The 57,671-nt window shown below is 41.8% G+C and carries 49 protein-coding genes and 1 pseudogene (2 of these 50 running past the window's edge); 46 read left to right on the forward strand and 4 right to left on the reverse strand.

The window, feature by feature from the left end:
• The 3 genes and pseudogenes from DWX96_RS02245 to DWX96_RS02255 form a co-directional block, all read left to right on the forward strand.
• Nucleotides 1-906: pseudogene (locus tag DWX96_RS02245) on the forward strand (AAA family ATPase); it begins 55 nt to the left of the window's first position.
• Between the two features lie 3 nt (nt 907-909).
• Nucleotides 910-1,980: a DUF58 domain-containing protein gene (locus tag DWX96_RS02250; protein WP_118056434.1), complete on the forward strand. Its 1,071-nt coding sequence runs from the start codon at nt 910-912 to the stop codon at nt 1,978-1,980.
• The gene (locus DWX96_RS02255; protein ID WP_118056433.1) at nt 1,977-4,682 is read left to right on the forward strand and encodes a transglutaminase-like domain-containing protein; all 2,706 of its coding nucleotides are present in this window, start codon (nt 1,977-1,979) and stop codon (nt 4,680-4,682) included. The genes DWX96_RS02250 and DWX96_RS02255 overlap by 4 nt, the downstream gene beginning before the upstream one ends.
• Before the next feature lie 50 nt (nt 4,683-4,732).
• Here DWX96_RS02255 and DWX96_RS02260 read toward each other — a convergent pair whose 3' ends face one another.
• Nucleotides 4,733-5,254 (reverse strand): peptidylprolyl isomerase, encoded by a 522-nt coding sequence (locus tag DWX96_RS02260; RefSeq protein WP_117840572.1) that lies wholly within the window; start codon nt 5,252-5,254, stop codon nt 4,733-4,735.
• Nucleotides 5,255-5,357: 103 nt separating this feature from the next.
• On the opposite strand from DWX96_RS02260, the gene DWX96_RS02265 reads away from it, so the two are divergent.
• The 8 genes from DWX96_RS02265 (at nt 5,358) to DWX96_RS02300 (ending at nt 13,314) form a co-directional block, all read left to right on the forward strand.
• Nucleotides 5,358-6,293: a GNAT family N-acetyltransferase gene (locus tag DWX96_RS02265; protein WP_118056432.1), complete on the forward strand. Its 936-nt coding sequence runs from the start codon at nt 5,358-5,360 to the stop codon at nt 6,291-6,293.
• A gap of 146 nt (nt 6,294-6,439) precedes the next feature.
• A complete protein-coding gene (locus tag DWX96_RS02270) occupies nt 6,440-6,820 on the forward strand; it encodes a TIGR04086 family membrane protein (protein WP_118056431.1) in 381 nt (126 codons plus the stop codon).
• Nucleotides 6,821-6,893: 73 nt separating this feature from the next.
• Nucleotides 6,894-7,037 (forward strand): six-cysteine ranthipeptide SCIFF, encoded by a 144-nt coding sequence (scfA, locus tag DWX96_RS02275; RefSeq protein ID WP_022244181.1) that lies wholly within the window; start codon nt 6,894-6,896, stop codon nt 7,035-7,037.
• Nucleotides 7,038-7,129: 92 nt separating this feature from the next.
• Nucleotides 7,130-8,485, forward strand: a complete 1,356-nt coding sequence (gene scfB / locus DWX96_RS02280) for a thioether cross-link-forming SCIFF peptide maturase (RefSeq protein WP_022244182.1) — start codon at nt 7,130-7,132, stop codon at nt 8,483-8,485.
• A gap of 22 nt (nt 8,486-8,507) precedes the next feature.
• Nucleotides 8,508-10,658, forward strand: a complete 2,151-nt coding sequence (locus DWX96_RS02285; RefSeq protein ID WP_022244183.1) for a protein translocase subunit SecDF — start codon at nt 8,508-8,510, stop codon at nt 10,656-10,658.
• Between the two features lie 624 nt (nt 10,659-11,282).
• Nucleotides 11,283-11,552, forward strand: coding sequence for a DUF1294 domain-containing protein (locus DWX96_RS02290; protein ID WP_118056430.1), 270 nt, complete (start codon nt 11,283-11,285; stop codon nt 11,550-11,552).
• Nucleotides 11,553-11,649: 97 nt separating this feature from the next.
• A complete protein-coding gene (locus DWX96_RS02295) occupies nt 11,650-12,219 on the forward strand; it encodes a PilZ domain-containing protein (protein ID WP_158561791.1) in 570 nt (189 codons plus the stop codon).
• Nucleotides 12,220-12,234: 15 nt separating this feature from the next.
• Entirely contained in the window at nt 12,235-13,314 is a 1,080-nt protein-coding gene (locus DWX96_RS02300) for an HD-GYP domain-containing protein (RefSeq protein ID WP_118056428.1), read from the forward strand.
• Between the two features lie 53 nt (nt 13,315-13,367).
• Here DWX96_RS02300 and hcp read toward each other — a convergent pair whose 3' ends face one another.
• The gene (gene hcp / locus DWX96_RS02305) at nt 13,368-15,041 is read right to left on the reverse strand and encodes a hydroxylamine reductase (RefSeq protein WP_117946505.1); all 1,674 of its coding nucleotides are present in this window, start codon (nt 15,039-15,041) and stop codon (nt 13,368-13,370) included.
• Nucleotides 15,042-15,377: 336 nt separating this feature from the next.
• Between hcp and DWX96_RS02310 the strand changes: the two genes are divergently transcribed.
• From DWX96_RS02310 to DWX96_RS02405, 20 genes are all read left to right on the forward strand, one after another.
• Nucleotides 15,378-15,794: a MarR family winged helix-turn-helix transcriptional regulator gene (locus DWX96_RS02310; RefSeq protein WP_022243914.1), complete on the forward strand. Its 417-nt coding sequence runs from the start codon at nt 15,378-15,380 to the stop codon at nt 15,792-15,794.
• 73 nt (nt 15,795-15,867) lie between these two features.
• On the forward strand, nt 15,868-17,196 hold the full coding sequence (locus tag DWX96_RS02315; RefSeq protein ID WP_118082907.1) for an MATE family efflux transporter: 1,329 nt from the start codon (nt 15,868-15,870) through the stop codon (nt 17,194-17,196).
• 82 nt (nt 17,197-17,278) lie between these two features.
• Nucleotides 17,279-17,848, forward strand: coding sequence for a TetR/AcrR family transcriptional regulator C-terminal domain-containing protein (locus DWX96_RS02320; RefSeq protein ID WP_242988694.1), 570 nt, complete (start codon nt 17,279-17,281; stop codon nt 17,846-17,848).
• Between the two features lie 144 nt (nt 17,849-17,992).
• Nucleotides 17,993-19,138 carry a lactaldehyde reductase gene (gene fucO / locus DWX96_RS02325; protein ID WP_022243917.1) on the forward strand — a complete coding sequence of 382 codons (1,146 nt, stop codon included), beginning with the start codon at nt 17,993-17,995 and terminating at the stop codon, nt 19,136-19,138.
• 82 nt (nt 19,139-19,220) lie between these two features.
• The gene (locus tag DWX96_RS14785) at nt 19,221-19,592 is read left to right on the forward strand and encodes a hypothetical protein (RefSeq protein ID WP_330408235.1); all 372 of its coding nucleotides are present in this window, start codon (nt 19,221-19,223) and stop codon (nt 19,590-19,592) included.
• A gap of 61 nt (nt 19,593-19,653) precedes the next feature.
• A complete protein-coding gene (locus DWX96_RS14790; RefSeq protein WP_330416115.1) occupies nt 19,654-20,112 on the forward strand; it encodes a hypothetical protein in 459 nt (152 codons plus the stop codon).
• Nucleotides 20,113-20,133: 21 nt separating this feature from the next.
• Nucleotides 20,134-21,183, forward strand: a complete 1,050-nt coding sequence (locus DWX96_RS02335; protein ID WP_118056427.1) for a threonine aldolase family protein — start codon at nt 20,134-20,136, stop codon at nt 21,181-21,183.
• A gap of 59 nt (nt 21,184-21,242) precedes the next feature.
• Nucleotides 21,243-22,073: a metallophosphoesterase gene (locus DWX96_RS02340; protein ID WP_118056426.1), complete on the forward strand. Its 831-nt coding sequence runs from the start codon at nt 21,243-21,245 to the stop codon at nt 22,071-22,073.
• Entirely contained in the window at nt 22,048-22,359 is a 312-nt protein-coding gene (locus DWX96_RS02345; RefSeq protein ID WP_117697545.1) for a hypothetical protein, read from the forward strand. Before DWX96_RS02340 ends, DWX96_RS02345 begins: the two co-directional genes overlap by 26 nt.
• Before the next feature lie 11 nt (nt 22,360-22,370).
• Complete coding sequence (locus tag DWX96_RS02350) at nt 22,371-23,951, forward strand: spermidine synthase (RefSeq protein WP_242988696.1); 1,581 nt, start codon at nt 22,371-22,373, stop codon at nt 23,949-23,951.
• A gap of 147 nt (nt 23,952-24,098) precedes the next feature.
• Nucleotides 24,099-26,693 carry an ATP-dependent chaperone ClpB gene (gene clpB, locus DWX96_RS02355; protein WP_118056425.1) on the forward strand — a complete coding sequence of 865 codons (2,595 nt, stop codon included), beginning with the start codon at nt 24,099-24,101 and terminating at the stop codon, nt 26,691-26,693.
• A 77-nt stretch (nt 26,694-26,770) separates the two neighbouring features.
• Nucleotides 26,771-27,466 carry a polysaccharide deacetylase family protein gene (locus tag DWX96_RS02360; RefSeq protein ID WP_118056424.1) on the forward strand — a complete coding sequence of 232 codons (696 nt, stop codon included), beginning with the start codon at nt 26,771-26,773 and terminating at the stop codon, nt 27,464-27,466.
• A gap of 224 nt (nt 27,467-27,690) precedes the next feature.
• Entirely contained in the window at nt 27,691-29,016 is a 1,326-nt protein-coding gene (locus tag DWX96_RS02365; RefSeq protein WP_022243922.1) for a replication-associated recombination protein A, read from the forward strand.
• Nucleotides 29,017-29,035: 19 nt separating this feature from the next.
• Complete coding sequence (locus tag DWX96_RS02370; protein WP_118056422.1) at nt 29,036-30,319, forward strand: aminotransferase class I/II-fold pyridoxal phosphate-dependent enzyme; 1,284 nt, start codon at nt 29,036-29,038, stop codon at nt 30,317-30,319.
• Nucleotides 30,320-30,329: 10 nt separating this feature from the next.
• Nucleotides 30,330-31,190, forward strand: coding sequence for a DMT family transporter (locus DWX96_RS02375; RefSeq protein ID WP_118056421.1), 861 nt, complete (start codon nt 30,330-30,332; stop codon nt 31,188-31,190).
• Nucleotides 31,191-31,838: 648 nt separating this feature from the next.
• Nucleotides 31,839-33,077, forward strand: coding sequence for a serine hydroxymethyltransferase (gene glyA, locus DWX96_RS02385; RefSeq protein ID WP_118056419.1), 1,239 nt, complete (start codon nt 31,839-31,841; stop codon nt 33,075-33,077).
• A 210-nt stretch (nt 33,078-33,287) separates the two neighbouring features.
• Nucleotides 33,288-34,679, forward strand: coding sequence for an efflux RND transporter periplasmic adaptor subunit (locus DWX96_RS02390; RefSeq protein ID WP_118056418.1), 1,392 nt, complete (start codon nt 33,288-33,290; stop codon nt 34,677-34,679).
• Nucleotides 34,676-35,362 (forward strand): ABC transporter ATP-binding protein, encoded by a 687-nt coding sequence (locus tag DWX96_RS02395; protein WP_117697558.1) that lies wholly within the window; start codon nt 34,676-34,678, stop codon nt 35,360-35,362. The genes DWX96_RS02390 and DWX96_RS02395 overlap by 4 nt, the downstream gene beginning before the upstream one ends.
• On the forward strand, nt 35,359-36,975 hold the full coding sequence (locus tag DWX96_RS02400; protein ID WP_118056417.1) for a biotin/lipoyl-binding protein: 1,617 nt from the start codon (nt 35,359-35,361) through the stop codon (nt 36,973-36,975). The genes DWX96_RS02395 and DWX96_RS02400 overlap by 4 nt, the downstream gene beginning before the upstream one ends.
• 14 nt (nt 36,976-36,989) lie before the next feature.
• Nucleotides 36,990-38,243 carry an ABC transporter permease gene (locus DWX96_RS02405; protein WP_118056416.1) on the forward strand — a complete coding sequence of 418 codons (1,254 nt, stop codon included), beginning with the start codon at nt 36,990-36,992 and terminating at the stop codon, nt 38,241-38,243.
• 58 nt (nt 38,244-38,301) lie between these two features.
• Here the strand turns inward: DWX96_RS02405 and DWX96_RS02410 are convergent, their stop codons facing one another.
• Entirely contained in the window at nt 38,302-38,538 is a 237-nt protein-coding gene (locus tag DWX96_RS02410) for a helix-turn-helix domain-containing protein (RefSeq protein ID WP_118056701.1), read from the reverse strand.
• Nucleotides 38,539-38,757: 219 nt separating this feature from the next.
• Between DWX96_RS02410 and DWX96_RS02415 the strand changes: the two genes are divergently transcribed.
• The 13 genes from DWX96_RS02415 (at nt 38,758) to DWX96_RS02475 (ending at nt 54,307) form a co-directional block, all read left to right on the forward strand.
• Nucleotides 38,758-39,225: a hypothetical protein gene (locus DWX96_RS02415; protein WP_118056415.1), complete on the forward strand. Its 468-nt coding sequence runs from the start codon at nt 38,758-38,760 to the stop codon at nt 39,223-39,225.
• A 287-nt stretch (nt 39,226-39,512) separates the two neighbouring features.
• On the forward strand, nt 39,513-39,791 hold the full coding sequence (locus DWX96_RS02420; protein ID WP_022243932.1) for a type II toxin-antitoxin system Phd/YefM family antitoxin: 279 nt from the start codon (nt 39,513-39,515) through the stop codon (nt 39,789-39,791).
• A gap of 5 nt (nt 39,792-39,796) precedes the next feature.
• Entirely contained in the window at nt 39,797-40,114 is a 318-nt protein-coding gene (locus DWX96_RS02425) for a type II toxin-antitoxin system RelE/ParE family toxin (protein WP_117840596.1), read from the forward strand.
• A 404-nt stretch (nt 40,115-40,518) separates the two neighbouring features.
• Nucleotides 40,519-41,808 carry a serine--tRNA ligase gene (serS, locus tag DWX96_RS02430; protein ID WP_022243934.1) on the forward strand — a complete coding sequence of 430 codons (1,290 nt, stop codon included), beginning with the start codon at nt 40,519-40,521 and terminating at the stop codon, nt 41,806-41,808.
• A 259-nt stretch (nt 41,809-42,067) separates the two neighbouring features.
• Nucleotides 42,068-44,767 carry an FAD-dependent oxidoreductase gene (locus DWX96_RS02435; RefSeq protein WP_118056414.1) on the forward strand — a complete coding sequence of 900 codons (2,700 nt, stop codon included), beginning with the start codon at nt 42,068-42,070 and terminating at the stop codon, nt 44,765-44,767.
• Nucleotides 44,768-44,785: 18 nt separating this feature from the next.
• Nucleotides 44,786-45,130, forward strand: a complete 345-nt coding sequence (locus DWX96_RS02440) for a hydrogenase maturation nickel metallochaperone HypA (protein WP_118056413.1) — start codon at nt 44,786-44,788, stop codon at nt 45,128-45,130.
• Nucleotides 45,131-45,176: 46 nt separating this feature from the next.
• Complete coding sequence (locus tag DWX96_RS02445) at nt 45,177-46,226, forward strand: DUF5692 family protein (RefSeq protein WP_117840600.1); 1,050 nt, start codon at nt 45,177-45,179, stop codon at nt 46,224-46,226.
• Between the two features lie 21 nt (nt 46,227-46,247).
• Nucleotides 46,248-46,910 (forward strand): hydrogenase nickel incorporation protein HypB, encoded by a 663-nt coding sequence (hypB, locus tag DWX96_RS02450; RefSeq protein WP_022243938.1) that lies wholly within the window; start codon nt 46,248-46,250, stop codon nt 46,908-46,910.
• Nucleotides 46,911-47,265: 355 nt separating this feature from the next.
• Nucleotides 47,266-48,507 (forward strand): ammonium transporter, encoded by a 1,242-nt coding sequence (locus tag DWX96_RS02455; RefSeq protein WP_118056412.1) that lies wholly within the window; start codon nt 47,266-47,268, stop codon nt 48,505-48,507.
• Nucleotides 48,508-48,530: 23 nt separating this feature from the next.
• Complete coding sequence (locus tag DWX96_RS02460; RefSeq protein WP_022243940.1) at nt 48,531-48,887, forward strand: P-II family nitrogen regulator; 357 nt, start codon at nt 48,531-48,533, stop codon at nt 48,885-48,887.
• Between the two features lie 114 nt (nt 48,888-49,001).
• A complete protein-coding gene (locus DWX96_RS02465) occupies nt 49,002-50,699 on the forward strand; it encodes a carbon starvation CstA family protein (RefSeq protein WP_117697582.1) in 1,698 nt (565 codons plus the stop codon).
• A gap of 113 nt (nt 50,700-50,812) precedes the next feature.
• A complete protein-coding gene (locus DWX96_RS02470; RefSeq protein ID WP_117697584.1) occupies nt 50,813-52,132 on the forward strand; it encodes an aspartate kinase in 1,320 nt (439 codons plus the stop codon).
• A gap of 276 nt (nt 52,133-52,408) precedes the next feature.
• Complete coding sequence (locus tag DWX96_RS02475; protein WP_118056411.1) at nt 52,409-54,307, forward strand: diguanylate cyclase; 1,899 nt, start codon at nt 52,409-52,411, stop codon at nt 54,305-54,307.
• An 87-nt stretch (nt 54,308-54,394) separates the two neighbouring features.
• On the opposite strand, the gene DWX96_RS02480 is transcribed toward DWX96_RS02475, so the two are convergent.
• Nucleotides 54,395-54,847, reverse strand: a complete 453-nt coding sequence (locus DWX96_RS02480; protein ID WP_117840611.1) for a ferritin-like domain-containing protein — start codon at nt 54,845-54,847, stop codon at nt 54,395-54,397.
• A gap of 160 nt (nt 54,848-55,007) precedes the next feature.
• On the opposite strand from DWX96_RS02480, the gene DWX96_RS02485 reads away from it, so the two are divergent.
• Together DWX96_RS02485 and DWX96_RS02490 are read left to right on the forward strand one after the other, a co-directional pair.
• Nucleotides 55,008-56,429: an alanine/glycine:cation symporter family protein gene (locus DWX96_RS02485; RefSeq protein ID WP_117840613.1), complete on the forward strand. Its 1,422-nt coding sequence runs from the start codon at nt 55,008-55,010 to the stop codon at nt 56,427-56,429.
• Nucleotides 56,430-56,479: 50 nt separating this feature from the next.
• Nucleotides 56,480-57,671, forward strand: partial view of an ABC transporter ATP-binding protein gene (locus DWX96_RS02490; protein ID WP_118056410.1) — the 5' portion only. 536 nt of this gene lie beyond the right edge of the window; the window shows 1,192 of its 1,728 coding nt (coding positions 1-1,192); its start codon is at nt 56,480-56,482; its stop codon lies beyond the right edge, outside the window.

Genomic DNA, 57,671 nt, shown 5'->3' on the forward strand with positions numbered 1-57,671 from the left:
AAAGCGTAAAAGGAAAAGATGATTGTATCCGGAAGGCATTCTGTGCAATTTTAGCAGGAGGACATATTTTAATTGAAGATGTACCGGGAGTGGGAAAGACAACGCTGGCGCTGGCTTTTTCGAGGGCATTGTGCCTTGAAAATCACAGAGTACAGTTTACACCGGATGTACTGCCGGCAGATATTTTAGGCTTTTCTATGTATGATAAGGAGCAGGGCGGCTTTTATTATCATCCGGGTGCAGTCATGTGCAATCTGTTTTTGGCAGATGAAATCAACCGTACTTCTCCAAAGACCCAGTCAGCCCTGTTAGAGGTTATGGAAGAGGGAAAAGTGACGGTAGATGGCATCAGTCATCCGGTTCCGAAACCATTTCTTGTAATGGCAACCCAGAATCCGAAGGGAAGTGCCGGGACACAGATGCTGCCGGAATCCCAGTTAGACCGTTTCATGATTTGTATGAGCATGGGATACCCGGATTTGAAAAGTGAGATTGAGATTGCCAAAGGAAAGAGCATCGGACAGAGCTATGAGAGCATAGAAGGTGTGATGACAGGGGCGCAGCTGCAGGCAATGAAAGAAACCGTAGAAAATATTTTTATACATGACAGAATTTATGAATATATGATGGGCGCTGATTCATGCCACCAGAAAAAATCCTTATATTGAGCTGGGCGTCAGTCCGCGTGGAATGGTGGCACTGACGAAAATGGTGCGTGCCAATGCATTTTTTAATGAGAGAGATTATGTGATTCCGGCTGATGTAGAGGATGTTTTTTATGATGTCACAAAGCATAGAATCGTATTAAATACCAAAGCACGGGTCACCGGGGTGTCCGGGGAAGCAGTTCTTGAAAAAATTATGGAAGATACCACAAAACCAACTTCATTTAAGGGAAAAGAGTAGCCTATGGCAGCAGGACTGATACTTGTACTTATTGTTGGTGCATTAGGATATCTTGGAATCATTTATACCAGCCCGGCATTGATGCTTTTGGCGATTTGCTGCGGAGTAATGCTGTTTTTAGGCTATGGCTATATTTTATATATGATGCTTCGGGTAAAATGCCGGATTCAGATTCCGATTGTTATGGCAGAGCAGGAAGAAGGCGTTATGATCTGTGCGGTGACGGAAAACCGGAGCAGGCTGCCATTGCCGAAGGTAGTATACCGGATGGATTACCGGAATTCTTTTGGCAGGAAAAAAAGAATATTATCCATACAGGCGGCAGCGGATGCAAAGAGCAGCAGCCGGATGAGCGTGGAGGTAGCAGCAAAAAGCAGTGGAAATTATACATTCCGGCTGGTTCGGGTAAGATTTTATGGTCTGCTTGGAATCGGCTATCTGACCAGGTATGTGCGCTATGAGGAACGGCTTTCCATTATGCCAAAGATAATGCCGGTAATGATAGAGGTGGGATTAGCATCCCGGTATTTTCAGGGGGAATCGGAAGTATATGATGATAAAACCGGGGGAGATGACGTATCTGAGGTATTTCAGATCCGTTCCTTTCAGCCGGGAGATAAAATCCAGAATATCCACTGGAAGTTATCTGCAAAAGAAGAGGAATTAATGGTGCGGGAAAACAGCCAGCCGATGGGCTGTCCGGTGGTGATTCTGCTTGACATCAGCGGAGGGCAGAAAGAGACGGAGAAGCAGAGAAACCACTTTTTTGAAATGGTAATTTCGATTTCTTTTGGACTGGTGGAAAAACAGTGCCCTCATTATATCGCATGGTATGATGAAAAGGAACATGACCTCATCCGGGTAAGGGTAGATAAGGAAGAGAAGGTATATTATTTTATTCTGCTTTTGTATGGAGCGGTTCAGAGCCGGGAAAAGATGGATATTGCACTTTTATATCAGGAGAAATACCGGGGTGAGACAGCAGTTACAAAGATAGAAATGAACCTTGCAGGAAAACTTATTGTGGCAGGAACGGAAATAGAAGATTTCGCAAAAGCGGAGATTAGAGTATGAGAAAAAAGAAGAAAACATATGCATCGGTTATGAAAAAGACTGGAAACATACGGTATTCGCAGAAAGGACGGCGGGCAGGAAAAATTGCATTGCCGCCGCAGGTCATGCGTGTGGGAATGCAGAGCCTGCTGGCTGTACTTTGGGAGCTTTCCATGTTCTTTATATTTGGAGACATCTTTCTGACTAACCGGTTTGGAAAGCCTGTATTGATATGGGTTTCTGTTTCTGCGGCAGCATTGACGTTTTCTTTTTCCTATTTTAAGAAGGCGGACAAGTGGCTGCTGCCTGTGGGAGAACTGCTGGTGGGACTGGTGCTTAGCCGGAAAGAGCTTTACCCAGGGCTGGCAGGACTGATCCGGCTGGTAGTGCAGAAAATCAATATGTACTATAATGTGCAGATTGTATCCGGATTTGAACGGTATCTTGATTTAAATCCGGTGGTAGCAGTAACAGCATGGCTGTTAGTTATCTTGTCTATTCTGCAGATTTATTTTCTGGTGGTAAGAAAACGGCTGGCTGGAGTGTTGATTCCACCGCTACTTCTTATAATGCTGGATTTTGCGGTGGGCTATGCACCATCAAAGCGGGCATTGATTTGTTTCTCACTGGCTGCGGCAGGAAGCTTTGGCTACCGGGCTGCCGGCCGGGTGGAATTAAAGCAGTTGGAATATCTAAGGCAGAAAGCAGTATGCCTTTTTCTGGTGGTGGCGGTAGTTGTTTCTTCGCTGGTATTTAGAGTGGCAGAACCGAAAGCCAAAGAAATGGTGGCAAGAAGAAGTGAAATTGAAAAAACTGCGCAGGATATGGTAACAGAAATGGCAATGACAGCTGCCAATCTTTTGGCAGAAATTCCTTTTGGTAAAGATATTTTCTCCTTCCATCAGCCGGGACGGGTCAGCAATATGGCACCGGAATTTGAGGACAAGCCGGTTATGGAAGTGACTGCTTATCAGATACCGGATGATACGGTATATTTAAGAGGTTATGTAGGCGATTATTACAAAAATGGAAGCTGGAAGACTTATGATTCCAGTGATTTTGTGACTGCCATGCAGGAAGTGGACAGCAGTCTTAAGGAACAGACCGCGGGACAACAGGTACAGAATATTCTGGCATATACCCAGAGCTATTATACCTATTACTGGGATACCATTTACCGGGTGCAGTATTTTGATGAGAAAGACCCCTATGCATACCTGCCATACTATACGTTGGCAAGCTATTATCAGGATGAACGGCAGCCCGCCGGGGTTCTTATGGATGGAGACCGTACTGTGCTCCGGAATGGCAATGACGTTCTGGAAGTAGACGGAACCATAAGAAACAGCATGTCACATCTTTATATGAATGCTTTGTTTACAGCAGATTTGACAGATGGTGCTTATGTGGACCGGAATGAGACACTGAGCGAATCGGAAGTAAATGAAATTATAGAGAATATGAATAGCTGGCGGTATGATTTGGCTGGGTTTAACAGCAAATTACCGGAAGACGAATGGGCATTTATAAAGAAATATAATGAGTATACGGAAAAATATACGTATGTGCCGGAAAATCTCACAAGAATCCGGGAACTGGGAAATCAGTTGGAAGCGGAGTATGAAAGAGATTATTCGGATTTTGTAGATAACCGATTTACTGAGAATGGTACTTATTATGATAATATTTATAACTTTAAGGAAATCTATGCAGTCTATCTGGTGAAACGGGAACTGGCGAAGTGTAACTATAATCTGGATTTGGACAATGTGCCATGGGGACAGGATGTAACAGAACATTTTCTGTTTGATACGAAGGAAGGCTTTTGTCAGCATTTTGCCAGTGCTGGAACACTGCTTCTGCGGCAGATGGGAATTAAGGCACGGTATGTCAGCGGCTATGCTGTAAGTACATCAGAGTTTAAAAAGGACAGTGATGGGAATTATACGGCAGAGGTTCTTGATAATCAGGCACATGCATGGACGGAAATTTATATAGACAGTGTTGGCTGGGTGCCGGTGGAGATGACGCCGGGAAATAAAACCGGCATTGACCGTCTGGAGATTCAGCAGGAAAGTGACAGCATTACCATCCGGATGAATGATGGCAGAACAGCAGACCTAATTACGCTGGAGCGAAGTGATTATCAGGACAGTTCCAAAGATGACAGTCAGTCGGATTTATCTGGCAGCGGAATGCCAAATACGGAAAATCAGAATACAAAAAATCAAAACACAGAAAGTCAGGATACAGAAAACCCAGATACAGAAAACCCGGATACGGAAAATCAGGGCACGGAAAACCGGAATACAGAAAATTCCATGCAGGATGGCAATAAGGCAGGAAAACAGAATCAAAAGGGAAGCCGTTTAAAGGTCATTTTGATTGCTGTGGTAATCATCATTCTGCTTCTTGCAGCAGGTATCTGGTATTACTTAAGAGAGATAGAAGGAAAACGGAAGAAGGGAACACATAGTTACAAGCGTATCATCCGTTGGAATTCGAACCAGATTTATCGTATTTTACGGCGGAAGGGCATTGTAAATGCTAAAGTACAATCCGACCGGGCATTCAGGGAACAGCTTTTAAATTATGGGGGCTGGAGCATGGAAGAAAAGGAGCGTTATCTTCAGATTCTTGAAGTGGCAGCGTATAGCCATAAGAAACTTACCAGAGAGGATATGCAGTTTGTACAGAAGCTTTACCGGAAGTTAAAAGAATAAAAACAACAGCCGCACCAGTGTATACACGGATACGGCTGTTGAGCTTGGAATTATACGGTTTCCGGTTCGTCGTAATCAACACCAAAGGTTTCTACGGTAACGGTTTTCATTCGTTGGTCTTCCATTGGACGGTCGCTGTAGTCGGTTGCAACTTCTGCGATTTTATTTACCACATCCATGCCTTCGATGATTTTACCGAAAGCAGCGTAAGCACCATCTAAGTGTGGAGCATCCTTATGCATGATAAAGAACTGGGAGCCGGCAGAGTTTGGCATCATGGAACGAGCCATGGAAAGAACGCCTGCAGAATGCTTTAAGTCATTGGCAAAGCCGTTCTGTGCAAATTCACCCTTGATACCATATCCTGGACCGCCCATTCCGGTTCCTTCCGGGTCACCACCCTGAATCATAAAACCGTTGATGACACGATGGAAGATAAGTCCATCATAAAATCCCTTGTTGACAAGGCTGATAAAGTTATTTACTGTGTTAGGAGCAACCTGCGGATATAATTCCGCTTTCATAATATCTCCGTTTTCCATTTCAAATGTAATAATAGGATTCTGAGCCATTGTAAGATACCTCATTTCTGTTCATTGAATTCATCCTGCATAACAGAATGTAGTTCTACTATAGCGGAAAAAGGCTTTTTTGTAAAGAAAGAGAGAAGGAAATATGTGTCACTGGAATACTGTAAACTGGAACTGTATCATACGAAAAGAAACATTAGAAGAAAAACTTTCTGAAGAAGAGAAACATGCATTAAGCCGCCTGCAAAAAGAACTGTCAGAGCAGAAAAAAGTGGAACTTCTTTTTACAGATGCTGATATGGAAAAAGATATCACATTTTTCCTGAGCGGACATCATGTAAAGCCGGAGGAATGTATGCTGCTTGCAACAGAACCGGAAGAAGTGGCATGGGCGAAAAAGGATGCAGATGCAGACTCAGACTCAGACTCAGACCAGCTTACCATCATTGGCTATGAAGTACCGGATTTTTCAAAACAGATGCCTTTAAGCAATGTGGATATGCTGCTTCTTGGACTGGAAGAAGTGGACACAGAATTTTTACTTCGGACATTTCAGCGGAAGCATCACCTGCCGTGGCGGATACTAGAGACAAAGCGGTGCTATCTGAGAGAGATTACGTTAGATGACATGGACGATTTATTTGATTTATATAATAAGAAGGGAATCTCCGATTATATCGAGCCCCTTTACGAAAGGCAGGAAGAGGAGGAGTACCAGAGAGCATACATTGAAAATATGTATGGCTACTATGGATATGGCATGTGGCTGGTAAAGGGAAAAGACACCCATCAACTGATTGGAAGAGCCGGGATCGACTATCGCAAACTGCTTGACGAAGAAATTATCGAGATGGGCTATGTCATTGCACCGGAATACCAGAGGCAGGGTTATGCATATGAGGTCTGTCAGGCAATCATGGCATGGGTAAAAAATAATCTTGAATTTCGAAGAATTGACTGTCTGGTGGAGCCGGGGAATGAAGCATCGTTGGGACTGCTTCATAAACTTGGCTTTCAGGAAACAGAGAAGATAAAACAGGATGGAAAAATATTCCGGCATTTCTGGTATTTTTATCCGTGATTGGAAAGTTAAACGGTAGGAGACATTTTTATACATAATATAAATCTTTTTTTCATATATAGTACAAAGCGAAAATGTATCCGGAACATGATATAAAAAATAAGTTACGGATACAGACGCAAGGTACGAAGATGGATGGAGGATATATGGGAAAAGAGAAGGTGGCAGGAAAAGGAAATCTTTTTACGACAATGGGCAAAGTGTTGCTGGTCATGTATATTCTGACGGGAATACTGCTTTTTATTCTGGCGGCAGTCTTATATAAAATGGAATTAAGCGAAGCTGCGGTAAATATCAGCATTATCATAAGCTATATTGTAGTGGGATTTGTCGGCGGCTTCATCATTGGAAAGATTAAGAAGAGCCGGAAATATCTGTGGGGAGCCTTGATGGGGCTTTTGTATTTTACGGTGCTGCTCATTGTGTCCCTGATATTGAAAAAGGGACTGGATTCCGGGATGCAGCACATCCTTACAACACTGATTTTATGCACTGCTTCGGGAACTGTGGGCGGAATGCTCAGTTGAAAAAAAGTGCTTTTCTTATGAAAGACTATGTGTTATACTAACTAGAGGTATTTTTTCGAAAGGAGATAACGAGATGAAACATATTAAGACCCTGAATACAAGAAAGTTACAGAATACAGTAAAGAAGGGCGGATGCGGCGAGTGCCAGACATCTTGTCAGTCAGCATGCAAGACTTCCTGTACTGTAGGAAACCAGACTTGCGAGCATTGCAAATAATTACCAGAAGTTCAGATTGAGAACGAACGAAACGACCGTACGCCTGCGCGGACGGTCGTTATAATGTTGTAAGAAAGTGAGGAAATATTGTAGTGGTTCACCAGTATAAAAACAACGGCTATAATATTGTCCTGGATGTAAACAGCGGCGCCATCCATATTGTGGATGACTTAACCTATGATGTCATTGCATTGTGGGAAGAGACAAGCCGTGAAGAAATCATACAGAGACTGAATAAGACCTATGATGAGGCGGAGATAAAAGAAGCAATTGAAGAGATAGAGGAATTGCAGAAGAACGGAGATTTGTTCACACCGGATGATTATGAAGAATACATCGGTGATGTAACAAAGCGTCCTACTGTAGTAAAAGCACTGTGTCTGCATATTGCCCATGATTGTAACCTTGCCTGCAGATACTGTTTTGCAGAAGAGGGAGAATATCACGGCAGACGTGCGTTAATGTCCTATGAAGTAGGAAAAGCTGCATTGGATTTCCTGATTGCCAATTCCGGCAACCGCCGGAACTTAGAGGTGGACTTCTTCGGTGGAGAACCTACCTTAAACTTCCAGGTGGTAAAAGATTTGGTAGCATATGGAAGAGAGCAGGAAAAAATACATAATAAGAATTTCCGGTTTACACTGACCACAAATGGCGTTCTTTTAAATGATGATATTATGGAGTTCGCTAATAAAGAGATGGACAATGTTGTATTAAGTATTGACGGAAGAAAAGAAGTCAATGATTATATGCGTCCGTTCCGTGGTGGTCAGGGAAGCTATGATGTGATTGTTCCGAAATTCCAGAAATTTGCAGACAGCAGAAATCAGGAACGCTACTACGTGCGTGGAACCTATACCCATCATAATTTAGATTTTTCCAAGGATGTACTGCATCTGGCAGACCTTGGGTTTAAGCAGATTTCCGTAGAGCCGGTTGTGGCACAGGAGACAGATGATTATGCCATCCGTGAGGAAGACCTGCCACAGCTTTTTGCAGAATATGATGCACTGGCAAAAGAGATGGTAAAACGGAAAAAAGAGGGAAAAGCATTCAACTTCTTCCATTTTATGATTGATTTGGAGGGCGGTCCTTGTGTTGCCAAGAGACTTTCCGGATGTGGTTCCGGAACCGAGTATCTGGCAGTAACACCTTGGGGAGACTTGTATCCATGTCACCAGTTTGTTGGAAATGAAGATTTCCTGATGGGAAATGTTTTTGAAGGCTTAAAACGTACCGATATCCGGGATTCCTTTAAGAGCTGTAATGTTTATTCCAAGGAAAAATGCAGAGAGTGTTTTGCAAGATTCTACTGTAGCGGTGGATGTGCAGCGAACTCTTATAATTTCCATGGTGATATTCATAATACCTATGACATTGGTTGTGCATTGCAGAAGAAACGTGTGGAATGCGCAATTATGATAAAAGCCGCAGAGGCGGAAATTTAAGTCAGGAGAAAGGAAGAAGAAAATGAAGAAAAGTAAGGGCGTAGCCATATTACTTGCAGTTCTCTTGGTTTTAGCAGGACTGTCGTATTATGCGTCTATCATCTTATCTTCAACCGGAAAAGGTGAAGATAAGAACATTAAGCTTGGATTGGATCTGGCAGGTGGTGTCAGCATCACATATCAGGTGGAATCCGAGAATCCGACTTCCGAGCAGATGAAGGATACTATTTACAAGCTTCAGAAGCGTGTGGAAGGCTACAGTACAGAAGCATCTGTATATCAGGAAGGTGATGACCGTATCACCGTTGAAATTCCAGGAGTAAAGGATGCCAACAAGATTCTGGACGAACTTGGAAAACCGGGTTCCTTAGAGTTCCGGGATCCGGACGGAAATGTTTACATGACCGGTAATGATGTAAAGGATGCACAGGCTGCAACACAGCAGGATAACCTTGGCAACAAGCAGTATGTGGTCCAGCTTACACTTACCGATGAAGGCGCACAGAAATTTGCAGATGCAACCACTGCCAATGTTGGAAAGGTCTGCCCAATTGTATATGATGATGAGGCAATCAGTACTCCTCGTGTAAAAGAAGCAATTACCGGCGGAAGCGCAGTAATCGATGGAATGAGTTCCTATGAAGAAGCAGAGACTTTAGCTTCTAACATCCGTATCGGTTCTCTTTCCTTAGAGTTATCTGAGTTACAGTCCCAGATAGTAGCAGCACAGCTTGGTACAGAAGCAATTTCAACGGCATTAAAGGCAGCAGCAATCGGTCTTGCCCTGATTGCGGTATTCATGATTGCTTACTACTGGATTTCAGGTGTGGCAGCAACCATAGCACTTGGAATTTATACTACAATGGTAGTTGCAGTTATTTATCTTTTTGAAATTACACTTACCCTTCCGGGTATCGCAGGTATCATCCTTTCCATTGGTATGGCGGTAGATGCAAATGTTATTATCTTCGCCCGTATCAGGGAAGAAATTGCATCCGGCAAGACTGTTTCGACAGCGATTAAGACCGGATTCCAGAAAGCGTTATCTGCAATTTTAGACGGAAATATCACCACCCTGATTGCTGCAGCAGTGCTGGCATTTAAGGGAAGCGGTTTCGTAAAAGGATTTGCTTATACACTGGCAATCGGTATCGTATTATCTATGTTTACTGCACTGGTTGTAACAAGACTGGTATTACATGGACTGTATGTAATTGGTTTCCGTGATGCAAAATTCTATGGAAGACAGAAAGACCGCCGTCCAATGCATTTTATTGCAAAACGCCACGTATTCTTTATTATTTCAGCAGTAATTATCATTGCCGGATTTGTGGGAATGGGCGTAAACAAAGCCAATGGCAAGGGCGCATTGAACTTAAGCCTTGAATTTGTCGGTGGTACATCTACAACCGTAGATATGGGTAAAGATTATACTCTTGCAGAATTAGATTCTGAAGTAATTCCTCTGATTGAGGATGTGACTGGAGATTCCAGTGTACAGGCTCAGAAGGTAGAAGGAAGTACACAGGTTGTATTTAAGACCAGAAGCCTTGATTTGGACGAAAGAGAGCAGTTAAATACTACATTAGAAGAAAATCTTGGTGTAGATACTTCAACTGTTTCCTCTACTAATATCAGTTCCACTATCAGTGGTGAAATGACAAAAGATGCAGTCTGGGCAGTAGTAATTGCAACAATCTGTATGCTGGTTTATATCTGGTTCCGGTTTAAAGACATTCGTTTTGCAACCTCTGCTATTTTAGCACTTATTCATGATGTACTGGTTATTTTAACCTGTTACTCTCTGCTGCGGCTGTCTGTAGGAAGCACATTTATTGCAGTAATGCTGACAATCATCGGATATTCCATCAATGATACCATCGTTATCTTTGACCGAATCCGTGAGAATATGCATCTGGTAAGAAATGTGGATAAGGAAAGCTTAACCGAAATAGCTGACCGCTCCATTTCCCAGACAATTTCACGAAGCTTAAATACTTCAATTACAACCTTTGTAATGGTATTCCTGCTTTATATCCTTGGAGTTGCATCCATTAAAGATTTCTCACTTCCTCTTATGGTAGGTATTGTGAGCGGAACTTATTCTTCTATCTGTATTGCAACAGAGCTGTGGTTTGTATTCAAAACACGCTTTGCAAAGAAGAATGCATAAGTAACAGAAATGGTTTCCCCTCTTCTGATTTGGAAGAGGGGATTTTTACATTTGGGCGTTGTTTAAAAATTAATATCCGGGGATTGCAAAAGGATAGAAGAGATTTGTTACAATAATATTACGTTGATTCGCAGCAGATTATCTTTCGTTATGAAATACCACAGTTCTAAAATGCGTGTTTTTCTTTTGGTTATGAAAACAGTCTTTCCAATGTTTGCCAGAATAGCTACACGGTTCGTCGAAGTACAGATGCCTGATAAGGGCTGTTAGGGGCACTGGGAATTTCATCTGGCAACAGGCAACGCTGGTACAGGGATGTACCAGCGAGGCACATTTGAACATGGACGTGAATTTGTGCCGGTTGCCAGATGAAAGTATAATTATGCCGAAATTCCCTGTGCCCCTTGCAGGCGTTATGCGGCATCTGTTCTCGACGGACAGTGCAGCTATTCAGTCAAAGCAACCGGAAAGACAGTTTATATGCAAGAAAAACACGCATTCTAAGAACTGCTGGCATTTCATAACGGATAAAGATAATCCGCTGTAAATCTCCGTAATATTTTCCAGCAAAGATTATTTCCGTTTGCAATTGCCAAAAATTAATATTTGAAAAAGGAGAAAAGAATGACTACAATTCAGAAAATAGCAATTACATATGCAATAATTGCAAATATTGTCGGGCTATCCGTCATGGGAATAGATAAACGCAGAGCCATCTGTCATAAATGGCGTATTCCGGAAAAAACATTATTTCTGGTAAGCATACTGGGAGGAAGCATTGGGACATGGGCAGGTATGTATCTGTTCCGTCATAAGACAAAACATTGGTACTTTGTAATAGGAATGCCATTTATACTGATTGTGCAACTGGTTTTATACTATTATTTTTGGTAAAAATATTTTCAAACCGGGATAGGCGTGATAAAATATATCAAACAGAAATGAGATATGGATAATAGGTGAACAACAGTATCAGGGAGAAATGCAAATTATGGCAGGAATGATGGAGTTAAATGGCTGCCGGATTATTGTAAAGGAAATTGCCGGCGGGAAGAGGGTATTAGATACAAGAATTAAATCTTATGATCCGATCCGTAAAGTAGTAAAGGTTAGTGCAGGAAGCCTGGACAACCGGATGGAGCATGCAGTGACGGTTATCATATTTGGACCGAATGGGAGCCTGGTAGAAGCTACCGGTAATCTTCGGAAGGTTATAATTGCCAATGAAGTAGAAATCGAGCTGGGCAGGAGTAAGAATGGTGAGAAGCGGAAGCATGCCCGTTATCCCTTAAAAGAAAAGGGATATATAGAATCTGTTATTGTGGATGGAACATTAATTGAATTGCAGAAGCCAATTGAAATGGAAACCTGTAATATCAGTGGAAATGGAATTCTGATTCAGACAATGGCAGGAAGCGGGACAGTTGGAATGGAACTGCGGATTTGCGTGAAACTTGGAGATACAATGTTACAGAAGACATATCGGATTGTCCGGATACAGAATGCAAATCTTAAGACAGAAGAGTATGGCTGCATGATGATTCGTGACAGGAATATATAAGGGCGGAGTGACAGAATGAGACTTAGAAAAATTCCAATTGATTTTTTATGGGAAGGCCTGGAACTTTCCGGAGATATTTATAATGACAGAGGTTCGGTGCTACTTTTGAAACGGGGCGAAGTCCTGACACAGGACCGGTTAGATAAACTTTCCAAGTTTGAACGTGGTGGATATATTACAACCAGCGAGGAAACTTATCAGGAAATTCTCAACAGTGGAAAAGCACCAAGAGCTGCATTGCAGAGAGTATACGAAGAAGCAGTCGGCTATACAGCATTAAAAAACGATGTAGACAGTATTTTTTCTGTAACCAGAAATGCTTCCGAAATTAATATGGAAGTAACGGAGACTGTTACAAAGGATATTTTTACTAAGATTAAGGTATTGGATTTTCCTAAAATATTTCAGTGTATTGATGCACCGAGAGAGATGGATGAGAATTTGCAGCGCCATTCCCTGAACGTAGCATTTACCAATGGTGTTATCGGGCAGTGGCTGAAGCTTCCGGAACCGGTGATTAAAAAGCTGGTATGCGCCGGATTAGTGCACGATATCGGAAAGACGAAGATACCGGAAGAAATCTTAAATGCACCGAGAAGACTTACGGAAGAAGAATTTGAAATCATAAAAGCTCATCCCGTTTATTCATATGAGTTGCTTTGGGATAATGTAGATGAAGATATCCGGTTAGCGGCAAGACATCATCATGAGCGGCTGGATGGAAAGGGTTATCCGGATCAGATTGCAGGAGATGAGATTTCTCTGCTGGCAAGGATTACTGCCATTTCCGATGTGTATGATGCCATGATTTCCCAGAGAAGTTATAAGGAATCCATGATTCCTTTTGATGTGTTGGAGAAATTTAAAAAGGGCGAATTTCCGGGACTGGATGAACGCCTGGTAGACTTATTTGTGAAAAATATGGTGGAAAATTACCGGGACGTAAAGGTACAGATGTCCGATGGAAGAATCGGTGTGGTACGTTACATTCCACCAAATGACCTGAATCATCCGATTATCAACTGTAATCATGATGTCAGTCAGACAGATGATAAATGGTATTGCGTCTGCATTGCAAATCAGACAGGAAAATAGATTTTGCATAAATAAAAACCTCTTTACCAGAAAACTGGTAAGGAGGTTTTTATTTACAGGCTCTGTTTCAGACAGGTTTTGATATCATCGGAAGCATTGCTGATTGGTTTCAGGTGGAAGGTATCGGTAAGATACTGCAGCACATTTGGACTGATGAAGGCAGGAAGCGTTGGACCTAAATAAATATCATGAATGCCAAGGCTTAAAAGGGCAAGCAGGTCAGCAACCGCTTTCTGTTCATACCAGGATATAATCAGTGACAGTGGAAGTCCGTTTACGTCCGTTTCAAAAGCATCTGCAAGTGCAGTAGCAATGCGGATGGCAGAGTAGACATCATTACACTGTCCCACATCTAAAAGGCGTGGAAGCCCTGCTACTTCACCAAAATCCAGTTTGTTGAAACGGTATTTGCCGCAGGCAAGCGTCAGAATCATACAGTCAGTTGGAACCATCTGGGCAAAGTCAGTGTAGTAATTTCGACCCGGACGGGCACCGTCACAGCCGCCGATAAGGAAGAAATGGCGGATTTGTCCGCTTTTAACAGCTTCCACAAGCTGTGGGGCATAGCTTAAGGCAGCGTGGTGTCCGAAACCTACCAGAATCTCTTTTGCCGGCTGGTCTTCCTGAAAACCGCCAAGTTCAATTGCCTGTTTTATGATTTCACTGAAATCTTTGTCTCCATTTTCTTTCCGACCGACATGTTTCACACCATCCCAGCCCACTACATTTGTGCTGTAAATCCTGTCTTTGTAGGAATCTCTCGGGCGCATCAGGCAGTTGGTGGTCATCAGGATACAGCCGGGAATGTTGTCAAACTGTTTCTGCTGATCCTGCCAGGCTCCACCGAAGTTACCTACAAGATGAGAATATTTTTTCAGTCCATCATAACCGTGGCAGGGCAGCATTTCACCATGGGTATAGATGTTGATGCCGGTGCCTTCCGTCTGCTTCAACAGCATTTCCAAATCCTTTAAGTCGTGGCCGGAGACAATGATAAATGGCCCTTTTTTAATAGTAACATTTACCTTATGCGGGGAAGGATTGCCATAAATAGTGGTATTGGCATCGTCCAGTTTTTTCATGACTTCAATAGCCATTTCACCGGTACGCATGGTCAGACGGATCAGGTCTTCGACAGTCAGCCGGTCATCGGTAATGGCTTCTAATGCCAGTATATAAAAGTCATCCACTTCATCACTGAAGTAACCTAATTCTCTTGCCTGATGACCATAGGCACTGATACCTTTTAAACCGTAGAGAATAGTCTGACGGAGGGAGCGGATGTCTGGGTCTAAGGATTTGTCATACATAATGCCCGCCATAGGAGCATCCTTTAACATATCCGTTTTTGAATCCGGCAGATGATAGGTGGCATGGAGTGTGGAATTCGAAATTTCACCTACCAAATTGTGAAGTTCTTCTTTGATTTGCTGTGATTGCCGGAGCAGTGCCACATGTACATCTGCATCAAAATTTACATTGGTAAGTGTCGTAAAAAGTACATTTTCAATAAAGCTTACAATCGATTTGTCCATATGTTGTCCCTGCTCCACCAGCACTTTTCCGTAGCAGCTGATTCCCTTTATCTGAAAAATAAGTAAATCCTGCAGGTTGGCAATTTCCGGTGTCTTTCCGCATACGCCAAGCTTTGTACAGCCTTTGCCACCGGCTGTCTGTTCACACTGATAGCAGAACATTTCATAATTTAAATCCATGTTATTTCCCATACGATAATCTCCTTTTATAGAAAATTTTTTGGACGATTGCGAAAAGATATATTTTTCTTTCAAAATTTTTACTATAGAAGGGCATTTCAGCACAAATTACTTCCAATGCCCTTCTATATTTAAAATTTTTGAAATAAATTCTTACGTTCTTTTTCACAATCGCCTAAGAAAAGTTTAGATATCGGCATTAGCATGAGCCGGAAAAAGGAATATTATGCATGAAGAAATAGAGTAGATAAAATAGAAAGTTGACAATGGAATAAAATCTGGCTAAAATACTTAGGAACCGAACTAATTAGAAATAGTAATAAGTTTAAAGAAAGGAACAGATTTGCCATGGAAACAGGAAAGGTAATTAATAAAATATCCAACCGGCTTCGCAGACGTTCTAAGAAAATACAGGAATCTATCGGAATCAGCGGAGCAAAGGGTAACATTTTAAATTATATTCTGGTGGAATCAGAAAACCATCCGGTATACCAGAAAGAGATTGAGGAAGAATTTGGCTTGCGTCCGTCTACTGCAACAGAGACTTTAAAGAATCTTGAGCAGGCAGAACTAATCTGCCGGGTGCCGGAATCAGAGGATGGAAGATATAAGAAGATTGTTTTTACAGAACAGGCGCGGAAGATTGAACATATTCTGCGAAAGGAAATTACGGAATCGGAAGAACTTTTATTACAGGGAATTACGGAAGAAGAAAGAAAAGAATTTTTAAGAATTGCCGAGAAGATGCTTCGGAATCTGGAATGAGAAATTTAAAGTTACAAGAGGCCAATGAGTGTCTTTGGGAAGCAGATTTTACCGGCAGAAAGGAAGGGTTACAATGGGCGAAAATGAATTAATGGGCAGCATGAAGGTTTCGAAGGCAGTAGCAAAGATGGCAATTCCAAGTGTCATCAGCAGTCTGGTTACTGTCGTTTATAATATGGCGGATACATTTTTCGTAGGGCAGACAGGGGATCCGTTGCAGGTGGCAGCAGTCAGTCTGACGAATCCGATTTTTATATTATTCATGGCATTTGCCAATATGTTTGGTATGGGCGGAAGCGCAGCGGCATCTATGGCATTGGGCGAAAAGAAGGAAAAAAGAGTAAAGCAGGTTTCTTCTTTTATTACCTATGCATCACTTATCGTGGGAATTGTTTTTGCTGCAATTTTACTGGTTGGAATGCAGCCGGTTTTACAATTGTTTGGAGCAGATGCAGATACTTATGAACTGGCGAAAGGATACACAACATATATTTCTTATGGTGCACCGTTTATTATCTGGTCTGCGGCAGCAAGCTTTGTTGTGCGTGCGGACGGAGCCAGCCGGGAAGCTATGACAGGAAGTATGATAGGAACCGTGGCCAATATTATTTTAGACCCGATATTTATCAGTGGATTTGGTATGGGTGCAGCAGGCGCAGCCATTGCAACGACTATTGGAAATATAATGGCGAGTGTATATTATCTTTGGTATTTCTGTAGAAAGAGCAGGAACATGTCTATGGCATTCCGGTATTTTAAATGTGGGGACAGAATTCTGTCCCAGGTATGCTCGGCAGGACTTCCAACAGCTATTTTTTCTGCATTGATGAGCATTTCTACGATTATTTTAAACCAGATTCTGGTGGCATATGGAAATGCACCGGTAGCGGCTATTGGAATTGTATTTAAGGCAAATATGTTTATCACATTTTTACAGATGGGACTGGCAAATGGAGTACAACCGTTATTAGGCTATAGTTACGGTGCAGGGAACAGGGAGCGTTTTCTTGCAGTGGAACGTTATACGAAGAAATGCTGTCTGATTGTAGGTGTATTGGCGACAGCACTGTTTTTCTTTTTCCGGGATCCGATTATCCGCCTGTTTATTTCTGATACAGAGGTCATAAATTATGGTGTGGAAATGCTGATTGCTTATATGATTTCCGGTCCGGTCATTGGCATTTTATTTATGAATATGAACTGTATGCAGTCTACCGGAAATGCACTTCCGGCAACGATTCTTTCTATATTGAGACAGGGCGTACTTTTGATTCCGGTGCTTTACGGCTTGAATGCATTGCTCGGTCTGCACGGTGTTATCTACGGACAGGCATTGACGGATTATGTGGCAGTTCTCCTTTCTATTGTAATCTGGCGTTGGAAACGCAGGAAAACTTTATAGGCGAAAATGGTCAGGTTGCCTTTTTCACAGGTTGGTGCTATGCTGACGATAGTAGATTGGCAGAGTAAGTGGAGGAGAAGGCATGGGGCAGAATGTTCAGAAAGCAGAACAGATGAAATACCGGCTGGCAGATGCCATGAAGCAGTGTATGGCGAAGATGCCGATAGAACGGATTACAGTGCGGCAGCTTGTGGAACTGAGCGGAACTACAAGACAGACATTTTACCGTCATTTTCAGGATAAATATGATCTGATAAACTGGTATTTTGACAAAATTTTAGCAGAATCCTTTGAACATATGGGAGAGGGAAAGACGGTATATGAGGGGCTGGTAAAGAAATTTGAATATATTGAGCAGGAAAAATTATTTTTCCGGGCTGCATTTAAATCAGACAGCCAGAACTGCTTAAGAGACCATGATTTTGAACTGATTACCCGGTTTTATACGGATAAGATAGAAAAGAAATCAGGACAGAAATTATCGGAGCATCTTCATTTCCTTCTGGAAATGTATTGCCAGGGTTCAGTTTATATGACAATTCAGTGGGTGCTTGGAAGAAAGAAGACTACACCGAGGGAACTGGCAAAGGCACTGACGGAAGCGGTGCCGGCGGAACTGAAAGCAGTATTTGAAAAATTGCAGATGATATAGTGGTGACGGATGATGATTGAGAGTGGAATTTGCCCATGACAGATATTGAAAAATCAAGTGACAGAGTTGCCTTTTTGTAACTTTTTATTTGTCTTTTTCATTGGTAAAATGGATGTATCAATAAAGGACAAAGGAGAAGATAAAATGGCAAACAGAATTATGTTAAACGAGACTTCCTACCATGGCGCAGGAGCAATTAAAGAAATCGCAAACGAGGCAAAGGCAAGAGCATTTAAGAAAGCATTTGTCTGTTCTGACCCGGATTTGATTAAGTTTGGTGTAACATCCAAAGTAACCGATGTATTGGATGAAGCAGGACTTGCTTATGAAATCTATTCAGATATTAAGGCAAATCCTACCATTCAGAACGTACAGCATGGTGTGGAAGCATTTAAAGCATCAAAAGCAGATTATATCATTGCAATTGGTGGTGGTTCTTCTATGGATACATCAAAAGCAATTGGTATCATTATTGCAAATCCGGAATTTGAGGATGTCAGAAGCTTAGAGGGTGTAGCTCCGACAAAGAAGCCTTGTGTTCCGATTATTGCTGTACCGACAACAGCCGGAACTGCAGCAGAAGTTACCATTAACTATGTAATTACAGATGTAGAGCGTAAGAGAAAATTTGTATGTGTAGACCCGCATGATATGCCGGTTATCGCAGTAATTGACCCGGAGATGATGTCATCTATGCCAAAGGGACTGACAGCTTCCACCGGAATGGATGCACTGACACATGCCATTGAAGGATATACTACAAAGGCTGCATGGGAAATGACTGATATGTTCCATTTGAAAGCGATTGAAATTATCAGCAGATCTTTAAGAAGTGCAGTTGCCAATGAAAAAGAAGGCCGTGAAGGAATGGCATTAGGACAGTATATTGCAGGAATGGGATTTTCTAATGTAGGACTTGGAATTGCACATTCCATGGCACATACATTAGGTGCTGTATATGATACTCCACATGGAGTTGCCTGTGCAATGATGCTTCCAATCGTAATGGAATACAACGCAGAATGCACTGGTGAGAAATATCGTGAGATTGCAAGAGCAATGGGTGTAAAAGGCGTAGATGACATGTCTGTAGAAGAATACAGAAAGGCAGCCATTGATGCGGTACAGCAGTTATCTGTAGATGTTGGAATTCCAACAAAATTAGAGGCGTTAAAGGAAGAAGACTTAGAATTCCTTGCAGAATCCGCTTTTGCTGATGCCTGTGCACCGGGCAATCCAAAGGATACAAATGTAGAGGATTTGAAAGCTTTATTCCGTAAACTGATGTAATCAGAAACTTAGACAATATATGATAGAAGAAAAGATAGCAGACTCCCGGAGCATCGGAAAAACGATGTTTCGGGAGTTCTTTATGAAAAATTTATTTGCGTCTGATAGGATGGAACCGTATAATGAAATTGGATTGATATTCAATAGAGCATACTTTGTGAAGGGTTTGAGAGAGGAATCGGAAACAAAGGAGGCTATTAATCTGAACAGCGAAATTACAAATGCAGTAAAAGCGGCAAGAAATCGGGCACAATATGATGAATGTGCCAAAAGACTCTTAGGACAAAAAAGTATTCTGGCGCATATTTTGGTGAATACTGTGGATGAATTTAAAGGTATGAATCCCAAGGATGTGATACCGTATATTGAAGGAGAACCACAGGTTGGTGTTGTGCCCATAGAACCGGGCGATATTCTATGTAAGCAGGCTTATTTCATCCCAAAAGGAACGTGATTTTTGGCATTCGGATTATGGTGACATAAAACGGGTATTTAGTATCTGGATTTGCATGAATATGGATATGAATTCGATGAGTTATATTCATCTGATGAAAGAAGATATCGTAAATGAATATGACTGGGAAGGAAATATAGACCTTTTGAATATTGTATTGCTTGGTGTAACAAATGAAGTTCCCAAAAGAGAGGAACGCTATGAGCTGCATCGGCTGATAAGCACACTTTTGTCAAATGAAATAGAAGCAGAAGAAAAATTAAATATGATAGAACTGGAATATCAGATTCCGGTAAGTGAAGAATTGAGAGAGGAAGTGAACCTGATGTGTAATCTGAGTGAAGGAATAGAAGAAAGAGCAGCAGAAAAGGCTGCAGAAAAGACATTAAGAGAAACAAACAAAAAAGTAATTACCAATATGCACAGGAAGGGCTATACCTTAGAACAGATAGCAGAGATTGTGGAAATCAAACCGGAGGAAGTAGGAAAAATCATAGAAGAAGAATCTATGTCAATATAGAATAGAGAGAGGAAAAGAAAAATGGCAGCACAATTAGCGTTTGCAAGTGATTATATGGAAGGAGCTCATCCGGCAATTCTCAGGAAGTTAGCGGAGACAAATCTGATAAAAAGTGCCGGATACGGACTGGATGAATATTCGGAAACTGCAAGGGAAAAGATTCGGAAGGCCTGCAATGCACCGGAGGCAGAGGTGCATTTTCTGGTGGGAGGAACACAGACCAATGCCACGGTAATTGGGGCCCTGTTAGCATCTTATCAGGGAGTGATTGCGGCAGAGACCGGACATGTCAGCTCCCATGAAGCAGGAGCTATTGAAGCGGGTGGACATAAGGTGTTGACGATTCCGCAGACAGATGGAAAAATCAGCGCAGAAAAGGTGGAAGAAGTCTTAAATAAATTTAAAGAGGATGGCAACCGTGATCATATGGTGATGCCGGGAATGGTATACATTTCCCAGCCGACAGAATATGGAACCTTATATAACCGGCAGGAATTAGAAGCATTAAGTAAAGTATGCCGCAGCAATGGTATTCCACTTTATTTAGATGGAGCAAGACTGGCTTATGCACTGGCATGCCCGGCGAATGATGTGACATTAGAAGATATTGCAGCATGCTGCGATGCCTTTTATATCGGAGGAACAAAATGCGGTGCATTGTTTGGAGAGGCAGTGGTATTTCCGAAGCCAGGACTTATTCCGCATTTCTTTACCATTATAAAACAGCATGGAGCACTGCTTGCTAAGGGACGGATACTTGGCATCCAGTTTGATGTCTTATTTGAAAATGATTTGTATGAGCATATCGGAGAGCCGGCAATTGCAGCGGCAGATAAGATTCGGGAAGGCTTAAAGGAAAATGGAATTGAACTTTATCTGGATGCTCCCACCAATCAGGTATTTTGTGTGGTAGACAATGCATTTATGGAAAAGCTTGCGCAAAAAGTTGAATTCAGCTTCTGGGAGAAAAAGGATGAGACGCATACGGTAATTCGTTTTGCAACTAGTTGGGCAACGACAATGGAAGACGTGGATGAGCTGATAAAATTGATTAAACAGATAAATGAGTAGATGAATGATAGACGGATAAACAGATAATGAATAAAAAGGATGGAATGAGGATTTAAAAGATGTGGGCAATACTAATGATAGTACTGTTTTTCAGTGCGTTTGCAGGAATCATCTATCTGATAAACCGGATTGGAAAATTTGGTTTCCTGAATAAAATAACAAAAGGAAAAAAGTGGCTGCGCATCCTAATTAGTGCGGTTTTGGTATGTGGAATCACCGTAATACTCTGGGTAGCGTGGGGTTCGATGAATGCTATAGTATGCATTCTGCATCTGATTATATTCTGGCTTATCAGTGACGGAATTTTTGCACTGATAAAAAAACGCCGGAAGAAATCTTTGAAAAGATATTATGCCGGAGCTGTGGCACTTGTATTTACCATAGGATATCTTGGAAGCGGCTGGTATCTGGCACATCATGTATGGGAGACGGACTATCAGATTCAGACGGATAAGGAAGTAGGAAGCCTTCGGGTGGCAGTATTTGCAGATTCCCATGTAGGGACAACTTTTCATGGGGAAGGCTTTGCCGAGCATATGAAAACCATAGAGGAGCAGCACCCGGATGTGGTTCTGATTGTGGGAGACTTTGTGGATGATGATACGACAAAAGAAGATATGATAGCCTGCTGCAAAGCATTAGGAGAGCTTGATACGACTTATGGTGTATATTATGTCTTTGGAAATCATGATAAAGGATATTATCCGCCGGAATACCGGGGCTATGATGGAAATGATTTGATAGTGAAATTAGAAAAAAATCAGGTACATGTTCTGCAGGATGAGGTAGAACTGATTGCGGATAAATTCTATATAATAGGAAGACAGGATAAATCCGAAGAATATGCAGAAAAAAAGAGCCACAATGGAAGAACTGACGGCAAACCTTGATCCGGATAAATTCTCCATTGTATTAGACCATCAGCCACAGGATTATGCAGCGCAGCAGAATGTCAATGTGGATCTGGTTCTTTCCGGACATACCCACGGTGGACAGCTATTCCCGCTGATGACCATTGAGAATCTTACGAAAATGACACCGGATGACCGTGTCTATGGATATGAGCAGAGAGAAAATACGAATTTTATTGTAACATCAGGAATTTCCGACTGGGCGATTAAGTTTAAAACGGGATGTAAGTCGGAGTATCTTATGATTGATATTGAAGGAAAATAAAAGAGGTGTATATGAAAAAGTTATTTTTGTATTTGACGGAATTTTTTGCAGGAATGTCAGTGATGGCAGTAGAGTTAGGCGCAAGCAGATTACTTGCACCATATTTTAGTTCTTCCCAGATAGTCTGGACAATCATTATCGGAACCATTATGATTGCCATGGCATTGGGAAATATTTATGGCGGAAGGACGGCAGACAAATCACCGAACCCGGATAAACTGTATGGAAGAATTATCATTGCCGCAATCTGGATTGCATTAATTCCGGTAGTGGGAAAATATATTATCATAGGAATATCAGCCCTTTTAATCTTTGCGGTAAATAATAATTTCCTGATTATTGCAGCTTTTGCAGCCTGCATGGTAATTTTCGTATTTCCGCTGTTTCTGTTGGGAACGGTAACACCATCCCTGGTAAAATATTCTGTTGATAATTTAGATGACAACGGAAAGACAGTAGGTACCTTAGGGGCATTTAACACCATCGGAAGCATCATTGGAACCTTTATCCCAACCTTTGTGACAATTCCGGCAGTAGGAACATCCGTTACATTTCTTATCTTTGCGGGAATTTTACTGGCATTATCCATCGTATATTTTATCAATGCGCATACCGGAAAGAAGAAAATAGTTGCATCTATTCTGATATTTGCACTGTGCTGCGGGTTTGGATATTCCGACTCATTTGCATTCTGGGAAAATAATCTGACCTATGAGGGGGAATCCGTATATAACTATCTTCAGGTATACGAAAATCAGGACAAGGTGTCCTTATCCACCAATGTGTTATTCGGTGTGCAGTCTGTGTATATGAAGCAGGATGAACTGACCGGTATGTATTATGATTATGCCATGGCGGCACCGCTTATGTTAAAAGACAAAGAAATATCAGACATGGATGTGCTGATTCTTGGAATGGGAACCGGTACTTATGCAACCCAGTGCCGGAAATATTTTGGAGATATGAATGTGGAAGGTGTTGAAATTGATGAGAAGATTACAAAGCTTTCCAGACAGTATTTTTCACTTTCGGAGGATGTGCCGGTAACGACTTATGATGGAAGAGCATTTTTAAATGCATCCGATAAGAAATACGATGTCATTATGGTAGATGCTTATCAGGATATTACGATTCCGTTTCAGATGTCTTCCGTTGAATTTTTTACGCTGGTAAAAGAGCATTTAAATGAAAATGGCGTAATGGTGGTGAATATGAACATGCGTGGGCAGAAAGAAGGAAATATTAACCAGTATCTTTCCGACACCATAGGAAGTGTATTTGGAACAGAATATACTGTGGATGTGGCAGGCTCTACAAACCGGGAACTGTTTGCATCCGACAATGGAGAAATTTTAAAGAATCTTTCTAACAACATTTCCAAGCTTGAAAATCAGGAGTTAAAGGGAATGATGACAGAGGTATTGGCAGATACCGTTTCCTATGAAAAGGGCGATTATATTCTTACAGATGATAAGGCACCGGTGGAACTTCTTGGAATGCAGGTGATTGATGAGATGATAAAAGATGAAGTTGCATATTATAAGGGAGTTTATAAAGAGGAAGGGCTGAAAGGACTGCTGAATTCCTTTTAAATATAAGAAAAATAGTAATTAACAAAAATTGTCTGAAAATTTTAGCACTCACCTCTTGACAGTGCTAATAATGCGTGCTATATTTATGCTTGGAAACAGAAATAACAGGAATTCGTTCATAGCACAGTGGGAAATGAGGTGAAAGATATGAACATTCAGAAATTTACACAGAAGTCAATGGAAGCAATCCAGGATTGCGAAAAATTAGCATATGAATATGGCAATCAGGAAATCGAGCAGGAACATCTTTTAGTGGCATTACTGCAGCAGGAAGATGGACTGATTTTAAAACTGATTGAGAAAATGGAAATCCAGAAGGAGCATTTTGTAGACAATGCAATCCGCCATCTGGAAGCAAGAACCAAGGTGTCCGGCGGCCAGGTTTATGTCGGCCAGGCATTGAATAAGGTATTGATTAGTGCAGAGGATGAGGCAAAGCAGATGGGAGATGATTATGTTTCTGTAGAGCATCTGTTTTTATCCTTATTAAGATATCCGAACCCTGCATTAAAGGAAATTTTTAAGGAATATGGTATTACAAGAGACCGTTTCCTGCAGGCACTGTCTACGGTGCGTGGCAACCAGCGTGTGACCTCCGATAATCCGGAAGCTACTTATGATACCTTAAATAAATATGGTTATGATATGGTAGAGAGGGCGAGAGACCAGAAGCTGGATCCGGTCATCGGACGTGATGCAGAAATCCGGAATGTAGTGCGAATTTTGTCCCGTAAGACGAAAAACAATCCGGTACTGATTGGCGAACCCGGTGTAGGTAAAACCGCAGTTGTAGAGGGACTGGCACAACGGATTGTACGTGGTGATGTTCCGGAAGGATTAAAGGATAAGAAGCTCTTTGCACTGGATATGGGTGCATTGGTAGCCGGAGCAAAATACCGTGGTGAATTTGAGGAACGTCTGAAAGCAGTATTGGATGAAGTAAAGAAATCCGAAGGACAGATTATCCTCTTTATCGATGAGCTGCATACCATTGTCGGTGCAGGAAAAACCGATGGAGCCATGGATGCCGGACAGCTTTTAAAACCAATGCTTGCCCGTGGAGAACTGCATTGTATCGGTGCTACCACATTGGATGAGTACCGGGAATACATTGAAAAGGATGCCGCATTGGAACGAAGATTCCAGCCGGTTATGGTAGACGAACCAACGGTAGAAGATACTATTTCTATCCTGCGTGGATTAAAGGAGAGGTATGAAGTATTCCATGGAGTAAAGATTACCGACAGTGCACTGGTTTCCGCAGCAGTGCTTTCGAACCGTTATATCTCAGACCGGTTCTTACCGGATAAGGCAATTGACCTGGTGGATGAAGCCTGTGCACTGATTAAGACAGAGCTTGATTCCATGCCGACCGAGTTAGACGAACTGAACCGTCGTGTCATGCAGTTAGAGATTGAAGAGACTGCATTGAAAAAAGAGGATGACCGTCTGAGCCAGGAGCGTCTGGCAGACTTACAGAAAGAGTTAGCGGAGCTTCGGAGTGAGTTCCAGAATAAGAAGGCACAGTGGGACAATGAAAAGAAATCCGTAGAGAAAGTCCAGAAGCTGCGTGAGGATTTGGAAAGCCTGAAAAATGAAATCCAGCAGGCAGAGCAGAGCTATGATTTAAATAAAGCGGCAGAATTAAAATATGGTAAGCTGCCGCAGTTACAGCAGCAGTTGGAAATTGAAGAAGAAAAAGTCAAAGGTGAAGATTTATCACTGGTACATGAAAGTGTCAGCGAAGAAGAAATCGCAAAGATTATCTCCCGCTGGACCGGAATCCCGGTAGCAAAACTGACTGAGAGCGAACGAAATAAGACACTGCACCTTGATGAAGAACTGCATAAACGTGTCATTGGACAGGACGAGGGCGTTACCAAGGTAACAGAAGCAATCATCCGTTCCAAAGCCGGAATCAAAGACCCGAGCAAGCCAATCGGTTCTTTCCTGTTCTTAGGACCAACCGGTGTAGGTAAGACAGAGCTTGCCAAAGCATTAGCAAGCTGCCTTTTCGATGATGAATCCAATATGGTCCGTCTCGATATGAGCGAGTATATGGAGAAATATTCCGTCTCCCGTCTGATTGGAGCACCTCCTGGATATGTAGGCTATGATGAAGGTGGTCAGCTGACGGAGGCAGTCCGCCGGAAACCGTATTCCGTAGTCCTCTTTGATGAGGTGGAAAAAGCACATCCGGATGTCTTTAATGTACTGCTTCAGGTACTGGATGACGGACGAATTACCGATTCCCAGGGGCGTACCGTAGACTTTAAGAATACCATTATTATCATGACTTCTAACTTAGGCTCCATGCATCTGTTGGAGGGCATTGACGAAAATGGCGAGATTCGTCCGGAAGCAGAAGAAGCTGTCATGGAAGAACTGAAGGGTAACTTCCGGCCGGAATTTTTAAACCGTCTGGATGAAATCATTATGTTCAAGCCGCTGACCAAAGACAACATCGGCAACATTATTAAGTTACTGATGGCAGATTTGAATAAACGTCTTGCAGACCGTGAACTGAAAGTAGAACTGACCAAGGCTGCCGAGGATTATATTACTGAGAAGGGTTATGATCCGGTATATGGTGCAAGACCGCTGAAACGTTTCCTGCAGAAACATGTGGAGACGCTTGCAGCAAAATTGATTCTTGCAGATAAAGTCAGAGAGGGAGATACCATTCTTATCGACCTTACCGATGGAGAACTGACTGCAAGCGCAAAACCGGCGACCGCCTGAAATGGTTCAAGCCTGACATAATAAGAAATGCAGTTGCTGCATATATTGTCAGGAGAGCAGAAAAGTAACGGTGTAAAATGAGTCGAATCCGAAAAGCATTGATATGGATGAATCTGGCACTGGCGGTATTGGTAATTGCCGCCGGAGCCTGTCGGATCCGTGTCAATCATCTGGTAAATGCAGAGAGCATGAATATAAAGAAAACAAGTGGAATAAAAGAGGTTGCATTGACATTTGACGATGGACCAAGCCCGGAATGTACGAAAGATTTACTGGAAGGGCTGGAGGAGCGCAATGTCAAAGCAACCTTTTTTGTAATCGGAGAGAAAGCAGAGGCATATCCGGATTTGATAAAGAAAATTCAGGATGATGGGCATATCATAGGAAATCATTCCTATACCCATGTGAACCTTGGCATCTTATCGAAGAAAGATGCCTGTGAGCAGATTCGAAAGACCAATGATGCCATTTATCAGATTACCGGGGAATATCCGCAGTTTTTGCGTTCTCCTTTCGGAAGCACCCAGAAGAATCTGGACTGTCAGATGAATATGATAGAGGTGCTCTGGGATGTAGACCCGAGGGACTGGGAGGTACAGAATAAGGAAAAAGTCGTCAATAAAGTAATGACGGATGTCAAAGATGGTGATATTATTTTATTACATGACGGTTATGACAGCAGTATGCTGGCAGCATTTGAGATTATTGACCGGCTGCAGGCACAGGGTTATGAATTTGTAACGGTAGATAAGCTGATATTTGAGTTACCTTGAGAAAAAAGAATGTTTCAATGGATTTTTTTGTGTGTTTTCACTGGAAAATCGAGAAAAAATACCAGAATAGACTTGTCAAAAGACGAAAATTAAGGTATGGTATCTTAGGATGAAATGAATTATTTTAAAGCTCAAATGTCATTTTGAAACCAAAAAAGTATAAAAATGAAGAAAAATAAGAGTAAAAATGCAAGATTCGTTTTGAAATTATGCAAGGAGCAAAAATGGATTTATTTGATTACATGCGGGAACAGAATATGGAAAAAGAGTCTCCCCTTGCGGCAAGACTTCGTCCCACGACCTTAGACGAAGTAGTCGGGCAGGAACATATTATCGGAAAGGACAAGCTGTTATATCGTGCCATAAAAGCAGATAAGTTAAGTTCTATTCTTTTCTATGGACCGCCGGGAACCGGAAAGACCACGCTGGCAAAAGTGATTGCCAATACCACCAGTGCTGAATTCCTTCAGATGAATGCTACATCTGCAGGAAAGAAGGACATGGAGGAAGTGGTGCAGCAGGCAAAGAACAATCAGGGAATGTATGGAAAGAAAACGATTCTTTTCATCGACGAGATTCATCGTTTTAATAAAGGACAGCAGGACTACCTTCTGCCTTTTGTAGAAGACGGAACGATTATCCTGATTGGTGCCACAACGGAAAATCCATATTTTGAAGTCAATGGAGCTTTACTATCCCGTTCCATTATTTTTGAACTGCATGCACTGGAAAAAGAAGATATTAAGAAGCTTTTGGTGCGGGCAGTTACTGATAAGGAAAAAGGAATGGGTGCATATCAGGCAGTCATCGATGAGGATGCACTGGAATTCATGGCAGATGTAGCCAATGGAGATGCAAGGGCAGCCCTTACCGCCATTGAACTTGGAATCTTAACCACACCACGAAGCGAAGACGGACTTATCCATATTACAATCGATGTGGCACAGGAATGTATCCAGAAGCGTGTAGTGAAATATGATAAGGCAGGCGATAATCATTATGATACGATTTCTGCATTTATCAAAAGTATCCGTGGAACAGACCCGGATGCAGCCCTTTATTACCTCGCAAGAATGTTATATGCAGGAGAAGATATCCGTTTCATCGCAAGAAGAATCATGATCAGCGCGGCAGAGGATGTTGGTACAGCAGACCCGATGGCATTGAATGTAGCGGTTTCTGCAGCACAGGCAGTAGAACGTATCGGTATGCCGGAGGCACAGATTATTCTTGCAGAAGCAGTTGCCTATGTGGCAAGTGCCCCAAAGAGTAATGCATCCTATATGGGACTGAATCGGGCGATGGATGTGGTAGAACATACCAAAACGGCACCGATACCAAATCACTTAAAGGATGCACATTACAAATCCGCCGGAAAATTAGGACATGGTCTGGGTTATCTTTATTCCCATGATTACCCGCACCACTATGTCAGACAGCAGTATCTTCCGGACGGGCTGACGGATTCGGTATTTTACGAGCCGACCGACAATGGAAAAGAAAAAGAAATCGCCCAGTGGCTTCACTGGTTAAAAGAAAATGATGAATGATACAGGAGGAAGGAATAAGATGCAGTCTTATCAGGAAATGTCAAAAGAAGAATTGTATAAGGTAAAGGAAGGCCTTGAAAAAGAATATGCAAAATACAAGGGAATGGGGCTTTCTTTAAATATGGCAAGAGGAAAGCCGGCAGCAACCCAGCTCGACCTTGCTATGCCGATGCTGGATGTATTAAACAGCAGCAGTGAATTAATTGCAGAAGATGGTACAGACTGTAGAAATTATGGAGAATTAAAAGGAATTCCGGAAGCAAGAAAATTAATTGCAGATATGGTAGGAAGCACACCTGACCATGTTTTTGTATACGGTAATTCCAGCTTAAATGTTATGTACGATACCGTATCCCGTTCCTTTACCCACGGTGTCATGGGAAGTACACCATGGTGCAAACTGGATAAAGTAAAATTCTTATGTCCGGTACCGGGCTATGACCGTCATTTCGGAGTAACAGAATTTTTCGGTGTAGAAATGGTAAATGTACCGATGACTTCCGAAGGACCGGATATGGATATGGTAGAGCGTCTGGTAAGCAGCGATGATTCCATTAAAGGAATCTGGTGTGTACCAAAATATTCCAATCCTCAGGGAATCACTTATTCCGATGAAACCGTCCGCCGTATGGCAGCATTAAAGCCGGCAGCAGAAGACTTCCGTATTTACTGGGACAATGCCTATGTAGTACATCATCTCTATGAAGATGAGCAGGATGACCTTTTAGATATCATCAGCGAATGTGAGAAAGCCGGCAACCCGGATATGGTATATGAATTCTGCTCTACATCAAAGGTAAGCTTCCCGGGAAGCGGTATTGCAGCAATCGTAACTTCCAAGGCAAACCTTGACTTCATTGAAAAACAGTTTACGATGCAGACCATCGGACATGATAAGATTAATCAGCTTCGTCATGTACGTTATTTCAAAAATATTGACGGAATCAATGCACATATGATGAAACAGGCAGCAATTATGCGTCCGAAGTTTGAAATGGTAGAAAGAACATTGCAGGATGAATTAGGCGAGCTTGGAATCGGTTCCTGGATTAGCCCGAAGGGTGGATACTTCATCTGCTTTAATACTTTACCGGGATGTGCAAAGAGTGTTGTTGCCAAAGCAAAAGAAGCAGGCGTTGTTATGACACCGGCAGGAGCACCTTTCCCTTATGGAAAAGACCCGGAGGATTCTGTTATCCGTATTGCACCAAGCTTCCCGACTATGGAAGAACTTGAGACAGCAACTAAAATTTTTGTACTTTGCGTCAAACTTGCAAGCGTAGAAAAACTGCTTGCAGAATAGAAAGAATCATATGAAACAGGAAAAAAGACAGGGAATTTTATTTATTATAGGAGCAGGCTTCTTCTTTGCACTGATGACATTTTTTGTCCGGCTGTCAGGAGACCTGCCTACGATGGAAAAGGCTTTTTTCCGAAATGCAGTAGCTGCCATTGTGGCAGCTTTTCTGCTCATCCGGGCAAAAGAGCCATTCTATGCACCAAAGAAAAGCTGGGGCGGACTCTTCATGCGAAGCTTCTGCGGAACGGTAGGATTAATCTGTAATTTCTATGCCATTGACCGGCTGAATATTGCAGATGCCAATATGTTAAATAAGTTATCGCCTTTCTTTGCAATTATTATGTCAACCTTTATCTTAAAGGAAAAGGCAAATAAAGTAGAATGGGGAGCAGTTGTGCTGGCATTTACCGGAGCACTACTTGTCATTAAGCCATCCTTTGATATACAGTTTGTTTACGGACTGATTGGAGCACTGGGCGGACTGGGTGCAGGAATTGCTTATACCTATGTGCGTAAATTGGGAAAAATGGGAGTGAAGGGACCGGTTATTGTCCTTTGTTTTTCACTCTTTTCCTGTGTTGTCACATTGCCATTTTTTATCATCGGATATAAGCCTATGAGCATGACACAGTTTGTCTGCCTTATGCTGGCTGGCGTATGTGCAGCAGGCGGACAGATCTGCATTACCACAGCATATACGAAAGCACCGGCAAAAGAGATATCTGTTTTTGATTACACCCAGATTGTCTTTGCGGCACTTCTTGGCATTCTGTTCCTGGATCAGATACCGGATGTCCTCAGTATTGCAGGCTATATTGTAATCATTGGAACTGCCATATTTAAGTGGCAGTATAATATGAAACACGACACCTAGAAAAGGGAACTGGAAAAGATATCTGAAAATGCACTTTTTTACGGTAATGCGTAAAATTACAGTTGCGTTGAATCAGGCTATCACTTATAATGATACTCAAAGTAAATATATTGGGCGATTGCGAAATTGGATAACCAGTCTTTCAAATTTTTCTATAGAAAGGGCATTGGAGTCTGCACTGAAATCCCGTAGTTCTAAAAGGTATATTTTGCTTGATGCGATAAAAACAGTCTTTCCAATGTTTGACATCGTCGCTGCATTGGTCGTCAACTTCAGATGCATGATAAGGGCTGTTAGGGGCACTTAGAATTTCGTCTGTTCTTTGGCAACGCTGGCACAGGGACGTGCCAGCGAGGCGCAATTGAACATGGATGTGAATTTGCGCCGGTTGCCGGAATGTACGATGTCCATGCCGAAATTCTTAGTGCTCCTTGCAGGCTTTATGCCGCATCTGCAGTTGGCGGACAGTACAGCGACCCCGTCAAAGCAACGGAAAGACAGTTTACAATCAAGCAAAACATACACTTAAGAACTGCTGGCATTCCAGTACAAATAACTCCAAATCCCCTTTCATAGCAAAATTTTGAAAGAAAAGCTGTCCCCTTTCGCAATCGCCTAAAGAAAATCACATAGAGAAGGAGAAGAAACATGTATACATTAGAAGATATTCAGGCAGTGGACATGGAAGTTGCAGATGCCATTACCAAAGAATTTGACCGTCAGAACAGCCACATTGAGCTGATCGCATCTGAGAACTGGGTAAGCCCGGCAGTAATGTCAGCAATGGGCAGTGTAATGACTAATAAATATGCAGAAGGCTATCCGGGAAAGAGATATTACGGCGGATGTGACTGCGTTGATATTGTAGAGAATCTGGCAATTGAGAGAGCAAAAGAGCTGTTTGGCTGTGACTATGTAAACGTACAGCCACATTCCGGTGCTCAGGCAAACATGGCTGTACAGTTCGCAATTTTAAAACCGGGTGACACCGTAATGGGAATGAACTTAGACCACGGCGGACATTTAACACACGGAAGCCCGGTAAACTTTTCTGGAACTTATTTCCATATTGTACCTTATGGTGTAAATGATGAAGGCTTCATTGACTACGATAACGTAATGAAGATTGCAATGGAATGTAAGCCAAAGATGATTATTGCAGGTGCATCTGCATATGCAAGAACCATTGATTTCAAGAAATTCCGTGAAATTGCAGATGCCTGTGGTGCAGTTCTTATGGTTGATATGGCACATATCGCAGGACTTGTTGCAGCAGGACTTCATCCAAGCCCAATCCCATATGCAGATGTTGTAACAACAACAACCCATAAGACCTTAAGAGGACCAAGAGGCGGAATGATTCTCTGCAATCAGGAAGCAGCAGATAAATATAACTTTAATAAGGCAGTATTTCCGGGAATCCAGGGTGGACCTTTAATGCATGTCATTGCAGCAAAGGCAGTCTGCTTAAAAGAAGCGTTACAGCCGGAATTCAAGGTATATCAGCAGGGTATTATTGATAATGCCCAGGCACTTTGCAAGGGATTATTAAGCCGTGATATCAAGATTGTATCCGGCGGAACTGACAACCATCTGATGTTAGTAGACCTTACTAATTATGATTTGACAGGTAAGGCAGTAGAAAAATTATTAGATGCTGTAAACATCACATGTAATAAGAATACCATTCCGAATGATCCGAAGTCTCCATTCGTAACCAGCGGCGTTCGTCTTGGTACTGCAGCTGTTACATCAAGAGGCATGAATACAGAAGATATGGACAAGATTGCAGAGGCAATTGCCATGATGATTAAAGAGGGCGAGGCAGCTTCTGAAAAAGCAAGAGCAATCGTATCAGAGTTAACTGCAAAATATCCTCTGAAATAAATCGTAAAAATTTTTGTCGGGAAATTAATGATTTCTTAAGAAATCTTAGGAATTATCCACGCTGTATTTCGAATAAGAAAATGATAAAATAGTCGTAAAGTATGAAAGCTTTACGGCTATTTTTTTCGAAGTCAGGCACCCATAAAAAGCTGCCAACGGCAGTTTCTACAGGTAAAAGGCAGGAAAAAGGAATTATTCAGGAGGAGACAGATGAGCAAAAAGAAGGTAGGCATTATTATTGGAGTTATTGCAGTGGCAGTAGTTGCAGCCGGAGTAGGATTCTATTTCCTAAAGGGAAGAAGCAGCGGTGGAAATTCGGCAGACAAGGTATATGTAGAAAAAGTATCTGCAATCATGAATCAGTCAGCAGGAGTCAATAACCGTTACAGTGGTGTGGTAGAACCACAGGAGACCTTAGAGATAAATAGGGATTCCGAACGTAAGGTAAAGGAAGTATACGTTTCCGTTGGCGATGAAGTAGAAGAGGGAACCGTATTATTTTCCTATGATACAGAAGATTTGCAGATGCAGATAGACCAGGCAAAGCTTGAGATGGAAGGCATTGCAAATGACATTTCTAATTCAAATGCACAGATTGCAGAATTACAGAAAGAAAAAGCAAGTGCACCGGAAGACCAGCAGTTTGAATATACCACACAGATTCAGACACTGCAGACTTCCATTAAGCAGTCAGAATATAATAAGAAAAGCAAACAGGCAGAGATTGACAAATACCAGAAATCCATCGACAACTCAGAAGTAACCAGTAAGCTGGCTGGTGTTGTAAAAGTAATCAATGAAAACGGGGTGGATTCCGATGGAAATACTGCAGCATATATGAAAATATTAGCTACAGGCGAGTACCGTGTAAAAGGAACGATTGATGAGACTTCTGTAGGAACAATATCCGAGGGAACACCGGTTATTTTACGTTCCAGATTAGACGATACGCAGACCTGGACAGGAAGTATTTCCAAGATTGATACTGAAAGCACTCAGACAGACAGTAATTCTGCTTATATGTATGATGGAAGCAGCTCCGGAGATTCTGCGTCCAAGTATTCATTCTATGTTACTTTGGACAGTACAGATGGACTGATGTTAGGACAGCATTTATATATAGAGCCGGATTACGGACAGGGTACAGCAGAGGAAAAAGAAGGACTCTGGCTGTATGACTATTATATTGTGCAGGATGATGGAGATCCATATGTGTGGGCAGCAGATAAGAAGAACCGTCTGGAAAAACGTAAAGTGGAATTAGGCGAGTATGATGAAAATCTGGGTGAATATGAGATTAAATCCGGACTTTCTGAAGATGACCTGATTGCATTCCCAATGCAGGGACTGTATGAGGGTGTAGCTGCAGTTACCAATATGGAAGAAGTAGATTATTCTTCTCCATTATATAATCAGGAATCTACAGATGATTCCGGTATGGATGAGGGAATGTATGATGAAGCCGGAACTGAGTACATGGATGAAGGTATGTATAATACTGACGGAACCGAATACATGGACGAAGGAATGTATGATGAAGCCGGAACTGAATTTACAGATAGCGGCGAGTCAGGTGCGACAGATTCGGAGGTGGTTGAATGATTCTGAATCTGCAGCATATCTATAAAGATTACAATCAGGATAAACTGGTAGTTCCGGTATTGAAGGATGTATCTTTACAGGTAGAAGAAGGAGAATATGTTGCTATCATGGGACCGTCCGGTTCCGGAAAGACAACATTGATGAATATTATCGGATGTCTGGACAGACCGACTTCCGGAACCTATGAACTGGCAGAAAAGGATGTCTTAAACTTAAAAGACCGTGAGATGTCGGCTGTCCGACTGAACAGTATTGGATTTGTATTCCAGAGTTTTCAGCTGATGCCAAGGGAAAGTGCACTGGATAACGTATCACTTCCGCTGAGCTATGCCGGTGTAAAGAAGAAAGAACGGAAAGAAAGAGCACAGAAGGCATTGGAGCGTGTAGGCTTAGGAGACCGTTCCGGATTCCGCCCGACACAGCTTTCCGGTGGACAGAAGCAGAGAGTGGCAATTGCCCGTGCCATGGTAAATAATCCGAAGATTTTACTGGCAGACGAGCCGACCGGAGCATTGGACCAGAAATCCGGTAAACAGATTATGGAATTGTTCCAGAGCCTGAATGATGAGGGCGTTACCATTGTCATGATTACCCACGATATTAACATTGCAAAACAGGCAAAGAGAATCCTCCATATAGTAGACGGAGAAATATTTACAGACGATGAGGAGGGCAAGGCATGAAAAAGAAAGTTGTAATTGCAATTCTAATCGTAGTTTTAACCGGAGGTGGAATCACCGGAGGAGTAGTAGGATACCGGGCATACCAGAACAGTAAGCTGGTAGCAGAGGTACAGTCAGTATCCATGTTAAATACTGGTTTCTGGGGTGACAGCATGGAAAGTGACGGAACCGTGACCAATGGACAGCAGCAGGATGTTTATGTCAGCACAGAGCAGACCGTTCAGAAAGTATTTGTAACAGAAGGACAGGAAGTATCCGAAGGTGACCCACTGTTACAGTATGATATGACCAATATTGACCTTGCAATTGAGATGAAGAAATTAGACATCCAGACAATCGAAAATAATATTGCTGTAGCACAGAAGGAATTGGAAAAGCTTAAAAATACCAAGCCGGTCAGCAATACCACAACAAGTACACCGTCTGTAGACAGTGTGACACCATCAGCACCGGAAACACCATCTACGGATACTTCTGTAACCACACCGGATACGGTAGAAGAGAAGAACGGAGATGCCTATAATTATATTTCAACAACGGCGCAACCATATACCGGAGATGGAAGCCAGGAGAATCCATACCGCTTCTTATGTACAAAGGAAGCATATGTCTATGGAAGCTATCTGAATACATTGAAAAGTGAGGGGAAGGTTGCGGTATTTGAAATTCATGACGGAAATACCGTAGCCGGAACCTTAATCAGTGCATGGACAAAAGTCGGCGCAGCTTTAGAGGAAGCAGACCCGGATGCAAAATGGTATGTTATTAATGGAAGTAAAGTAATCAATGAGCCGGATGTTCCGGATACCCCGGTCGAACCGGTTGTACCGGATACACCATCTGTACCGGATGATAACCAGCAGAGCGGATATACGGCAGATGAACTGGCAAAAGAGATTGCGGATAAAGAAAAAGAACTGACTAAGCTTGATCTGGATAAAAGAAAAGCGGAGCTTGCGTTGAAACAGATGGAAAGCCAGTCAGAAGATGGAATGGTTTATGCTGAGTTTAATGGTACCGTAAAGAAAGCAGGAGATCCGGATAATCTTCCAAATGATGGAAGTGCATTTTTGACACTTTCCGGTTCAGATGGTCTATATGTAAAAGGAATACTAAATGAGCTTGCATTGGAACAGGTGAAGGTGGGACAGAGTGTTACAGCAACCTCCTGGAGCACCGGAATGGTATTCGATGCAACGATAACAGAGATTAATGATTACCCGGAAGATGCAAATGGATATTATGGCAGTGGTAATCCAAATGCCTCCTATTATGGTTATACTGCATATATTGAAGACAGTACCGGACTTAGCAATGGAGATAACTTAAGCCTTTCCATCAATCTTGGCGGAGATGAAGATGCTTCTGATAAGATTTATCTGGATAAAGCGTATGTGCGTAAGGAAGATGGTAAGAGCTATGTCATGAAGGATGATGGAACCGGTCATCTGGTAAAGCAGTATGTGAAGACAGGAAAGACCATATACGGATATGCAGTAGAAATCAAATCCGGAGTTACAATGGATGATTATCTTGCTTTTCCATATGGCAAGACAGCAAAAGAAGGAGTCAAAACCAATAAGGATGAAGATTCCGGAACTGAAATGTATTAGTAGGAGGGACGAACATGTTAGAAAATTTAAGATTATCTTTTCAGGGTATCTGGTCACACAAGATGCGTTCCTTCTTAACTATGCTGGGTATTATTATTGGTATTGCAGCGATTATTGCAATTGTATCTACGATTAAAGGAACAAATGAACAGATTGAGCAGAACCTGATTGGCGCAGGCGATAACAATGTTACAGTGCAGTTGTATCAGGGAGATTATTCCATGGATTTTTCCTATGGAAGCGTACCGGGTGGAATTCCGGTAATTACAAATGAAGCACTGGAGCAGATTAAAGATCTGGATGAAGTAGAGGATGCATCTTTATTCCTTTCCAGACAGGATTATGATGGAGCATACTATAAAAATACTTCTCTTTCCGGCGGTTATATTATGGGTGTAGACAATGGCTACTTTAATACTGCGGGAATGATTATGAAGAGCGGACGCTGCTTTACCGAAGAGGACTACAGTGATTTTGCAAAGGTCGCAATCTTAGATGAAGATTCTGCAGAAGCATTATTTCAGGGTGAGAATCCAATTGGAAAGACCATTGAGATTAAGCAGCAGCCATATATTGTTGTAGGAATTGTAACCAAGAGCGAGCAGTTCGAGCCGGTTATCAATTCCATTGATGATTATTATACTTATTCCCAGGACAGCAGTGGTAAGATTTATGTACCATCTGTAACCTGGCCGATTATCTATCGTTATGACGAACCACAGCAGGTCCTCATTAAAGCAAAGAGCACCAGCGATATGACCAATGCAGGAAAGAAGAGTGCCGATATTTTAAATGGCTATCTTGCAACATCGGATGATACCATTAAGTACAAATCCGAAGACTTACTGGAGCAGGCAAAACAAATTCAGCAGTTGAGCCAGTCCACCAATACTATGTTAATCTGGATTGCTGGAATTTCCCTTCTGGTTGGCGGTATCGGTGTAATGAATATCATGCTGGTATCCGTAACGGAGCGTACCAGTGAGATTGGTCTGAAGAAAGCAATCGGAGCAAGAAAGTCTGTTATCTTAGGACAGTTCTTAACCGAGGCAGCAGTACTTACCAGTTTAGGCGGATTGATTGGAGTTCTGGTGGGAATCATATTAGCTGAGATTATCTCAAAACTTAGTACCACACCGGTTGCCATCAGTGCACCGGCAGCCGTAGGCGGCGTGGTATTCTCCATGATTATCGGAATTATTTTCGGTCTTCTGCCATCCTATAAGGCAGCAAACTTAGACCCAATCGAGGCATTGCGTCACGAGTAAAAAATAGAAAACGTGTAAAAAAAGAGGAAAATTCAGATTTCATTGAATTTTCCTCTTTTTAGGTTTTACTGTCATGGTGTAAATGAGCTGTTTTTATATCAGAAAGACCAAGAAAATAATCAGAAGAAACCTGATAGTAATGGCAAAGCTTCAGCAGATGGCGGATAGGAAGCTCGTTAGCACCACGTTCGTAACGGGCATACATGGTCTGGGAAGTTCCGAGAACGTCGGCAATTTCCTGCTGGGTTTTGTCATGATCTTCGCGTAAATCGCGCATTCGCTGTATGTAATCCATATAATCTCCAAATCTGAAAATAAATCCGGAATTTTTCAAAAATAAATTTCTATAATTCTCAAAAAATCCAGAATATATCCTAAAAATAATAGGTCTTGCAGAGGACTTTTTTAATTTATCATAATAAAGATGTTTACTATTGATTTTAGTAAATATATGTACTAAAATAGAGAACAGTTCAAATGATAAAAGGAAGATAAAAAGGAAAGGCGGACATTTATGAAAAACAGAAAGATTTTAACAGCAATAGCGGAAAAAGTTATGACAGGAGTATTAACGATACTTATGGCAATATCAGTTACAGCCTGCGGTAGCACGAAGGAGCAGGCAAATCCAGCTGCTACAGAAGTGACCGAAGCAGTTGTCACAACTGAGACAGAGAGTGAGACGGCAACGGAGGCAAAGGTAGAAAATGAGGTCGTGACAGAGACCGAGGCTGTGACGGAGACAGAAACGGAGGATCCGGTGCTGTTTCGGGTGAAGGTTACAAGTGAAAATGGAGCATATATTTCGGAAAAACCTACAGATTTTGCGTATGGTGAAATTATGCTATATGATTATGGAACAGAATTTAATGTTTACGAAGTTTATGAAAATTCGGAAGAAGATTCCATTTATTATAGAGTTAAGAATGAATCTGGTGAAAATAAATATATATGGGATGGAGATGTTACAGTTATTGACTAGCATTTTAATTCATCATGATTTTCAACAACACAGTATTTTGGATATAAAGAACAGCAAAAATTTTCTTAAAAGAAAAGTCGCTTAAACCGTGAGGTTTAGGCGATTTTTGCTATTACCAAGCATCCAGTGAATAATTGAGGTGAATTGGAAAATTAAATTCCAGTCCATTTTAGAATTCAAAAAACTGGAATTAAAAATTCACTTTACAATAAGTAAAAAAGGGAAAACTTGATAACATAGTCAAATTATGATATGATGTGACTATAATATAGGCGGAGGTGTTTTTTATGCATGCATTACAGGAAACAATACGACCATCTGCAGATTTAAGAAATCATTATAGTGAAATTTCAAAACAATGCAGAGAAGAAAATGAAGCGGTTATAATCACAGTAAACGGTCGTGGTGATACAGTCTCTCTTTCGTATGAGGAATATAAAAGAATGAAGTCAAGAATAGAACTTTTGGAAATTCTTACAGAAGCGGAAGATGATGTAAAGAATGGTAGAGTAGCACCGGTTCGTGAAACATTTGATGATTTAAGACAAATGCTTGGGGAGGAATAGAATTATTGAAATATGAAGTTGTTCGTACAGAAACGGCAGATGCGCAGATTAGAAAAATCGTATTGTATATAGCCGAAAATTTTGGTAATAAGGTTGCACTGGAAAAATTAGAAGAACTGGAACAGAATATTCTTGATTTGGCGGTTCATCCATTAAAGGGGGGAGAACCGCATTATCTGGTATTGAAAAGACAAGGGCATCGGGTGTTGATATTGGAAAAAAATCTGGTTTTCTATAAGATAAATGAAGAAAATAAAAGAGTTATAATCTATGCTGTTGTTGATCAGCGCCAGGATTACTTAAATATAATCAGAGGATTGTAGAATTCCCTTGCGTAAATCCAATCTCCGCGCTATAATAGGAAACAGAGTAAAAACAGCGTTTGACGAAAGCTAAGATTGACGGAATAATTCAGAGAGCCGGCGGCTGGTGTGAGCCGGTATTAGGAAGCAATTGGTCCACTTTCGGAGGCTGGTGGTGAAAGCCACGGGTTCGTACCCCTTATGATACGCAATGAAGTGGTCGCAGGCAAAGAAGAGAAGACGTAAATGTGATGCGGCAAAATGGGTGGCAACGCGGAACGGTAGATAAGCCTTTCGTCCCATGTATGAAAATGCATGGGATGGAAGGCATTTTTTATGCGAGTAGCGAGAAAAATCGCATGCTTACGAATCAATCCTATAAAATTTTCAAAAAAAGCACATGATATCAAAGAAGGAGAACAAAGATGATTGATTTAAAATTCTTACGGGAAAATCCGGACATCGTAAAAGAGAACATTAAGAAGAAATTCCAGGATCACAAATTGCCACTGGTAGACGAGGTAATTGAGTTAGATGAGCAGGCAAGAAGTGCACAGCAGGAAGCAGATGCATTACGTGCAAACCGTAACAGTATTTCCAAGCAGATTGGTGCATTGATGGGACAGGGCAAGAAAGACGAAGCTATGGCATTAAAAGAGCAGGTAAGCAAAGATGCAGCCCGCCTTGCAGAGTTAGAAGAGCAGGAAAAAGATTTACAGGAAAAGATTACCAGGATTATGATGACAATTCCAAACATCATAGACCCATCCGTTCCGATTGGAAAAGATGATTCCTGTAACGTAGAAATTGAAAAATTTGGTGAGCCGGTTGTTCCGGATTTTGAAATTCCATATCATACCGATATCATGGATCGTTTCCATGGTATTGATTTGGACGCAGCAGGAAAAGTTGCGGGAAATGGATTCTACTATCTGATGGGAGACATTGCAAGAGTACATTCTGCAGTTATTTCTTATGCAAGAGATTTTATGATTGACCGTGGATTCACATACTGTGTACCACCATTTATGATTCGGAGCAATGTTGTAACCGGTGTTATGAGTTTTGATGAAATGGATGCCATGATGTATAAAATCGAAGGCGAGGATTTGTATCTGATTGGTACTTCTGAGCATTCCATGATTGGTAAATTCATTGATACCATCAATGATGAAGAAAAACTTCCATATACTCTGACCAGCTACTCTCCATGTTTCCGTAAAGAAAAAGGAGCACATGGTATTGAAGAACGTGGTGTATATCGTATCCACCAGTTTGAGAAGCAGGAAATGATTGTTGTATGTAAGCCGGAAGAGTCCAAAGAGTGGTATGACAAGCTCTGGAAGAATACCGTAGATTTGTTCCGCAGCTTAGATATTCCGGTACGTACCCTTGAGTGCTGTTCCGGAGACTTAGCAGACTTGAAAGTGAAATCCTGTGACGTAGAAGCATGGTCTCCACGTCAGAAGAAATACTTCGAAGTAGGAAGCTGCTCTAACTTAGGCGATGCACAGGCAAGAAGACTGAAAATCCGTGTCAAAGGCAAGGATGGAAATAAATATTTCGCACATACCTTAAATAATACTGTAGTTGCACCACCTCGTATGCTGATTGCGTTCTTAGAGAACAACCTCAATGCGGACGGAAGCGTAAATATTCCAAAGGCATTGCAGCCATATATGGGTGGAAAAGAAAAACTGATTCCACTGGATTAATAGAAAATAAGAATTTTGGAAACTGATTTTAGAAAATGAGTTTCAAACAGTGAGAAAATCAAAAGAAACAGGAAACTGTGTTTTGTGTATAAAATTCACAAGACACAGTTTCTTTTTTATGAAGAACTATTGTGAAAAGTGTGATAATTATTGATAAAAATAACCGGATATTGTATAATATATACAAATACTGTGATGAATCACGACAAAAAACAACCTGTGAGGGGAGCAATACAGGTATCATACAAAGGAGGGGCACATGGCAGAACCAAGAGAATTGATTCTGAAACTCGGTCAGAAAATTACAGACCGAATCGGAGTGAAAGTTACGGAAAATGACCCGGAATACTGGGGACTTGCCGGAGTGGTAACGGATGAGATGGCAGAAGTTGCACTGGCAATGAAAGTCAGAGTACCGGCTACCGCAGCAGAAGTAGCAAAGAAATGTAAGAAGAGCGTAGAACGGACCGAAGAACTGTTAGAGCAGATGAGTGTCATCGGACTGATTGAATACAACCGGGAAAATGAAGACCATCATAAGCAGTACATACTGCCAATGTTTGTTCCGGGCTGTGCAGAATTCATGGTAATGAATAAAGAGCAGGTGGAAACACATCCGGAGATTGCAGATTTCTTTGAACAGATGTCAAAACTTCCGCTGGAGAAAGTTACACCTATGGTTCCGCTGGGTGGAGCAGGAATCGGAATGCATGTTATTCCGGTAGAAAAAGCAATCCCGGCAAACCAGCAGTCGGCAAGCGTGGAGCATATTTCCCACTGGCTCAATAAATATGATAAATATTCCGTTGGCGCATGTTCCTGCAGACGTCAGCAGCGAATCCGTGGGGAGGGAACCGGAGACTTAGAGGATGATTTGTGTATCGGTGTCGGCGACATGGCAGATTACTGTGTAGAGACCGGAAAGGGCCGTTACATTGATTATGATGAAGTAATGGAGATTCTGCAGCGTGCAGAGGATAATGGCTATGTCCATCAGATAACAAACATCGATGGTGAAGATAAAATCTTTGCAATCTGTAATTGTGCAGTTGGTGTATGTAATGCACTGCGTACATCCCAGCTTTTCAACACACCGAATATGTCACGCTCCGCATACCGTGCCAGTGTAGAGCCGGAGAAATGTGTAGCCTGCGGAAGATGCGTAGAGTACTGTCCGGCCGGAGCAGCAAAGCTTGGACAGAAACTATGTACCAGAGATGGCGGACATATCACTTATCCACAGCAGGAACTTCCGGATACTACGAAGTGGGGACCGGAGAAATGGAATCCGAATTATAAGGATGATAACCAGATTAACTGCTATGATACCGGTACTGCACCATGTAAGACAGCATGTCCGGCACATCTTCCGGTACAGGGCTATATTAAGATGGCATCCCAGGGAAGATATCTGGATGCATTAAAGCTGATTAAGACGGAGAATCCGTTCCCGGCAGTCTGTGGTGCAATCTGTAACCGCCGGTGCGAGGACGCCTGCACCAGAGGAACTATTGACCAGGCAGTTGCTATTGATGAAATCAAGAAATTTATTGCGGAACAGGAACTTCATGCTGAAAAACGCTATATTCCGCCAATGTTAAATTATTCCGGCAAGCCTTTTGAGGAGAAGGTAGCGGTAATCGGGGCAGGTCCGGCAGGAATGTCAGCAGCCTTTTATTTAAAGAAGATGGGATATCCGGTAACTGTATTTGAAAAAGAAAAAAGACCGGGTGGTATGCTGATGAATGGTATTCCGTCTTTCCGTCTGGAAAAAGATGTGATCAATGCAGAAATCGATGTGCTGCGCGAGATGGGGGTAGAATTCAGGTGCGGCGTAGAAGTTGGCGAGGACATCACAATAGCACAGCTGCGTGAACAGGGGTATAAAGCATTTTACATAGCAATTGGTGCACAGGGTGGACGTATGACCGGAGTACCGGGAGAAGACGCCGTAGGCGTAGAAACCGGAGTAGACTTCTTACGTCGTGTCAACTTAAATGAAGAAGGCGTGAAATTATCCGGCAAGACCGTAGTAATCGGTGGAGGAAATGTAGCAGTAGATGTTGCAAGAACAGCACTCCGTACAGGCTCTTCTGAAGTATCCATGTTCTGTCTGGAATCCAGGGATATCATGCCGGCAGCAGATGATGAAGTGGTAGAAGCAGAAGAGGAAGGCATTACAGTTAATAATTCCTGGGGACCAAAGGAAATCCTTACCGAGAATGGCAAAGTAACAGCAGTGGTATTCAAAAAATGTATCGCTGTACTGGATGAGAATAAACGGTTTGCACCAAAATATGACGAAGAAGAATTATTAACGGTTCCTTGTGACCAGGTATTATTATCCATTGGACAGTCTATTAAGTGGGGGGCTTTATTAGAAGGAACCAAAGTGGAATTTAATCCGAACGGAACCTTAAAGGCAGACCCGGTAACATATCAGACCGCAGAGCCAGATATTTTTACCGGAGGAGATAACTATACCGGACCAAGATTTGCCATTGATGCCATTGCAGCAGGAAAAGAAGGCTGTGTATCTATTCACCGTTTTGTTCATGAAGGACAGAGCCTTACTTTGGGACGTAACAGAAGACAATTCATTGAGCTGGATAAAGACAATATTAAAGTTGAGACCTTTGACAATGCAAAACGTCAGGTGCCGGGACATAAGGCTGGAGATGCAAAGCATACTTTCCGTGATTTACGAAGCACCTTTACCGAGGAGCAGGTACAGAAAGAAGCAAACCGCTGCTTAGGCTGTGGTGCTACCGTAGTAGACCCGAATAAGTGTATCGGCTGCGGAATCTGTACAACGAAGTGCGAATTTGATGCCATCCACTTAAGCCGTGACCTGCCGGATGCAAGCCGCATGGTAAAATCAGAAGACAAGTTAAAGGCAATCTTCCCATATATGTTAAAGCGTGAGATTAAGATTAAATTCAAAGGCAGGAAGAAATAAAAAGCAGGATGTGAGTGTATGCATGAACTGGGAATTATCATTCATATTTCCAAAACATTAAAGGAAGTAGCAGAAGAAAATGAAGTGACGAAGATAGGTTCTGTTACTTTGGAAATTGGAGAAGTCAGCGGAATTGTCCCGGAATACCTTTTAGACTGCTGGGACTATTACCGGAAGAAATCGGACCTGTTATCGGAATCGGAATTGCGTATCGAGACGCTTCCGGCGGTAACCATGTGTGAACATTGCAAAAAAACTTATCCGACTGTAAAATTCGGCAGACAATGTCCGTACTGTAAGAGTGATGACACCTATCTGCTGACGGGAAATGAATGCAGTATCAAAGAAATGGAGGCCTGCTGAGGCAGGCTTTCGGATAAAATATTTATCAAAGAAAGAAGGGGTTAAAATGTTGTTTCATGTTTATGGAGGAAATGGAATTTATCAGTGGATTGCCATGCTGGCAGTCTTAGCCGGACTTATTTTATTAAATGAGTTTGCAAGAAGAACCAAGTTTGGTGGACTTATGATGTTTGGAATTATTCCGCTGGCACTTACCGTTTACTTTGTTGTAATTGCAGTATGCGCAGGACAGGGCGTAGAATGGGCAGTAAATAACCAGACACATCTTTATATGAATGGATGGTTCCATTATGCAAAACTGTATGCAGCACTTGCCGGATGTATCGGCTTTATGATGATTAAGTATGAATGGGGCATTGGAAAGAAACAGTGGTTCCGCGCATTCCCGTTTGTAATTGTAGCAATTAATATTTTGATTGCAGTAGCCAGCGATTTCGAATCTGCAATCAACGGCTGGTATTCCTGGTGGTTATCTTCCGAAGATGTATGGCTCTATGGTGGCTGGCACAACGTAATGAACGGAATCGCAGGAATCTTAAATATCCTTTGCATGACAGGCTGGTGGAAAGTATATTCCTCCAAAGACAAGAAAGATATGATCTGGCCGGATATGATCTGGGTTTACATTGTAGTATATGATATCTGGAACTTTGCTTATACCTACAATTGTCTGCCAACCCACTCCTGGTTCTGTGGTGTAGCACTGCTTTTGGCACCTACTATTGCAGCATTAATCTGGAACAAGGGTGGCTGGATTATGAACCGTGCAAATACACTGGCAATCTGGTGTATGTTTGCACAGATTTTTCCACTGTTTCAGGAGACTGCTGCCGATGGAACAACCTATTATCCATGGGCAACCATTTCCAGACAGTATGCAGACGGAACGGTAAATGGCATTGTAGCAGGAACTTCGAACAATGCAGATCCGACCGCAATGACAATCGTCAGCGCACTGGCACTGATTGTAAATGCCATTGCTTTAGGATACATCATTTACAAATCTGTAAAGAATAAGAAGAATCCGTATACCAACGAAGTATTTACAGACTTCAAGTATTATAAAGATGCACTGGCAAGAGCAGATGTAAAATAGGGTATAATTGAGGAACTGGAAATGAAAGTAATTGAAGTAAAAAGAAGTATATTTGAAAATAATGATAAGGATGCTGCCAGTTTAAGAGAACAGTTAAAGGGAGAGAAAACATTTCTCTTAAATCTGATGTCTTCACCGGGAAGTGGCAAGACTTCTACCCTGGTGCCAACGGTCAATGAGCTGTTAAAGGACTACCGGGTAGGAGTCATGGAAGCGGATATTGATTCCGATGTAGATGCATGGACGATTGCTGATAAGACAAAGGCAAAGGTTGTGCAGCTTCATACCGGCGGTATGTGCCATCTGGATGCAGACATGACCAGACAGGGCTTGAAGGAGCTTGGCACGGAGGATGTAGATATTGCTATCCTTGAAAATGTAGGAAACCTTGTCTGCCCGGCAGAGTTTGATACCGGAGCAGTGAAGAATGCAATGATTTTGTCCGTACCGGAAGGACACGACAAGCCATTGAAATATCCATTAATCTTTACTGTATGCGATGCACTTATTATCAATAAAATTGATGTGCTGCCATATTTTGACTTTGATATGGATAAGGTAAAGGAGTATGCATGGAAACGGAATCCGAATCTTAAGATATTCCCAATCTCCGCAAAGACCGGAGAGGGAATGGAAGCATGGTACTCCTGGCTGAAAGAAGAAGCAGATAAATGGATGAAATAAAGTATCCTTTTGGGTGAGAAAACAGCCGGAAACATCACAAAAAAACTGGCAAAAGAACAAAAAATAATTAATTGATTAAAAAATGCCCTTGCAATAGGGATAGAAAAGTGCTATAGTCCTAGCTGTAGACGAAGATGTCAAAAACACGAAAACGTGTTTTTGGCATCTTTTTTTTACTTTACAGGAAATTGCTTTCCTGTAAAGTAAAAAACGCTCCGCGAGGATGCACACTGCGGCGTATAAGGCAGATATCGCAAGCGGCCGCCGCAGGCACGAGAATGTGCCAAGGCACATGCTTTGCTCCGTGCGCTACTCGCATAAAGAGTTTCTCAAGTGAAAAGAAGGAGGATTAGATATGAATACTGGAGATACAGCCTTTATGCTGATTGCAACAGCACTTGTGTTTTTTATGACACCGGGACTTGCATTTTTCTATGGAGGTCTTGTACGAAGAAAGAATGTATGTAACACGATGATGGCATGTGTGGCAATCATGGGATTGTCAGTAGTGCTCTGGACACTGTTTGGTTATTCCCTTGCATTTGGTGGCAACCATGGGGGTATCATCGGAGATTTCCGCTGGATAGCCTTGAATGGTGTAGGCTGGGAAGCAGGTCCTTATGCAGAGACTATTCCACATCTATTATTCTGTGCGTTCCAGATGATGTTTGCCATGATTACACCGGCACTGATTACCGGTTCCTTAGTAGGAAGAATGAAGTTTAAGGCACTGTTTCTCTTTGTGACATTATGGTCCTTTGTTGTATATTATCCACTGGCACATATGGTCTGGGGAGAAGGTGGACTTTTAGCAGCCATTGGTTCTGTTGATTTCGCCGGAGGAGATGTGGTACATATCAGCTCCGGAGTCAGTGCATTGGTTCTGGCAATCATACTTGGTAGAAGACGTGGTTATGAGCAGGTAACTTATCGTATTCATAATATCCCGTTTGTTGTATTAGGAGCATCTCTTTTATGGTTTGGCTGGTTTGGATTTAATGCAGGAAGTGCACTGGCAGCCGATGGACTGGCAGCCCATGCATTTATGACATCTGCAATTTCTGCAGCAGCAGCCTTATTATCCTGGATGTTTATTGATGTTGTAAAAGAAGGAAAGCCAACCCTGGTAGGCGCATCCACCGGGCTTGTGGTAGGGCTTGTGGCAATTACACCGGGTGCAGGATTTGTTCCAATCTGGTCAGCATTTATTATCGGAGCTTTGGTCAGCCCGATTTGTTACTTCGGAGTTGCACTTATTAAGAAAAAACTGAAAATTGATGATGCGCTGGATGCATTTGGATGCCATGGAATCGGCGGTATCTGGGGTGGAATTGCTACCGGAATTTTTGCACAGAAATCCATTAACAGTACTGCAAAATGGGATGGTCTGGTGTTTGGAGATTACCGCCTTTTTCTGGCACAGCTGGAAGGAATTTTAATTACCATTGTAATTGCAGTGGTTGGTACCCTGCTTTGTGTAGCAGTGGTAAGAATCTTTACTCCGCTTCGTGTGAGCTTAAAAGAAGAACAGCTTGGACTGGATGTAACACAGCATGGAGAAAATGCTTACCCAAGCTTCAACGGATTAGACCAGTAGGATAGAAAAGGAGATAATCAGATATGATGATTAAAATAGATGCAATTGTGCGGGAAGAAAAATTCGAAGATGTAAAAGCAGCATTAAATGCCATCGGAGTCAACGGTATTACGGTATCGCAGGTTATGGGCTGTGGTGTGCAGAGAGGATATAAGGAAATCGTCCGGGGCATGGAAGTGGCAGTGCAGATGCTTCCGAAAATCAAATTTGAAATCGTAGTATCTTCCGAAGAATGGGAACAAAAGACCATCGAAGCCATTCAGAAGGCAGCCTTTACCGGAGAAGTCGGCGATGGCAAAATCTTCAGCTATGAGATTCGCTCCGCCCAGAAAATCCGTACCGGAGAGACCGGCTATGACGCATTACAGAGCAACGATTAAAGGAAGGATAGATTAAAAAAGTAATACAAAATTGATTAAATTTAGACCTTGACATTAAATTTAAAAGGGAGTAAAAACAATAATTAAATAATTCATATGAGGAGGAATTTGAAAATGAATGGTTTAGTTATTGTATTAATAGCCATCGTATTGTTGGCTGCCGGTTATTTACTTTATGGACGCTGGCTGGCTAAGAAATGGGGAATCGACCCGAAAGCTGAAACCCCTGCAGTAAAATATGAAGACGGAGAGGACTTTGTTCCTTCATCCAGATTTACCGTATTCTCACATCAGTTCTCATCTATCGCTGGTGCAGGCCCTGTAACGGGACCAATCCTTGCCAGTGTGTTCGGATGGGTACCTGTATTCTTATGGATAGTAGTTGGTGGATTGTTCTTCGGAGCAGTACAGGACTTCGGTGCTCTGTACGCATCAGTTAAGAATGAGGGAAAATCCATGGGTATGATTATTGAAAAGTACATCGGTAAGATGGGAAGAAAACTTTTCATGTTATTCTGCTGGTTATTTACCCTTTTGGTAATCGCAGCATTTACAGATATGGTTGCCGGAACCTTCAATGCATATCCGGCAGGTGATGGTAATGCTGTATATGCTAACGGTGCAGCTGCAACCGTTTCCATGCTATTTATTGGTGTTGCAGTTATCCTTGGTATTATCTTAAAGAAAGCACCAAAGATGAACGAAATCGTAAAAGGTATCGTTGCAATTGCATTAATCGTAGTAATGTTTGCAGTAGGTATGAAACTTCCAATCTATACCAATAAGACCATGTGGATCTACATTATCATGATTTACTTATTCTTAGCATCGGTACTTCCAATGTGGCTTTTGATGCAGCCAAGAGATTATATGACAACCTTTATGCTTCTTGGTATGATTATCGGCGCAGTTGTTGGTGTAGTAGTTGCACATCCTGCAATGCAGTTAAATGCATTTAACGGATTCGTTTTAACCGGAGCAGACGGAAGTAAATCCTATCTGTTCCCGACCCTATTTGTAACCATTGCCTGCGGTGCTGTTTCCGGATTCCACAGTCTGGTATCTTCTGAGACATCATCTAAGACCATCCGCAATGAAAAAGATATGCCTATGGTTGGTTATGGCGCAATGGTAGTAGAGTCATTACTTGGAATTATCGTATTGGTCGTTGTTGGTGCAGTAGCTGTAAATGGTACAAAACCAGATGGAACACCATTTGCAATCTTCTCATCCGGTGTTGCAGGCTTCCTTGAGATGTTAGGGGTACCAAATGATGTGGCAACTGTATTTATGACCATGTGTGTATCTGCATTAGCACTTACTTCACTGGATTCTGTAGCACGTATCGGAAGAATGTCCTTTCAGGAATTATTCTATGAGGATACAACAGACCCTGCAAAAATGGGTGGTGTCCGCAGAGTATTAACCAATAAATATTTCGCAACAATCGTAACCTTATTCTTTGGATACTTATTAACACTGGGCGGATACAACAATGTATGGCCGCTGTTTGGTTCTGCAAACCAGTTACTTGCAGCACTTGTTCTGATTGCACTGGCTGTATTCTTAAAGACTACCGGACGTACCGGCTGGACACTGTATGTACCAATGGTAAGCATGCTGGCAGTAACCTTTACTGCACTGGTTCAGAAATTCATTGCACTGGTAAGCAATGTAATGAATGGAACTGCAGTATTCTTAGTAGATGGTTTGCAGCTCGTTGTTGCAGTTCTTCTGATGGTATTAGGTGTTATGGTAGCAGCAAGCTGCTTTACCAAACTGTTAAAGACCAAAAAACAGGAAGAAGCATAAATTGAATAGAAATTAAATTGAAATTTTTAAATGGAAATTACATTTACTTCTTTTCAAATGGGGAAAAATAAGATACAATCTTGAGTTATGAGATAGTAAAGGAGCAAATGACGATGATTAAGGTAGTTAAATTTGGTGGAAGTTCACTTGCAAGTGCAACACAGTTTGCAAAAGTAGGCAGGATTATCACATCAGACCCGGAACGCCGCTATGTTGTACCAAGTGCACCGGGAAAACGAAATTCCAAAGATACCAAGGTAACAGATATGTTATATGCATGTTATGCTCTGGCGGAAAATGATGAGGATTTCGATAAGGAATTAAAAAAGATTGCAGAACGTTATGATTCCATTATTAACGGACTGAACTTAAAGCTTTCTCTGAAAGATGAGTTTGAAGTAATTGCGAAGAACTTTGCAGCCAAGGCAGGTTCTGATTATGCAGCTTCCAGAGGCGAATATTTAAATGGAATTGTAATGTCGAACTATTTAGGCTATGAATTTGTGGATGCGGCAGAAGTAATCTTCTTTGATAAAGATGGTAACTTTGATGCAGACAAGACAGATAAAGTGTTGAGCAAACGTCTTTCCAAGGTTGAACGTGCTGTAGTTCCTGGATTTTACGGTTCCATGCCGGACGGAAGTGTTAAGACCTTCTCCAGAGGAGGCTCTGATATTACTGGTTCTATTGTTGCAAAAGCAGTACATGCAACAGCATATGAGAACTGGACGGATGTTTCCGGTTTCCTGATTGCAGACCCAAGAATTATTGACAATCCGGAACCAATTAAAGTAATTACATACCGTGAGTTAAGAGAGCTTTCCTACATGGGAGCAAGCGTATTACATGAAGATGCAGTATTCCCGGTTCGTAAAGCCGGTATTCCAATCAACATCCGTAATACCAATGCACCGGAAGATGAGGGAACATGGATTGTGGAAACAACCTGTCACCAGTCCAAATATACCATTACCGGTATTGCCGGAAAGAAAGGCTTTGTATCTGTAAATATTGATAAAGATATGATGAATTCAGAAGTTGGTTTTGGACGTAAAGTGCTTTCTGCATTTGAAGAAAACGGTATTAATTTTGAACATATGCCATCTGGTATTGATACCATGACCGTATTTGTACATCAGCCGGAATTTGAAGGCAAGGAACAGGCAGTTGTATCTGCAATTCACCGCCTTGCAAAGCCGGACAGCGTAGAATTAGAGTCTAACATCGCCCTGATTGCAGTTGTAGGACGCGGTATGCGTTCCACCAGAGGAACATCCGGAAGAATCTTCTCAGCACTGGCACATGCAAATGTCAATGTAAAGATGATTGACCAGGGGTCATCTGAGTTAAATATTATCATCGGGGTAAGTAATTCTGATTTTGAAAATGCCATCAAAGCAATTTACGATATTTTCGTAACAACACAGTTATAAGAAACCTAAAGAAAATATATAAAGAAGATGTAGAAAAAGAGACCTGTTATTTTGCAGGTCTTTTTTTGCTTTACAGGAAATTGCTTTCCTGTAAAGTAAAAAATGCTCCGCGAGGATGCGCACTGCAGCGTATAAGGTAGATGTCGCAAGCGACCGTCGCAGGCACGAGAATGTGGGATAAATGTCTGGTAAATAAATTTAAAGAGTTTCATAAAAAGCAGGTGGAAAGTCGGAATATTTGTGGTAAAATAAAAGAAATATGCTGGAGGGAATATAATGGAAGAACTGGGTAATATTGCAGTCTTTTTAGCTGGATGGAATAGTGAATATCAGACCAGATTAATTAATGGTATTATTCGTAAGGCAAAGGAAGCAAACTATGCAATCTCTATTTTTACCTGTCAGGCAGGGAGTGAGATTTCGGATAAGCATGTGCTTGGAGAAAATAAAATATATTCGCTGGCTAATCTTTCGCGTTTTGATGGCGTAATTTTTGCGACAAATACAATTTGGGAGAAACCAACAAAAGAGGAAATTATTCGAAGAATACGTCACGCTGGCATTCCTGCAGTAAGCTTTGAGGAAAAGGTAGAAGGCTTAAGCCTGATTGGAATAGATAATTATAAGGCAATGCGGGAGATGGTAGAACATGTTGACAGTCATGGCTATCATCCGATTCATTTTGTAGCTGCAAATGCAACAAATGAAGAGAGTAATATCCGCCAGAAGGCATTTGAAGATTTTGTGAAAGAAAAGAACTATTCTGCAGAAGATTATGCGGTATGGCATGGGGATTTTTCCTTTGACAGTGGCGTACAGGTGGTGGATGCCATGGAAGAGGCTGGAAGGATGCCACGGGCACTTTGCTGTGCCAATGATGAGATGGCATTAGGTGCCTGCAACCGTTTGAAACAGTTGGGATATCAGGTGCCACAGGACATAGCAGTAACAGGATTTGATGGCTCTTATGATACCCGGCGCTATATTCCGGGAATTACTACGGTAGACAGACCCAAGGAGACACTGGGATATACCGCTATGCAGTTGCTTTTGCAGGAAATTGAGACAGGGAAGAAACAGGAACTGATTTTGACATCACGTGTTGCAGTGGATGAAAGCTGTGGCTGTGTTTTAGAGGACAAAAAGCGTGTGGCATCTGCGATAGAGACGTTATACCTTGAAAAAAAAGAAAATGAAAAATATACTTATCAGATACACAATATGGAAGATGAGATGATGGAGTGCGAATCATTGGAAGAATTAATCTTCTGTATCCGTCAGAATATTGGAAAGTTTACGACAGAGGATGTATATCTGTGCCTGAATAAGAGTATTTATTATGAGATGACCGGCCGTGGTAACAGCATTTTACGTAACCGCACAATTACCCGGGATTATGAAAACAAGATATACATAACCAAATTAAATAATGAGGACGGCATGCCGGAATTTTATTCTTTTACCAGTGAGCAGATGTTCCCGGCAATGTGGAATGGCAGAGGTTCAGGGGAATATCTCTATATGCCGGTTCATTTCAGGGATAATTGCCTGGGATATATGATACTGACCGGTACATTGGATACAAAACATATTCCAAATTATTATGTCTGGATTCGTAATATCAGTAATGCATTGGAAAAGTTAAAGAATGTATCAGAAATTCGGAATGCTGCCCGTAACATTGATAATATGGCAGTCCGCGACAGCCTGACAGGAGTTTATAACCGGATGGGAATCAACCGTTTTGTGGTAGATATGGTAAAACAGGCAAATACCAGCAGACGTCGATTGTTATTTATCTTTGCTGATATGGACGGGTTAAAGAAAATCAATGATGAGTTTGGTCATGAAGCGGGTGACCAGGCAATCTGCCTTGCAGCAGAGGCGTTGCAGGAGGCGTTCTGTGAAAAGGAACTGATTATCCGTTATGGAGGGGACGAATTCTTAGTGGTTTCTGATGCTTTATGCTGGGAACAGGCTGAAGAAAAGAAAGCTCAGATAACAGCCTTGTTAAAGCAGTGGCAGAGGGATGAGAAGCTGCCGTACCGTCTGTCTATGAGTATTGGTTATTACCAGAAGGAGCCGGATACCGAGGCATCCATGGAACAGTATATTAACTGGGCAGATGAGCGAATGTATGAGATGAAATGTAAGAACCGTGAGCAGCGAAAATAAATAATAAGTATAAAAAGCATGAAAGGCATTGGAGCAGAAAAATTTCCTGTTCCGATGCCTTTTTGACAGTTGCAATGCATCTGCAGGTTAAGCCATCTGATTTGCAGTTTTATAACGGTAAATCATTTCTGCATGCTGCTGTTCTTCCGTCTGGATATGGTTTAAAATCTGACGGACTTTTGGAGAAGCAAAGCTGAATAAATCGTTGTTGTATGCGGAAGATACATACTTTTCACTGGAAATGGAATCGCTGCACAATAATGCATCGTGCTTCTTGTCGGCATTTTCACTGGATGCATGGTAAGCAGCGTTTGGCTGATAGTTCTTCGGGGCAGCTATACCAACATCAGGCGTATCACCGGAAAGCAGACTGCTGATGGTGTCATAGTGTTCTGCTTCTTCTTTCTGAATGACCTCAAATAACTGTTTTAATTCAGGGTCTTTTGCTTCGCTGCTGTAAAAGGCATATTTGTCGCGGCAAAGTTCTTCCTGCTGTTTTAAATCATTTAACAGCATAGTCTCTTGTTCGGTTAAAATCATTTTGTCATCACCTCATCCGTAATATAACCCGAAAGGAGTATTTTTATACAAATTATGCGAAAAAAAAGATAGAATTATTGATTGCACTTGATAACTGTGCTATGCTAAAGTGTATTTAACAATTTAAATTGGAATCAAAAGAGAATAGGAGCGAACAAAAATGTTAGACCAGATTAACAGCATTCTTGGTAAAATTGATAATTTTGTCTGGGGTGTACCACTTATTGTATTGATCCTTCTGGTGGGAATTTTTCTTACCATCCGCCTGAAGGGACTTCAGATTAGAAAATTACCATTAGCAGTAAAATATTTGTTTGAAAATGAAAAGAGTGGCGAATCCGGCGAAGTATCCAGTTTTGCAGCACTTTGCACTGCATTATCAGCAACCATAGGAACCGGAAATATTGTCGGAGTAGCAACTGCATTGGTAGAAGGTGGACCGGGTGCGTTATTCTGGATGTGGATAGCAGCACTGGTTGGAACTGCCACAAAATATAGTGAGTGTCTACTGGCAATCAAGTACCGTGTGGTGGCAGAAGATGGTCATATCATCGGCGGACCATTCTATTATATTGAAAATGGAATGGGATCAAAGTGGAAATGGCTTGGAAAATTATTTGCCTTCTTTGGTGTGGGCGTAGGTTTATTCGGAATTGGAACTTTTACACAGATTAATGGTATTACCAGTGCAGTAAAGGGCTTCTTTGACCCGGATACCACATGGACAGTTGACCTCTTTGGAAGAACTTATTCCTGGACTGTAATTATTGCAGGTATTATTCTTACCATCTGTGTGGCACTTGTTATCATCGGTGGAATTAAGAGAATTTCTACAGTATCACAGGTCATTGTACCATTTATGGCACTGACTTATGTGGTTGTTGTATTAATTATTATTGTGATGCATATTACAGAGGTTCCAGCAGCATTTGCAACCATTATAAAGAGTGCCTTTGGATTTAAGGCGGTAGCCGGTGGTGCAATGGGAAGTATTATTGTAGCAATGCAGAAAGGTATTGCCCGTGGTATTTTCTCAAATGAAGCAGGACTTGGTAGTGCACCAATCGCGGCTGCAGCAGCCCAGACCGATTATCCGGTAAAACAGGGACTGGTTTCCATGCTTGGAACTGTAATTGATACACTGATTATCTGTACCATGACAGGTCTTGCAATCGTACTTACCGGTGCATGGGACATGGGCTTGGAAGGTGTTGCTGTTACAACCAAGGCATTCCAGCTCGGACTTCCGTTCCCAAATCAGGTAGCATCCTTTATCCTGATGGTATGTCTGGTATTCTTTGCATTTACCACAATCTTAGGATGGGATTATTACAGTGAGCGCTGTCTGGAGTATCTGACCGGACATAAGAAGGCTGTTGTAAAAGCATACCGCTGGTTATACATCTTAGCGGTATTTATCGGACCGTTTATGACAGTATCTGCTGTATGGACCATTGCAGATATTTTCAACGGACTGATGGCTCTGCCGAACCTGATTGCAGTTACTGCATTGAGCGGTGTGGTTGTGGCTGAAACCAAAGTTTATATGGATGGATTAAAAAAAGATAAGATTCAGCCATAGAAAGATAGGAAAAGGGAATATTAGATGATCACTAATTAGGAGCAGGTACAGTGAGAAAGTTATTGCGTTTTTTAAAGGATTACAAAAAAGAGAGCATTTTAAGTCCATTATTTAAATTATTAGAGGCATCCTTTGAATTGTTTGTGCCTTTGGTTATGGCAGCAATCATTGATACCGGTATTGGCAATAAAGATGGCGGATTCATCTTGAAAATGTGTGGAATCTTGATTTTGCTGGCATTAGTGGGACTGACCTGTTCCATTACTGCACAGTATTTTGCAGCAAAAGCGGCAGTAGGTTTTGCAACTAAGGTACGTCATGCATTATTTGACCATATTCAGAAATTGTCCTATACAGAGATGGATACCGCAGGAACGGATACCATGATTACCAGAATGACCAGTGATATCAATCAGGCACAGTCCGGTGTCAATATGGTACTCCGTCTGTTTTTGCGTTCTCCTTTTATTGTATTTGGTGCCATGATTATGGCATTTACCATTGACGTAAAGGCAGCGCTTATCTTTGTGGTAACGATTCCTGTTTTATCCGTTGTGGTATTTGGAATTATGATAATTACAATTCCGTTGTTCCGCCGGGTGCAGGCATCTTTAGATAAAGTCCTTGGAGTAACAAGGGAGAATCTGACCGGAAGCCGTGTTATCCGTGCCTTTAATAAAGAGCAGGGAGAAATTGCAGATTTTGATGAGAGTAATGAGAGGCTGACGGATGTACAGCTCTTCGTAGGAAAAATTTCAGCATTGATGAATCCGCTTACCTATATTATCATCAACGTGGCACTGGTTATTCTTATCTGGACAGGTGCAATTCAGGTAAATATCGGAAAGATTTCACAGGGTGAAGTAGTAGCACTGGTAAACTATATGTCCCAGATTCTGGTGGAATTAGTAAAGCTTGCAAACCTGATTATTACGGTAACCAAGGCAATTGCCTGTGGAAACCGCGTGCAGAGTATTTTTGAGATGGAGACTTCCATGGTGGATGGAAATGGAAGCAAAAAGGAAGATACCGGATATACCGTAGAATTCCGCAATGTTTCCATGCGTTATAAAGGTGCCGGAGCAGATACCTTAACCGGCATTGATTTTAAAGCAAAGCCAGGAGATACCATTGGTATTATCGGTGGAACCGGTTCCGGGAAGTCCTCTGTGGTCAATCTGATTCCTCGTTTCTATGATGTCACGGAGGGACAGGTTATGGTAGATGGCATGGATGTCCGGG

Origin of the sequence: Roseburia sp. AF22-2LB (assembly GCF_003461125.1) — a bacterium.
In the GTDB taxonomy this organism is placed as follows: Bacteria; Bacillota; Clostridia; order Lachnospirales; family Lachnospiraceae; genus Roseburia_C; species Roseburia_C amylophila.

Coding starts and splice junctions, on each gene's coding strand:
- DWX96_RS02250 (WP_118056434.1), top strand. CDS start 910: ATGGCAGCAGGACTGATACTTGTACTTATTGTTGGTGCATTAGGATAT.
- DWX96_RS02255 (WP_118056433.1), top strand. CDS start 1,977: ATGAGAAAAAAGAAGAAAACATATGCATCGGTTATGAAAAAGACTGGA.
- DWX96_RS02260 (WP_117840572.1), bottom strand. CDS start 5,254: ATGGCTCAGAATCCTATTATTACATTTGAAATGGAAAACGGAGATATT.
- DWX96_RS02265 (WP_118056432.1), top strand. CDS start 5,358: ATGTGTCACTGGAATACTGTAAACTGGAACTGTATCATACGAAAAGAA.
- DWX96_RS02270 (WP_118056431.1), top strand. CDS start 6,440: ATGGGAAAAGAGAAGGTGGCAGGAAAAGGAAATCTTTTTACGACAATG.
- scfA (WP_022244181.1), top strand. CDS start 6,894: ATGAAACATATTAAGACCCTGAATACAAGAAAGTTACAGAATACAGTA.
- DWX96_RS02285 (WP_022244183.1), top strand. CDS start 8,508: ATGAAGAAAAGTAAGGGCGTAGCCATATTACTTGCAGTTCTCTTGGTT.
- DWX96_RS02290 (WP_118056430.1), top strand. CDS start 11,283: ATGACTACAATTCAGAAAATAGCAATTACATATGCAATAATTGCAAAT.
- DWX96_RS02295 (WP_158561791.1), top strand. CDS start 11,650: ATGGCAGGAATGATGGAGTTAAATGGCTGCCGGATTATTGTAAAGGAA.
- DWX96_RS02300 (WP_118056428.1), top strand. CDS start 12,235: ATGAGACTTAGAAAAATTCCAATTGATTTTTTATGGGAAGGCCTGGAA.
- hcp (WP_117946505.1), bottom strand. CDS start 15,041: ATGGGAAATAACATGGATTTAAATTATGAAATGTTCTGCTATCAGTGT.
- DWX96_RS02310 (WP_022243914.1), top strand. CDS start 15,378: ATGGAAACAGGAAAGGTAATTAATAAAATATCCAACCGGCTTCGCAGA.
- DWX96_RS02315 (WP_118082907.1), top strand. CDS start 15,868: ATGGGCGAAAATGAATTAATGGGCAGCATGAAGGTTTCGAAGGCAGTA.
- DWX96_RS02320 (WP_242988694.1), top strand. CDS start 17,279: ATGGGGCAGAATGTTCAGAAAGCAGAACAGATGAAATACCGGCTGGCA.
- fucO (WP_022243917.1), top strand. CDS start 17,993: ATGGCAAACAGAATTATGTTAAACGAGACTTCCTACCATGGCGCAGGA.
- DWX96_RS14785 (WP_330408235.1), top strand. CDS start 19,221: ATGAAAAATTTATTTGCGTCTGATAGGATGGAACCGTATAATGAAATT.
- DWX96_RS14790 (WP_330416115.1), top strand. CDS start 19,654: ATGGATATGAATTCGATGAGTTATATTCATCTGATGAAAGAAGATATC.
- DWX96_RS02335 (WP_118056427.1), top strand. CDS start 20,134: ATGGCAGCACAATTAGCGTTTGCAAGTGATTATATGGAAGGAGCTCAT.
- DWX96_RS02340 (WP_118056426.1), top strand. CDS start 21,243: ATGTGGGCAATACTAATGATAGTACTGTTTTTCAGTGCGTTTGCAGGA.
- DWX96_RS02345 (WP_117697545.1), top strand. CDS start 22,048: ATGGAAGAACTGACGGCAAACCTTGATCCGGATAAATTCTCCATTGTA.
- DWX96_RS02350 (WP_242988696.1), top strand. CDS start 22,371: ATGAAAAAGTTATTTTTGTATTTGACGGAATTTTTTGCAGGAATGTCA.
- clpB (WP_118056425.1), top strand. CDS start 24,099: ATGAACATTCAGAAATTTACACAGAAGTCAATGGAAGCAATCCAGGAT.
- DWX96_RS02360 (WP_118056424.1), top strand. CDS start 26,771: ATGAGTCGAATCCGAAAAGCATTGATATGGATGAATCTGGCACTGGCG.
- DWX96_RS02365 (WP_022243922.1), top strand. CDS start 27,691: ATGGATTTATTTGATTACATGCGGGAACAGAATATGGAAAAAGAGTCT.
- DWX96_RS02370 (WP_118056422.1), top strand. CDS start 29,036: ATGCAGTCTTATCAGGAAATGTCAAAAGAAGAATTGTATAAGGTAAAG.
- DWX96_RS02375 (WP_118056421.1), top strand. CDS start 30,330: ATGAAACAGGAAAAAAGACAGGGAATTTTATTTATTATAGGAGCAGGC.
- glyA (WP_118056419.1), top strand. CDS start 31,839: ATGTATACATTAGAAGATATTCAGGCAGTGGACATGGAAGTTGCAGAT.
- DWX96_RS02390 (WP_118056418.1), top strand. CDS start 33,288: ATGAGCAAAAAGAAGGTAGGCATTATTATTGGAGTTATTGCAGTGGCA.
- DWX96_RS02395 (WP_117697558.1), top strand. CDS start 34,676: ATGATTCTGAATCTGCAGCATATCTATAAAGATTACAATCAGGATAAA.
- DWX96_RS02400 (WP_118056417.1), top strand. CDS start 35,359: ATGAAAAAGAAAGTTGTAATTGCAATTCTAATCGTAGTTTTAACCGGA.
- DWX96_RS02405 (WP_118056416.1), top strand. CDS start 36,990: ATGTTAGAAAATTTAAGATTATCTTTTCAGGGTATCTGGTCACACAAG.
- DWX96_RS02410 (WP_118056701.1), bottom strand. CDS start 38,538: ATGGATTACATACAGCGAATGCGCGATTTACGCGAAGATCATGACAAA.
- DWX96_RS02415 (WP_118056415.1), top strand. CDS start 38,758: ATGAAAAACAGAAAGATTTTAACAGCAATAGCGGAAAAAGTTATGACA.
- DWX96_RS02420 (WP_022243932.1), top strand. CDS start 39,513: ATGCATGCATTACAGGAAACAATACGACCATCTGCAGATTTAAGAAAT.
- serS (WP_022243934.1), top strand. CDS start 40,519: ATGATTGATTTAAAATTCTTACGGGAAAATCCGGACATCGTAAAAGAG.
- DWX96_RS02435 (WP_118056414.1), top strand. CDS start 42,068: ATGGCAGAACCAAGAGAATTGATTCTGAAACTCGGTCAGAAAATTACA.
- DWX96_RS02440 (WP_118056413.1), top strand. CDS start 44,786: ATGCATGAACTGGGAATTATCATTCATATTTCCAAAACATTAAAGGAA.
- DWX96_RS02445 (WP_117840600.1), top strand. CDS start 45,177: ATGTTGTTTCATGTTTATGGAGGAAATGGAATTTATCAGTGGATTGCC.
- hypB (WP_022243938.1), top strand. CDS start 46,248: ATGAAAGTAATTGAAGTAAAAAGAAGTATATTTGAAAATAATGATAAG.
- DWX96_RS02455 (WP_118056412.1), top strand. CDS start 47,266: ATGAATACTGGAGATACAGCCTTTATGCTGATTGCAACAGCACTTGTG.
- DWX96_RS02460 (WP_022243940.1), top strand. CDS start 48,531: ATGATGATTAAAATAGATGCAATTGTGCGGGAAGAAAAATTCGAAGAT.
- DWX96_RS02465 (WP_117697582.1), top strand. CDS start 49,002: ATGAATGGTTTAGTTATTGTATTAATAGCCATCGTATTGTTGGCTGCC.
- DWX96_RS02470 (WP_117697584.1), top strand. CDS start 50,813: ATGATTAAGGTAGTTAAATTTGGTGGAAGTTCACTTGCAAGTGCAACA.
- DWX96_RS02475 (WP_118056411.1), top strand. CDS start 52,409: ATGGAAGAACTGGGTAATATTGCAGTCTTTTTAGCTGGATGGAATAGT.
- DWX96_RS02480 (WP_117840611.1), bottom strand. CDS start 54,847: ATGATTTTAACCGAACAAGAGACTATGCTGTTAAATGATTTAAAACAG.
- DWX96_RS02485 (WP_117840613.1), top strand. CDS start 55,008: ATGTTAGACCAGATTAACAGCATTCTTGGTAAAATTGATAATTTTGTC.